Annotated in this window: 53 protein-coding genes (1 of these 53 only partly in view); 27 read left to right on the top strand and 26 right to left on the bottom strand. The window is 63.8% G+C overall.

Annotated features, from left to right (window positions below; genetic code table 11):
* Positions 1-72 precede the first annotated feature (72 nt).
* The 3 genes from ACODT0_RS11215 to radC all read left to right on the top strand — a co-directional run bounded on the left by ACODT0_RS11215 (position 73) and on the right by radC (position 2958).
* Complete coding sequence (locus ACODT0_RS11215; RefSeq protein WP_489041303.1) at positions 73-912, top strand: type IV toxin-antitoxin system AbiEi family antitoxin domain-containing protein; 840 nt, start codon at positions 73-75, stop codon at positions 910-912.
* Between the two features lie 249 nt (positions 913-1161).
* A complete protein-coding gene (locus ACODT0_RS11210; RefSeq protein WP_489041302.1) occupies positions 1162-1977 on the top strand; it encodes a TatD family hydrolase in 816 nt (271 codons plus the stop codon).
* 444 nt (positions 1978-2421) lie between these two features.
* On the top strand, positions 2422-2958 hold the full coding sequence (radC, locus tag ACODT0_RS11205; RefSeq protein ID WP_489041301.1) for a RadC family protein: 537 nt from the start codon (positions 2422-2424) through the stop codon (positions 2956-2958).
* A gap of 301 nt (positions 2959-3259) precedes the next feature.
* Here radC and ACODT0_RS11200 read toward each other — a convergent pair whose 3' ends face one another.
* Positions 3260-4903, bottom strand: coding sequence for a hypothetical protein (locus ACODT0_RS11200; RefSeq protein WP_489041300.1), 1644 nt, complete (start codon positions 4901-4903; stop codon positions 3260-3262).
* Between the two features lie 35 nt (positions 4904-4938).
* Entirely contained in the window at positions 4939-5250 is a 312-nt protein-coding gene (locus ACODT0_RS11195) for a hypothetical protein (protein WP_489041299.1), read from the bottom strand.
* Positions 5251-5902: 652 nt separating this feature from the next.
* On the opposite strand from ACODT0_RS11195, the gene ACODT0_RS11190 reads away from it, so the two are divergent.
* The 4 genes from ACODT0_RS11190 to ACODT0_RS11175 all read left to right on the top strand — a co-directional run bounded on the left by ACODT0_RS11190 (position 5903) and on the right by ACODT0_RS11175 (position 11174).
* Complete coding sequence (locus ACODT0_RS11190; RefSeq protein ID WP_489041298.1) at positions 5903-6727, top strand: DUF932 domain-containing protein; 825 nt, start codon at positions 5903-5905, stop codon at positions 6725-6727.
* Positions 6728-6797: 70 nt separating this feature from the next.
* A complete protein-coding gene (locus tag ACODT0_RS11185) occupies positions 6798-8834 on the top strand; it encodes a ParB/RepB/Spo0J family partition protein (RefSeq protein WP_489041297.1) in 2037 nt (678 codons plus the stop codon).
* Positions 8835-9129: 295 nt separating this feature from the next.
* On the top strand, positions 9130-9957 hold the full coding sequence (locus ACODT0_RS11180; RefSeq protein ID WP_489041296.1) for a hypothetical protein: 828 nt from the start codon (positions 9130-9132) through the stop codon (positions 9955-9957).
* Between the two features lie 902 nt (positions 9958-10859).
* Positions 10860-11174, top strand: coding sequence for a DUF736 domain-containing protein (locus ACODT0_RS11175; protein ID WP_489041295.1), 315 nt, complete (start codon positions 10860-10862; stop codon positions 11172-11174).
* Positions 11175-11240: 66 nt separating this feature from the next.
* Here the strand turns inward: ACODT0_RS11175 and ACODT0_RS11170 are convergent, their stop codons facing one another.
* Both ACODT0_RS11170 and ACODT0_RS11165 read right to left on the bottom strand, forming a co-directional pair.
* Entirely contained in the window at positions 11241-13028 is a 1788-nt protein-coding gene (locus tag ACODT0_RS11170) for an SIR2 family protein (protein ID WP_489041294.1), read from the bottom strand.
* Positions 13025-13315 (bottom strand): helix-turn-helix domain-containing protein, encoded by a 291-nt coding sequence (locus tag ACODT0_RS11165; RefSeq protein WP_489041293.1) that lies wholly within the window; start codon positions 13313-13315, stop codon positions 13025-13027. Before ACODT0_RS11165 ends, ACODT0_RS11170 begins: the two co-directional genes overlap by 4 nt.
* Before the next feature lie 317 nt (positions 13316-13632).
* Between ACODT0_RS11165 and ACODT0_RS11160 the strand changes: the two genes are divergently transcribed.
* The 10 genes from ACODT0_RS11160 to ACODT0_RS11115 all read left to right on the top strand — a co-directional run bounded on the left by ACODT0_RS11160 (position 13633) and on the right by ACODT0_RS11115 (position 22315).
* The gene (locus ACODT0_RS11160) at positions 13633-13983 is read left to right on the top strand and encodes a DUF2958 domain-containing protein (RefSeq protein ID WP_489041292.1); all 351 of its coding nucleotides are present in this window, start codon (positions 13633-13635) and stop codon (positions 13981-13983) included.
* 361 nt (positions 13984-14344) lie between these two features.
* Positions 14345-15133 carry a DUF2285 domain-containing protein gene (locus ACODT0_RS11155; RefSeq protein ID WP_489041291.1) on the top strand — a complete coding sequence of 263 codons (789 nt, stop codon included), beginning with the start codon at positions 14345-14347 and terminating at the stop codon, positions 15131-15133.
* A gap of 83 nt (positions 15134-15216) precedes the next feature.
* Positions 15217-15498 (top strand): helix-turn-helix transcriptional regulator, encoded by a 282-nt coding sequence (locus tag ACODT0_RS11150; protein ID WP_489041290.1) that lies wholly within the window; start codon positions 15217-15219, stop codon positions 15496-15498.
* Positions 15499-15524: 26 nt separating this feature from the next.
* Positions 15525-16370, top strand: a complete 846-nt coding sequence (locus ACODT0_RS11145) for a replication initiator protein A (protein ID WP_489041343.1) — start codon at positions 15525-15527, stop codon at positions 16368-16370.
* 289 nt (positions 16371-16659) lie between these two features.
* Positions 16660-17298, top strand: a complete 639-nt coding sequence (parA, locus tag ACODT0_RS11140) for a ParA family partition ATPase (protein WP_489041289.1) — start codon at positions 16660-16662, stop codon at positions 17296-17298.
* The gene (locus tag ACODT0_RS11135; RefSeq protein WP_248047096.1) at positions 17295-17546 is read left to right on the top strand and encodes a chromosome partitioning protein ParB; all 252 of its coding nucleotides are present in this window, start codon (positions 17295-17297) and stop codon (positions 17544-17546) included. Before parA ends, ACODT0_RS11135 begins: the two co-directional genes overlap by 4 nt.
* Positions 17543-18088 carry a DUF2840 domain-containing protein gene (locus ACODT0_RS11130; protein WP_489041288.1) on the top strand — a complete coding sequence of 182 codons (546 nt, stop codon included), beginning with the start codon at positions 17543-17545 and terminating at the stop codon, positions 18086-18088. The genes ACODT0_RS11135 and ACODT0_RS11130 overlap by 4 nt, the downstream gene beginning before the upstream one ends.
* Complete coding sequence (locus ACODT0_RS11125) at positions 18085-18672, top strand: S26 family signal peptidase (RefSeq protein ID WP_489041287.1); 588 nt, start codon at positions 18085-18087, stop codon at positions 18670-18672. The genes ACODT0_RS11130 and ACODT0_RS11125 overlap by 4 nt, the downstream gene beginning before the upstream one ends.
* 448 nt (positions 18673-19120) lie before the next feature.
* Entirely contained in the window at positions 19121-21118 is a 1998-nt protein-coding gene (locus tag ACODT0_RS11120) for a DUF3363 domain-containing protein (RefSeq protein WP_489041286.1), read from the top strand.
* Positions 21119-21385: 267 nt separating this feature from the next.
* Positions 21386-22315, top strand: a complete 930-nt coding sequence (locus ACODT0_RS11115) for an acyl-CoA thioesterase domain-containing protein (protein ID WP_489041285.1) — start codon at positions 21386-21388, stop codon at positions 22313-22315.
* 61 nt (positions 22316-22376) lie between these two features.
* Here ACODT0_RS11115 and ACODT0_RS11110 read toward each other — a convergent pair whose 3' ends face one another.
* Positions 22377-23183 (bottom strand): IclR family transcriptional regulator, encoded by an 807-nt coding sequence (locus tag ACODT0_RS11110; RefSeq protein WP_489041284.1) that lies wholly within the window; start codon positions 23181-23183, stop codon positions 22377-22379.
* 174 nt (positions 23184-23357) lie between these two features.
* Between ACODT0_RS11110 and ACODT0_RS11105 the strand changes: the two genes are divergently transcribed.
* The 7 genes from ACODT0_RS11105 to ACODT0_RS11075 all read left to right on the top strand — a co-directional run bounded on the left by ACODT0_RS11105 (position 23358) and on the right by ACODT0_RS11075 (position 32662).
* On the top strand, positions 23358-24383 hold the full coding sequence (locus tag ACODT0_RS11105) for a Bug family tripartite tricarboxylate transporter substrate binding protein (RefSeq protein WP_489041283.1): 1026 nt from the start codon (positions 23358-23360) through the stop codon (positions 24381-24383).
* Between the two features lie 28 nt (positions 24384-24411).
* Positions 24412-25191: an SDR family NAD(P)-dependent oxidoreductase gene (locus tag ACODT0_RS11100; RefSeq protein ID WP_489041282.1), complete on the top strand. Its 780-nt coding sequence runs from the start codon at positions 24412-24414 to the stop codon at positions 25189-25191.
* A 412-nt stretch (positions 25192-25603) separates the two neighbouring features.
* Entirely contained in the window at positions 25604-27418 is a 1815-nt protein-coding gene (locus ACODT0_RS11095; protein WP_489041281.1) for a thiamine pyrophosphate-binding protein, read from the top strand.
* Between the two features lie 10 nt (positions 27419-27428).
* The gene (locus tag ACODT0_RS11090) at positions 27429-28895 is read left to right on the top strand and encodes an NAD-dependent succinate-semialdehyde dehydrogenase (protein WP_489041280.1); all 1467 of its coding nucleotides are present in this window, start codon (positions 27429-27431) and stop codon (positions 28893-28895) included.
* A gap of 122 nt (positions 28896-29017) precedes the next feature.
* The gene (locus ACODT0_RS11085) at positions 29018-29983 is read left to right on the top strand and encodes a Bug family tripartite tricarboxylate transporter substrate binding protein (RefSeq protein ID WP_489041279.1); all 966 of its coding nucleotides are present in this window, start codon (positions 29018-29020) and stop codon (positions 29981-29983) included.
* Positions 29984-30190: 207 nt separating this feature from the next.
* Entirely contained in the window at positions 30191-31636 is a 1446-nt protein-coding gene (locus ACODT0_RS11080) for an MmgE/PrpD family protein (RefSeq protein ID WP_489041278.1), read from the top strand.
* Positions 31637-31648: 12 nt separating this feature from the next.
* Positions 31649-32662, top strand: coding sequence for a zinc-dependent alcohol dehydrogenase family protein (locus ACODT0_RS11075; RefSeq protein WP_489041277.1), 1014 nt, complete (start codon positions 31649-31651; stop codon positions 32660-32662).
* A 289-nt stretch (positions 32663-32951) separates the two neighbouring features.
* Here the strand turns inward: ACODT0_RS11075 and ACODT0_RS11070 are convergent, their stop codons facing one another.
* The 4 genes from ACODT0_RS11070 to ACODT0_RS11055 all read right to left on the bottom strand — a co-directional run bounded on the left by ACODT0_RS11070 (position 32952) and on the right by ACODT0_RS11055 (position 36271).
* The gene (locus ACODT0_RS11070) at positions 32952-33599 is read right to left on the bottom strand and encodes a flavin reductase family protein (protein WP_489041276.1); all 648 of its coding nucleotides are present in this window, start codon (positions 33597-33599) and stop codon (positions 32952-32954) included.
* A complete protein-coding gene (locus ACODT0_RS11065) occupies positions 33592-34347 on the bottom strand; it encodes a helix-turn-helix domain-containing protein (RefSeq protein WP_489041275.1) in 756 nt (251 codons plus the stop codon). The genes ACODT0_RS11070 and ACODT0_RS11065 overlap by 8 nt, the downstream gene beginning before the upstream one ends.
* A 52-nt stretch (positions 34348-34399) precedes the next feature.
* Positions 34400-35401, bottom strand: coding sequence for a Bug family tripartite tricarboxylate transporter substrate binding protein (locus ACODT0_RS11060; RefSeq protein WP_489041274.1), 1002 nt, complete (start codon positions 35399-35401; stop codon positions 34400-34402).
* A 141-nt stretch (positions 35402-35542) separates the two neighbouring features.
* Positions 35543-36271 (bottom strand): IclR family transcriptional regulator, encoded by a 729-nt coding sequence (locus ACODT0_RS11055; RefSeq protein WP_489041273.1) that lies wholly within the window; start codon positions 36269-36271, stop codon positions 35543-35545.
* Between the two features lie 273 nt (positions 36272-36544).
* Here ACODT0_RS11055 and ACODT0_RS11050 point away from each other — a divergent pair, with 273 nt between their 5' ends.
* On the top strand, positions 36545-37435 hold the full coding sequence (locus tag ACODT0_RS11050; protein ID WP_489041272.1) for a LysR family transcriptional regulator: 891 nt from the start codon (positions 36545-36547) through the stop codon (positions 37433-37435).
* 41 nt (positions 37436-37476) lie between these two features.
* Here ACODT0_RS11050 and ACODT0_RS11045 read toward each other — a convergent pair whose 3' ends face one another.
* Together ACODT0_RS11045 and ACODT0_RS11040 are read right to left on the bottom strand one after the other, a co-directional pair.
* The gene (locus ACODT0_RS11045; protein ID WP_489041271.1) at positions 37477-39171 is read right to left on the bottom strand and encodes a GMC family oxidoreductase; all 1695 of its coding nucleotides are present in this window, start codon (positions 39169-39171) and stop codon (positions 37477-37479) included.
* Positions 39172-39173: 2 nt separating this feature from the next.
* Positions 39174-39839: an aspartate/glutamate racemase family protein gene (locus ACODT0_RS11040; RefSeq protein WP_489041270.1), complete on the bottom strand. Its 666-nt coding sequence runs from the start codon at positions 39837-39839 to the stop codon at positions 39174-39176.
* 279 nt (positions 39840-40118) lie between these two features.
* Between ACODT0_RS11040 and ACODT0_RS11035 the strand changes: the two genes are divergently transcribed.
* Both ACODT0_RS11035 and ACODT0_RS11030 read left to right on the top strand, forming a co-directional pair.
* A complete protein-coding gene (locus tag ACODT0_RS11035) occupies positions 40119-41159 on the top strand; it encodes an LLM class flavin-dependent oxidoreductase (protein ID WP_489041269.1) in 1041 nt (346 codons plus the stop codon).
* Between the two features lie 22 nt (positions 41160-41181).
* A complete protein-coding gene (locus ACODT0_RS11030; protein WP_489041268.1) occupies positions 41182-41964 on the top strand; it encodes an alpha/beta fold hydrolase in 783 nt (260 codons plus the stop codon).
* A gap of 62 nt (positions 41965-42026) precedes the next feature.
* Here the strand turns inward: ACODT0_RS11030 and ACODT0_RS11025 are convergent, their stop codons facing one another.
* The 15 genes from ACODT0_RS11025 to ACODT0_RS10955 all read right to left on the bottom strand — a co-directional run.
* Entirely contained in the window at positions 42027-42797 is a 771-nt protein-coding gene (locus ACODT0_RS11025; protein WP_489041267.1) for a citryl-CoA lyase, read from the bottom strand.
* A gap of 58 nt (positions 42798-42855) precedes the next feature.
* A complete protein-coding gene (locus ACODT0_RS11020; protein WP_489041266.1) occupies positions 42856-44382 on the bottom strand; it encodes a class I adenylate-forming enzyme family protein in 1527 nt (508 codons plus the stop codon).
* 63 nt (positions 44383-44445) lie between these two features.
* Positions 44446-45390: a flavin reductase gene (locus tag ACODT0_RS11015; protein ID WP_489041265.1), complete on the bottom strand. Its 945-nt coding sequence runs from the start codon at positions 45388-45390 to the stop codon at positions 44446-44448.
* A gap of 62 nt (positions 45391-45452) precedes the next feature.
* Positions 45453-45764, bottom strand: coding sequence for a hypothetical protein (locus ACODT0_RS11010; RefSeq protein ID WP_489041264.1), 312 nt, complete (start codon positions 45762-45764; stop codon positions 45453-45455).
* Between the two features lie 25 nt (positions 45765-45789).
* Positions 45790-46764: a Bug family tripartite tricarboxylate transporter substrate binding protein gene (locus tag ACODT0_RS11005; RefSeq protein ID WP_489041263.1), complete on the bottom strand. Its 975-nt coding sequence runs from the start codon at positions 46762-46764 to the stop codon at positions 45790-45792.
* A gap of 165 nt (positions 46765-46929) precedes the next feature.
* Positions 46930-48033 (bottom strand): LLM class flavin-dependent oxidoreductase, encoded by a 1104-nt coding sequence (locus tag ACODT0_RS11000; protein WP_489041262.1) that lies wholly within the window; start codon positions 48031-48033, stop codon positions 46930-46932.
* Positions 48034-48081: 48 nt separating this feature from the next.
* Positions 48082-49062: a quinone oxidoreductase family protein gene (locus ACODT0_RS10995; protein ID WP_489041261.1), complete on the bottom strand. Its 981-nt coding sequence runs from the start codon at positions 49060-49062 to the stop codon at positions 48082-48084.
* Positions 49059-50090, bottom strand: a complete 1032-nt coding sequence (locus ACODT0_RS10990; protein ID WP_489041260.1) for a Bug family tripartite tricarboxylate transporter substrate binding protein — start codon at positions 50088-50090, stop codon at positions 49059-49061. Before ACODT0_RS10990 ends, ACODT0_RS10995 begins: the two co-directional genes overlap by 4 nt.
* A gap of 35 nt (positions 50091-50125) precedes the next feature.
* Complete coding sequence (locus ACODT0_RS10985) at positions 50126-50743, bottom strand: YciI family protein (protein ID WP_489041259.1); 618 nt, start codon at positions 50741-50743, stop codon at positions 50126-50128.
* Between the two features lie 742 nt (positions 50744-51485).
* Positions 51486-52238, bottom strand: coding sequence for an IclR family transcriptional regulator (locus tag ACODT0_RS10980; RefSeq protein ID WP_489041258.1), 753 nt, complete (start codon positions 52236-52238; stop codon positions 51486-51488).
* 85 nt (positions 52239-52323) lie between these two features.
* Positions 52324-53574, bottom strand: coding sequence for a thiolase family protein (locus tag ACODT0_RS10975; RefSeq protein ID WP_489041257.1), 1251 nt, complete (start codon positions 53572-53574; stop codon positions 52324-52326).
* Between the two features lie 14 nt (positions 53575-53588).
* Complete coding sequence (fabG, locus tag ACODT0_RS10970) at positions 53589-54335, bottom strand: 3-oxoacyl-ACP reductase FabG (protein ID WP_293189540.1); 747 nt, start codon at positions 54333-54335, stop codon at positions 53589-53591.
* Positions 54336-54350: 15 nt separating this feature from the next.
* Positions 54351-55217, bottom strand: coding sequence for a MaoC/PaaZ C-terminal domain-containing protein (locus ACODT0_RS10965; RefSeq protein WP_489041256.1), 867 nt, complete (start codon positions 55215-55217; stop codon positions 54351-54353).
* A complete protein-coding gene (locus tag ACODT0_RS10960; RefSeq protein WP_489041255.1) occupies positions 55210-56037 on the bottom strand; it encodes an enoyl-CoA hydratase/isomerase family protein in 828 nt (275 codons plus the stop codon). The genes ACODT0_RS10965 and ACODT0_RS10960 overlap by 8 nt, the downstream gene beginning before the upstream one ends.
* Positions 56034-56364 carry the final stretch of an acyl-CoA dehydrogenase family protein gene (locus ACODT0_RS10955; protein ID WP_489041254.1) on the bottom strand. 773 nt of this gene lie beyond the right edge of the window, so 331 of the gene's 1104 nt are visible here — the last part of the coding sequence; the start codon falls outside the window, past its right edge; the stop codon is at positions 56034-56036. Before ACODT0_RS10955 ends, ACODT0_RS10960 begins: the two co-directional genes overlap by 4 nt.

Genomic DNA, 56364 nt, shown 5'->3' with positions numbered 1-56364 from the left:
GGAAACGAACTTGCCGACCAATATTGCTCATGTTATATTTACCGCGCATTATGTTTCTCATCGAGAATCAAATTGAGCGAAAAATATCATTCGCAGACCAAGACGCTGGGGCCGCGGGCCGCGCAGCTTTTCACCGAGCTGAACGAACTGCGCCGATCCACGTTCACCTTGGAAGACGTCGGCTCGATTACAGGCTTGTCGCCTTCGGCCGCACGCAACCTCGTGCACAAGGCCCAGCAGCGTGGCTTGGTGACCCGGCTAAAGCCGGGTTTGTACAACCTGGTGCCTTTCGAACTTGGCCGAGCGACCGAGCACGTTGATAGTCCGTACGTGATCGCGCGCGAAATAGCCCGTCCCGCGCCCTACTTTCTCTCGCACGGCACAGCCCTCGAATTGCACCGTATGGTGACGCAGCGAAACTTCACCGTGTACGTGTCATGCACACGGCGCGTGCGCCCACAGGTGGTCGGTGGCTACGACTTCAGGTTCGTCCACATCACTGCAGAGCAAGAGTTCGGGACGATGAAGTATTGGATCGACAAGGAGCGCTTCGTGATGATCAGCGACATGGAGCGCACGATCGTTGATGGTCTCCGTCATCCAGCCTATGCAGGCGACATCACAGAAGTCGCCAAGGGCATGTGGATGAAGCGAACCGAACTAGAAGCCGACCGGCTGATTGAATATGCACAACGCCTCGGCATAGGCGCCGTCGTTCGGCGTCTCGGGTTCCTGCTGGAACACTATGGCTTGGCCGATGCTTCAGTGCTGGCACCGCTGCGCAGCATGCTGACTGCAACTTATCAGCGTCTCGATCCACTGCTACCAGCTGATGGCGCATTCCTCTCTCGCTGGCGGCTTCAGCTCAACGTCTCCCCTGATGACCTCAACGCTGTGAGAATCGGCTCATGATCCCTCAACGCAACATCTCGTTGATCCAACATGCTGCCAACCGCCGGCGGGCGACGCATTCCCAAAGCCGTCATGGAGCGGGACTACGTTCTGGCGTAATTCTTCACAGGACTGGCTGGCCACTCCTTGCGGTGGCGCAGATCCAATCTGGAACGATTGCTCCCAGCGACATGGATGTCATCGAGTTGCACTACCGCAGTACCGGAACTGAGTGCAGATGCCCCCCTTCGGCACCCGTACCATCGACGCATGAGCACAGGATCAGGATCCGAACATAGGCAGCTGGTCGACATCGGCGTCAACTTCCACTCAGCGCAATTGGTGTCGCTGACTGACCAATTGTTGCTGCGTGCGCGGGGGGCAAACGTGATCCAGATGCTGGCCACAGGCACATCGCTGGCGTCCAGTCGTCTGGCCCTTGAGCTCGCAAGAGCCCATCCGGGCACCGTCTTCGCAACCGCGGGGATACACCCCCATGGCGCCAAGTCGTACGACCCGAGCACCTTCCACGAACTAGCCGAGCTCTGGAAATGTCCAGAGGTTGTGGCTGTTGGAGAGTGCGGCCTCGACTACAACCGCAACTTTTCGACTCCCCAGGCACAGCGCCTGGCGTTCGAGCAGCAGCTATCAGTGGCTGTAGACACTGGCAAGCCGCTTTTTCTTCATTGCCGCGACGCCTTCACCGATTTCCACGACATGCTTGCCTCTGTGGTGGCCGACGGAGCGCGCGGCGTCGTGCACTGCTTCACGGGCAACCGCACGGAAGCGGAAGCCTTTCTCGCGATGGGGCTCGACATTGGCATCACGGGCTGGGTCACAGATCTCCAACGCGGCCAAGCACTTCGCGAAGCCCTGCCAGCCATTCCGATGGATCGACTGCACCTTGAAACGGATGCTCCTTATCTGTTCCCGAAGAACGCCAAAACGCGTCGTGGGCACAACGAGCCGGCGAATCTTCCCTGGGTCGCGGCAAGCGTGGCCGAGCTCCTGGGCTGCGACGTCGACGAGATCATTCAGGCCTGCAGTTCCAATAGCCGACGGATGTTCGGCCTTCCAGGCAATTGACAGGGCTTCGGCCCCTCTGCTCGATGCGCATGACATGCTCGGCGCGCCGCAGGCACACTTTCAGCGCGAGCAGGCTCGGTCATAAGCGAATCTCCTGGCAAGTTGGTCCAACACCAAACCAAGCACCGTGCCTCCCCGGCGATGCCGGGCCGCGCTGTACGTGCTGCGCATCGAGCCACCTGCGGCGTCTCGCCCCTTCGGCTCCCATCGCTGATGCCTTCGCGGCGGTGCCGCTGCGCGCTGCGCTTGCCAGTGCGATGCGGGCGCGCTGTGGGTGGGGGCTGGCTTGCTGTTCCCTTCATCCTTGCACACCGTTCTCGTGGTCAAGGTCTGCGCGTGCTGCGCACGCTGGCGTCCTGCCGGCCGTCTTCGAACCTGTGACAGCTGCGCTGCGGCGTGCCGGTTCCGGTCTCGGGCAATCCCGCCCGATCACTGGAGTTCGCCATGTCGCACGACCTGTTCTCTTCCCTCGATTCCTTCGTTGCCGTTGCCTCTGCCGCTTCTTCACTGCTCGTTCGCGATGTCGGCGGCGAGTACCGTCCTGCCGATGCTGACGAGGTGCTGCAGGCCGCGCAACGGGTGCTAGCGGCGCGGGTGCGTGGGACCGATGTGCTGACGTCGCCGGCCGTGGTCAAGGACTTCCTGCGGGCACGGCTGGGGAATCTGCCGCATGAAATCTTCGCTGTGGTGCACCTGGATGCGCAGCACCGGGTGCTCGACTACGTGGAGATGTTTCGGGGCACGGTGAGCCAGACGTCGGTGTATCCGCGGGAGGTGGTCAAGGACGCGCTGAGCCGGAATTCAAGCGCTCTGCTGCTGGTGCACAACCATCCCAGTGGTTCGACGGAGCCGTCGCGGGCGGACGAGCATCTGACGCAGACGCTGAAATCTGCGGCGGCGCTGATCGACGTGCGGGTGCTGGATCACCTGATCGTGGCGGGCGACTCGGTCCTGTCGATGGCAGAAAAGGGGCTCATGTAGGCAACGAGGGCTTCGGCCCTCTTTTTTCTTTTCATCGTGCGCGCTGCGCGCGTGTGCTGGGTTCCGGGGATTGGCTCATTTGCACATCCCCGCCACACCTTGCTTGGCACTCTTGTCATGCGGCCGAGGGCGCCATTATTTGACCAGCCATACAGCAAGGTGCGCCGAGGTAAAGCAGGAGCGAGACGTCCAGCCGATCTCGCAGTGACGACGGTGTCCGATCTTTTCGTCGTCCTTCAGTTCTTTTCTTGTATGTACGTGGAAGGCGTCGTGTGCCGGGCCGCATTCGGCCGGTCACAAGTCACTGGGGCTGCAGGCTACGGCCGTAGCCCTTTGCCAAGCGCAGCGCCATCTCTGGGAAGAGGATGCCGAGCACGGCGTCATAGCGCACAGGCCGCAGGTGCGTCTCGTCGCCAGCATCCACCTTGTCGATGATGCCTTGCCGCCATGACGCATAGCGCTCGGCTTGCTTCGAAGTGAACCGGGTCTCCAATCCATAGGCCTTGACGGCCATGGGGTACAGCGTGTGCCATTGCTGGTAGCCGGGGCCGCTTTGCGTGATGGCGTTGAGCACTTGGTACCCGGTATCGAATGCATAGCCGATGCCCCGGTTGTGCTGGATCGACAGCAGCCGTGAAACGATGCCAGCCACACCCAGCATCTCCGGGTCGGCGGCGCCCGAATAGCCGTGCGCGGCAAGGGCTTCTGCGGCTTCCATGAGCCGCAGCCAGGGTTCGCTGTCCTTTTCCAGTAGCGCAGGCGCTGGTCCCTCTCCTCGGTGTGCCCGCCGGGCTTTGTCGATGCGGGTATTGGCGTCTTGAAATTCCGTGGCGGCGGCCAGATAGATCACGACCCATTCCGATGCTGGCGTCGCGAGCAGTCGGGGACGCCGCAGTTCGGCCAGGCGCTCTTGAAAGCGGACCGTGACCGGATGCTGGTCCAGTTCCGCTTCGAGTATCTGACGGCAGAGCCGCCAGGTCGGGTGATGAACCCAGCGCTTGCCGATGGTCTCGTTCACCACCAGATGGCGCAGGCCTTCCCGGGTCACCCGGCCGCCGAGCGACCCTATGTCGATTTCCAGCGTCGGCAGGTTGAGTTCCTGGATGCGGCGCAGCTTTTCCTGATCAATGCCGTGGGTCACGGTGACTTCGATCAGCACGGTCCGGGGCCACTGCTGGCTGCTGTGAGTGTCTTCCGTGAGTTCTTCGAAGGCTCCATCAAGCCAGGTTTCGGTGAACCCGTAGATATAGGGCCGTGGCTCGCGCAAGGTGCAGATGACGTCGGGGACGATGCTGCCCTGGCGTTGCTCCAACTGGGTGTTTTCCAGTGGCAGCGTCTCGGGTGATGTTCCCCACTGAGCGCGAAGCGTGTTGTCCTCCCATTCGTCGCCGAATTCGTCGGGTGCGTAGCGGGTCACTTCGACATAGAAGCCGGGCGTCGTGATCTGCGACGCCTGTTCCAGGATCGCTTTGACTTCACTGTGCAAGAGGGTCTCGCGACGCCATTGCTGAGCGACGGATGGATCCAGGTCCAAGGGCAGATCCTGATGAAACATTGCCTCGTCCGTATCCCCCCAGGCATCCATGGCTTCCTGCGCGACCTGGTGGGCCCGCGTGCTCGCGGTCGCGTGCAATGCCTGGTCGCTCCAATGCGCGCACCAGCGCATGTCCGGAAGCAGGCGCAACCGTGCACGAATCTCATCCGGCGACATCATCGCAATAGCGGGGTCGGAAAGGGATAGCGTGACGATGGCCCGCCCACGGCCATCGCTGCCTGCATCGCGTTGCCCGGTGAGATCGACGATGAGTTCCCGGCCATCTGGCAGCGTCAACAGCGCCGTGGCGTGATCATTAAGTACGGCGCTGACAATGGAAATACGCTCCTCGCCTGTCTCTGCCCAGCCCTCATAGCCCTGGCCGCTGAAGCCAGTGGCGGAGGCCGACATTCTGCGTCTGGGTAGATCGATTAAGCCCCGCTCCTTCAAGTGTCGAATCGCGGCCAGCCGCGCGGCAACGAGGGTGCAGTCATCTTTCTGGGCGCCCTTGGGGTGGCGGAAATGTGCGTGGGATTCCTGCGCAGAGGTTGCCCCGCCAACACCGGCGTCAGCGACAGATCGCAGGCCGGGCATTGGCATTCGGCACCTTCTTCGACGACCTCAGGGTCGTGGATGTAGCGCGGTTCGCCGGTGCGTGCGTCGTGCGCCCACTTCAGCGGCACGACGGCCGCATTGGGCGCGGGACGAGCCGGTGCGGTATCGGTTTCCACCTGCCAGATGCTCGAACCTTGCGCCATTGCCACCCCTGTGTTGCGGGAAATTCATCCGCGCCTCATTTGTGGGCGCTGGCCGTGTTGGTTACGGCCGGTGCACGGAGTGTGATGCGGAATGCTGTGCTGACAAGGATGCTACGGACGTTGGCAGTGTCGCACTCCATCCTGGGCGTCTCCGGCCATGGAGATAGGGCCGGGCGCGCTGTCGTGCTGCGCATCGAGCCACCCTGCCCTGCGGTCCTGGCGTCTCGCCCCCTTCGGGCTTCCATCGTTCCCTCGCTGCTCGGCTGACGCCTACGGCCCGGCTTCCAGCTTCGGGCCTGCGCGCTTCGCTTGCGTGCGGTCGGCACAAAGGGATGGCCGTTGCCTGTCCGGCCGTCTTCCCTGAACTCATCACCTTCTTCGCGACAGTAGCCCGCGTCCGTGTGCCGTCAAGGCGCGCAGGGCCGTGTCCTCGGCTGCGCCTGCGGGCCGCACCAACCCTGCGCTTGCCTCCTTGACGGCCCCCGTCCACGAGCTCCCTTCCGTCGCGGGCGATGAACTCAGGAAAGACGGTGGCAACGAGGCCAACCGGGTTCTTCGTGCCGACCGCACCGAACAGCCGAAAGGCCGGGCTTCGAATCTAGGAATCCGGTGTGCGGTTTCTTCAACAGCCAACCTTGTCAGGAGAAAGACCATGCAACTTGCTTCCCGCTTCGCTTCCCGTTCGCCGGTGCTGCGCTCGGAACATCCCTTGTCGGATGACCAAATCCGCGCCGTGGCGCCGTCCATCTTCGCGGGCGCCCCGCACGGTAGCCGCTCGGAACGGTACAGCTACATCCCCACCGCCACCGTGCTGCAAGAACTGCGCGGCGAAGGTTTCACGCCTTTCATGGTGTGCCAGACCCGCGTGCGGCAAGACGACCGCCGTGACTACACCAAGCACATGATCCGACTGCGCCACGCCAGCCAGATCAATGGCCGCGAGGCCAACGAAATCATCTTGCTGAACTCGCACGATGGAACGAGCAGCTACCAGATGCTGGCCGGGATGTTCCGTTTCGTGTGCAGCAACGGACTGGTGTGCGGCGACACCGTGGCCGATGTGCGCGTACCTCACAAGGGCGACGTAGCCGGGCACGTCATTGAGGGCGCTTACGAAGTCCTGCGGGGTTTCGACCGCGCGCAGGAATCCCGCGAGGCCATGCAAGGCATCACGCTGGACGCCGGGGAATCGGAAGTGTTCGCCCGCGCCGCCCTGGCTCTCAAGTACGAGGACGACAAGCCCGCGCCCGTCACGGAAAACCAAATCCTGATGCCGCGCCGCGTGGATGACCGCCGCGCCGACTTGTGGAGCGTATTCAACCGCACGCAGGAAAACCTCATCAAGGGCGGCTTGCATGCCCGCGCCACCAACGGTCGCCGCCAGACCACTCGTCCGGTGCAGGGCATCGACAACGGCATTCGCTTGAACCGCGCCCTGTGGCTGCTGGCCGATGGCATGCGCGCTCTCAAAGCCTGACCCTCCCCCCGCCCAGAGGGGACGGCTTCCCCTCTATTCCTTGTTTGTTTCATTTGATTGGAGAAATACCATGAACGCCGTTAACTACACCGAAGCCCAAGCCGTCACCACTAATGCCAACGTGCTGCAAGCTACCGACCCGAGCAAGCACATGATTCTGGTTCCGCTGTCGCGGCTGGTGATGCGCCCCACGGGCCGCAACGTGCGCAGGACCCCGCGCATGTCCATCCCCGAACTGGCCGCAAGCATCCAGCGCGTGGGCCTGCTGCAAAACCTGATCGTGATTCCCGCTGCCGATGGCGAGAGTTACGAGGTGGTGGCCGGTGGCCGCAGGTTGGCCGCGTTGAAGCTGCTGGCGAAGAGACACCGCCTCGCCAAGGATTGGGAGGTACCTTGCCTGCAGGTGGCCGACGGCACGGCCCGCACCGCCAGCCTTACCGAAAACGTGCAACGCGAAGCCATGCACCCCGCAGACCAGTTTGAAGCCTTCGCCGCGCTGGTAGCCGAAGGCCGGCCCATTGAAGACATTGCAGCGGATTTCAGTGTTACGCCGCTGGTAGTGCAGCGCCGCTTGAAGCTGGCGAATGTTTCGCCACGCTTAATGGCCGACTACCGGGCCGAGGCCGTCACGCTTGACCAACTCATGGCGCTGGCCGTCACCGACGATCATGTTTCGCAAGACGCCGCGTTCTACGATGCGCCGCAGTGGCAGCGCAGTCCGTCCGCACTGCGCGAACGGCTGACCGAGCGCGAGATTGATGCTTACCGGCATCCGCTGGTGGGACTCGTGGGGCTGGACACCTACGAAGCCGCAGGCGGTGGGATTCGTCGCGATCTATTCGCCGAAGGAAATTCGGGCGTGTATCTCAACGATGCCGGGCTGCTGGAACGGCTGGCGCAAGACAAGCTGGCGGGTATCGCCGCCGAGGTGAAGACCGAAGGATGGGCATGGGTGGATGCCGCACCCGCCGCCACCTATGCCGATCTGCAAGCCTTTCAGCGCGCTCCGAGGGAACGGCGCACGCCGAGCAAGCGCAACGCCCTGCGCATCGAGAAGCTGCAAGCCAAGATGCAGGAGGTTGCCGAGGCCATTGATGCCGCGATGGATGCCGACGACGAGGACAAGGCCGAAGCTTTGCAGGAGGAAGGCGAGCGCCTGGGCCAGCAGTTGCAGGCACTGGAAGATGGCTTGCTGGGCTATGCCGCGAACGTGCGGGCCGCAGCTGGTGCCATCGTCACTATCGATCGAAACGGCGAGACCGTGATTCATCGCGGACTGCTGCGCGAAGCCGAGGCCAAGGCACTGCGGACGCTGGAGAAGCTTCGCCAAGGTTTCGGCAGCGTGGAAGGCGATGCCGAGAACGACGACGAAGGAGAGAACGACGAAGCGCCCAAGGCCACGATCTCCGACCGGCTGGCCCAACGCCTGAGCGCCCACCGCACCGCCGCGCTGCAAATCGAAGTAGCACGGCATCCGCAAGTGGCGCTGGTCGTGCTGGTGCATGGCATGGTGCAAACCGTCCTGCAGGGCAGCCACTATGGACACGACCTGCCGTTGGGCGTGCGCTTGACCGTGCAAGACCGGCTGGAAGGCATGGCCCCGGACTGGCCGGAATCGTCCGCCGCCATGGCGCTGCGTGAATTGCAGCAGACATGGAGCGGCAAGCTGCCCGAGGACAGCACCGAATTGTTCGCCGCGCTGCTGGCGATGGGGCAAGGCGAATTGGTCAAGCTACTGGCCGTTTGCGTGGCCTCAACGGTGGACGTGGTGACGCCGCGTGCCACGACGCACCAGTCCGGCAAGGAACTGGCGCAGGCCGTGGGGTTGGATATGGCAGCGTGGTGGAAACCGACCGCCGAGGGATATTTCCGGCATGTATCGAAGGCCACGATTTTGCAAGCCGTGGGCGAGTACGCGCCCGATCAAGTCGCGCGGCTGGCGAAGTTAAAGAAGGCCGACATTGCCGGCGAAGCGGAGAGGCTGGTCGATGGTACGGGTTGGATGCCCGCGATCTTCAAAGCCGAAGGGTCGCAGCATGCGGAGCAGGATAACCCGGAGGAACCAGTCGCTGTAGCGGATGAACCCGCCGAGGCATTGGCCGCTTGATCTGCGTCGAATGCAAGCGCCCTGGCCTCAACCGGGGCGCTTCGCTTTCTTTCGCGCGTGCCGTGTGGTGGATCATCGAGACGAAGGACAACCGCCATCAACACCGGCCCTTGGCTGTTTCGATCTGGGGTCAGTGGATTCAAAAATCCGGGCGCGGCAGTGGCCGCGCCCGGTATCGAATACCACCAGTCGAATCAGAACACCGCCTCCCGTGCACTTGCTCAGGCGGCGGCATTGAAAGCACTCCCACTTGCGCGCTACGTGAAAAGATCATCGCAGGCGGCACAATCCCGCAATGCCCGCAGAACCGCCAATCTCAATCGACGTTATTCGCGAATCTCTCGAACGCTCGGGATACCTGATGAGGTCTCGTGTTGTGTGCGCGCTCGCGGCGTCAGACTTCTTCGTGGAGCCGAACGTTACGCACAAAGAAAATCACGGCAGGGCACGGGGAATCGATCTCACGGCGGAAGCCGCTGGTGGACTGAATCGCCATGGTGTTTGCGTCAAGACGACGTTCGTGATCCAAACCATCAACAACGCCTATCCCATTGTTCTCCTGACGGAGCGGCCCTCGACGCCCAACGCAGACTTCGAGAGCTACATCAAGTTCGGCACGAGCCCGGCTCCTTGCCCCTTCCTCGATCTGATTCGGCCCTACGAAGAGAGGGCAGCGGACTGGCACAACCTGTTCTCGGAGATTTGCGCGTTAAGCAGGCTGTATGGCCAGGACGAATTCACGGCATGTCAACCCGACGACATCTACTCGTCACTGCTCAAGGCCAGCCAGTACACGGAGGACGAAGTAGGTGCGTTTAACGCGTGGATCACAGAGGAGACGGGGCGGTATTGGCGTTTGTTCTTCTGGCACCCGATAGTGGTCGTGAGCGGCCAACTTCTCACCGCAAAGGTGACCGCAGACGGGGCGGTGCAACTGCAAGAAGTGCCGCTTGCCAGACTGGAATTCAACTGGCACGACGGCGAAGATCGGAAAACGACGGTCGTGGAGGTCATCCGAGAGGATTTCCTGCTGGAACGCCTCGACTCGATACGCGTGCAGGACGACGCCATCGAGGCGCGCATTCACGCGATCAAGCTGAAGCACGAACCGGAAGCTGACTGACGGGAAGGAGAAGCGTTTTGGCGTCAGTCATCACCAAGTCTGTTGGTCGAAGCGAAGCTGCACCAGCGTCAACTCCAGGCCGGCATCTGCACTGATCTCCTTCCAAAAATATAGGCGCCTTGAGCGTGTCGGCGCAAATGCGCCGCCGGGCTTTGCGGGCTGCGCCCCGTGCCGTCTTTGTCGTCACGGCCATTCGGCTTCAATCCCTCACGCCTTCGCGCCTGTGGCGCTGCGCGCTTCGCTTGCCTCCAGGGGATCGGCGCAAGGCCAATCCCCACCGCGCGCAGCTTGGTGCCCCTCAAATGCCGCCGAACCGGCTGCGCCGGATCGGCCAGGTCAGCGCCCCACCACAATGGTCACGGCGCGGCGGATACGCCGTAGCTTGCTGCGGCAGGTTGTGCGTATGCGGGTCGTCCTCGACGCTTGCGGTACTCGTCCATCGTTTCGCGAAAGATGGTTCACGGACACGACGCCCGGCCTCGCTATGGAGCTTCCACGCCACCTCCCAATACCAGCCCCGCAGGGGCGGCGGCGGGGGCGTTCTCGCATGTCGTTGTTGGGTGTCACGTTGGCCCGCGTCAGGGAACGAATCGGAGAAGCCTTCGTGCGGGGATGCCGAGTTGGCCATGACTCCTTTCGGAGCGGTTCGGCCCAAGGCGTCCTTGTCTCGTTGTGAATCCTGGCGGTGGCGCGGCTGCGCCTCGGTCTTCATGGCTGCAACCGTGCGGCGAAAACAATTTCCCTGCCGCTGCGCGGCTTCCTCGCGGGACAAATTCTTTTCGCCTTCCGGTTCTCCACTGCGTTGCGACCGCAAGCGGTGCAGCCAGCCCGTCCCCCGCCGGCCGGATCACAACAAGGACGCGATGGGCGCGACCCTTGTTTAACCGAAAGGAAATTTCATCATGGCCAACATCGGCACCTTCACCGCAGACAAAGACGGCTTCACCGGCACGCTCCGTACACTGACACTCAACGTCAAGGTCAAGCTGGTTCCCAACGACAAGGGCGACAAGGAAAACGCCCCTGACTTCCGCCTCCAGGCGGCCAGTCACGACATCGGCGCAGCGTGGAAGAAGACCAGCGAAGCCGGGCGCGAGTACCTGTCCGTGAGCGTGGACGATCCTTCGTTCCCGGCGACGGTCTACGCCCGCCTGATCGAAGGCGAGGACGGCACGCACGACCTGATCTGGTCGCGCAGCAAGCCACAGGCGGCCTGACGGCCACAGCGCCCCGCCCACTGTGGCGGGGCATCTCAATTCAATGCCGATTGATTCACCGGGGGTCTACCACGACATCTTTCGGGCATAGAGCTTGAAGTTCTCTGCGAACAGTTGGAGAAAGCGCCGGCTATTCTTCGCGTATCCGGCACCCAGCAGTTCGAGGATGAACGCATCGTTCTCCAGTTCTTGCTGTAACAGCTTTGCCGATGAACTGTGCCAGCCAGCTCGCCCCATCGGCATCCATGCAAGCACGTCATTGCGTGCCGCTGCCGCTGTCGCGGCCTGTTCCAGTTGTGCCTCGTCGTTCTCGTCGAAAGCAGCGAGCGATCCCAGCATCTCGAACCGCCCAAACAACAGTTCGAAGTTTGCCTCCGCCCCACTGAAGCTTTTTCGCCATTCCGCCATCACATGAAGTAGATGATCGCTGAGTGGCGTCTTTCTTCGATCCATCCCTTCCAGTTGCTGCCATAGCTGCTGTTCCCCGCCGGACCATGCCCAAAGAAAGAGTGTCGAGACCAATTTCTTGGATTCACGATGTTCGGAAGTCAAGGTCGCCGAAAAGAGTCGGTGCAAGGTCTTCCACCGTGCGGCCTTTGTCAGTCCGATGCCGTATGCCGTAAACACGAGAACAGCTGGGTAGGAGCGAAGGTTTAACCACACGGTAGTACCGTTGCCGATCATTCCTGCGTGATGGTGCAGACTTCGCAGAACATCCAGCACCAAGCTGAATTCGACGTCGTCGCCCCACCGTCCGAGGACGCCGGCTATGCGAGCCAAAGGCTCGGTCATCGACTCATAGAGGCGTACCCTTGACCGAAAATGCTCTGGACTCCATTGGCCTTGCGGGGTGAATGCCTCGCCATCGAGTTGCACAAGCAGCCGATCGGTCTCTTGGGAGAACAACTCGTCCAGTTGGATGCGATGTTCTGGCTTGGAAAGATAGCGCTTGGCACTGTTGACGAGGAGTTCCACGCTCTGCGGGTTCTGACGCTGACTGTTCTCCAGTGTCTCGACACGCTGTTGCAGCATCTGGAAAAACTGATCGGCGCCAGTGATCGGAATGGTTCTAGCCTGCCGGTGTGTTGCGAGTTCACCAGCCCCTGTGCCCAGTGCACCGCGCGTGGCCCAATACACGGGATAGCGCCTGCTAGGCGCGCGTAGGAATGCCGCACGCAGCGCATGATCCCATTCACCGGACCAGCCACAAATGATCAGTCCATGCTCATCGAAAATCCGATCCAGCAGCCGGTTGTAGCCATCGGGATAGGCACTCAGTTCCTCATCGGTATTCAGAATGCGAGCGTCTTTGTAGTCCCCATGTAGCTTGAGCAAATAGCAGCGGCTATGCGTCAAGGGTTCTGCGCCGGCTAGCGAATCTACGGACGACACCACAGTAGGCTCGACGCCTTGCTCGCGCAAAGCGTTTTCCATGAGCCGATCAAAATTCGTCGTGACGATGACCCGCACATGCCCAGCGCGGACCAGTTGGGCGATCGCATGGTGCGCCTTTGTTGGGATCCTCCGCCCTTCCTCGCGGTCTTCTGCGCTTGCCTCTATGTAGCGATGCAGGATGGCTCGCCGTTCATCCGGTGAACTGGCGATCTCTTCCAGCAGAACAGAGTAGTTGGGCTCCTGGCCTGTCTTCTCTCTGTACCACTGTGCCCAATCGGCCTGCTCCTCGACGCCTTGCGCCGTCGCGACGCGGCGTACCAGATCGAGGGTGATTTCCCAGCCAGTCGGGATTTCTGCGGAGCGAGAGAGGCCTGAGCCTAGAAGGACGGCGAAAACCCCCTTGTTCTCGTAGACAGAGAAGGCCAGCTTGGTAACAGGGTCGTCGTGAAGAAGTGTCATTGATCGCCAGTCTTGCCGAGCTTTTCAAGCTCCAGCCGAACCTGTGCGAGAAGCTGATCGGTCTTGCGCTGGCCGCCGCCGGCATACGCCAGCGTCAACAACGTGAGCGGGTGGATCTCCATGACCTCGCAAAGCTCGGCCAACTTGTTCAGCGTCGGGCTCTTCAGGTCGCGCTCCAGCGAACTCATGTAGGTGCGGCTGGACACGTCGGAGAACGCTTCCTGGCTCAAGCCGCGCGCTTTCCTGACCGTCTTCAATGCCGTTGCCAATGAGTTCTTTGTCGCCATCCGATGGTTTCCTCCCGAAACCAAGATGACAGTCGATTGCGCCCTATAGAGCTACAATCTATAGTGTTCATCTGACGTCGCCCTATCCGCTTTCGTGCATTTACGGAGATCCGCTTCTGCGGATAACGCCAAATCCAGAGAGTCGCATCCGTGCCTTTCCTAACTTCCACAAAACCGCTTCCGCGCTTCCGTTCTTCTGCGGATTCGTGGGCTTGTGCTTTCGTGCTTCCGCACGAAAGCACGCAGCCGGGTCGGCGGTTCTGTGCTTTGGCGTACAAGCGCATCCGTGCATCGTCGGTTTCGTGGGGTTCCCAACCATGATTCAGCCGCTCATTACCGCCGACCAGCGCGCGCAGCTGCTGGCTCACGGCCAAGCCCGCGCCGCCGGCCAGAACCTCGACCTGCTGCCCGTGGTGCGGCTGTTCGCGCTGGACGCGCATGCGACCTGGCTGCTGGCTTCGCTCGATCCCGCCGATGGCGATACGGCCTACGGCCTCATTGACTTGGGGTTGGGCATGCCGGACCTGGGCACCGTGAAGCTGTCCGAGCTGGCATCCATCGTCGGACCGCTCAAGCGGCCCATCGAGCGCGACCTGTATTTCACGGCGACGCGCACGCTGTCAGACTATGCGCGGCTGGCACGCATCAACGGATCGATCATCGACTGATCGATCCGCATGGTCCGCCGCAGCGGGCTATCCAGACACAGGCAGTTGCGGCGCATTGTGTCTTTTTCGGTCTTGCTCAAGACCGTGCCGATCTCAATCGACACTCATGCACCGGAGCGGTGCGAGTCGGACGCAAACAGTCATGATCTTTCGTGCGGGCTGCGGCACCGTATCCCTTGCCGCGCACCACTTTCAGGCTGCGCAGCCGTCGCATTCGGACGATTCCAGCAACGCTTCGGAGCCCATCGGTCTTGACACTGCCAGTTTGCCCACCCCCCCATGACGTGATGGCAACGATTCCGTAGCACCCGCATTTCGATTCCCGTGGCGACGTTCCTGCAATTCAACAGGAGGTTGCGTCATGGCAGATCGAAGCACCGAACACTGGTACCCGACCGCCGCGTATCTCTACGCGCTGCACCTTGATGGCTCGGCCCTGGCCTGGGAATACCTGCGCCGTCATCCCGACTACCGGCGCGACTGGCTGAGCCGTCGCCGGCATCCGGATGCAGCGCAGCGCTGGGGCCTGCGTTTGCTGGAAGACCCCGGCTTGGATGCGCGCGACGCCCACCCGGCCTGGTTCCCTGACTACGATGCGGTGGTGCAACTCTATCCCGATGCCGACCCGCCGCCGGACGCGATGGCGTTCGAGTTCTGGCGCATCCCTGGGCACAAGCACTTGATCCACGATGGCCGGCGCCTGGTGTTGGTGACACGCTGGCCAGGCTGCTGCCTGCGCCTGGCCTTCGCGCCGGGCCTGGACGATGGCATGGCCTACGCCTATGCCATCCGTGCTTGCGCCACGCCTTGCGCCCGCTATCGCGCGCTTGCCGCAGAGCTGGACAAGCTGGCCGCCAATGCCGTGCCAGCGACGGCCCGACCGCGGCCCTCTCCGGCCGCGCTGTTGGAATTGCACACCTTGCAGGCGCTCGACGCCGCCCTGGCGGGGGCGTCCTTGCGCGAGACAGCCGAAGGGCTGTTCGGCGCCGATGCGGTGGCCGAGGGCTGGTACACCGATGGCGGCCTGCGCTCCAAGATGCGCCGCCTAGTGCAGCGTGGCAAAGAGCTGATGCGCGGCGGCTACCGCCGCCTGGCACAGCTCGAACCGCCTGGCGAGGGTCGTTCTGCATCCCCTGCAAAGCGACCCTGAGCAGGACGCGCTGTCTTCTTGAGACTGCCTCCATCCGGCCGCGCTGTGTGGCCGGGCTTTCCTGATCGATGGAGGTTCACACCATGAGACCAGCTCCCTTGCGGCCTGCTGCCGCTGCTGTCACCCCGACCGCGCAACCCCAACGCTACCTCACCAACGACGAAGCCGCCGACTACCTGCGGCTGTCGCCGCGCACGCTGGAGAAGCAGCGCGTGATCGGTGGTGGGCCGCGCTTTCGCAAGTTCGGTCGGCGCGTCATGTACGCCGTGGCCGACCTCGACGTCTGGGCAGATAGCCGCAGCTTCGAGGCCACTTCCGACCCCGAGTACGCCGAGCACCATTCGGCTGACAGCCGTGCGCGCTGATCGGCGGCGTGCCGGTAGCCATCGCCATGTCCGGCCCGCCAGGGCAAGCCTTGCGGCCCCGCGAACAGCTCGACCTGTTCCGTGCGCTGCCCGGCGACATGGCGCCGCGCGACAGCCAGGACTTGATGGCCTATCCGTTCTTCTCGCTGGCGAAGTCGCGGCGCGTGGCGCCGATCGACTTCCGCAGCGGCAACGTCACGATCCGCGTGGAGGGAACGGCCGAGCACGGTATCGCCACGATCTGGGATGCCGACATCCTGATCTGGGCGGCCAGCCAGATCGTCGAAGCCAAGGATGCGGGGCTGCGCCCTTCGCGGCTGATGCAGGCCACGCCCTACGAGATCCTGCGCTTCATCGGGCGCGGCAAGTCGCTACGCGACTACCAGCGCCTCAAGGCCGCGCTGGATCGCCTGCAATCGACCACGATTGCCACGTCGATCCGCGAGACGACCGGCAGGCGTCTGCATCGCTTCTCGTGGATCAACGAGTGGAAGGAGCTAGCCGATGCCAATGGCGTGCCACTGGGCATCGAGCTAATCCTGCCGGACTGGTTCTATGCGGGCGTGCTGGACGCGGCACTGGTGCTCACCATCGACCCTGCCTATTTCAAACTCACGGGTGGCATCGAGCGTTGGCTGTACCGCTTGGTGCGCAAGCACGGCGGCAAGCAGCCCGGTGGATGGCAGTTCGACTTCCGGCATCTGCACCGCAAGTCGGGCAGCACGGCCAAGCCCCACGACTTCGCCTGCGATCTGCGCGCCTTGGTGGTACGGCAATCGCTGCCCGGCTACATCCTGGGCATCGAGCGCATGCGGGACGACGGGGCGGAGTTGCTGACCTTCAGGCCCGTGCCGCGAACGGCACGGGGATAACTCTGGTACAGCCTGTGAATGGCCTCGTGCTATCAGGCGTGCGGGGCATCGTGCTACCGGACGTGTCCCTGTCGTGCTATCAGGCGTGCCAAACGGCCGCAAACCAAGCAATGGTGCGGCTTCCAGCCTCCCTTAACTTTCCTAACTTCAGATACCTAACTTTTAGTAGAGGCGCGCCGTTTCGGTGGACAACTGCTGAAAGCCAGAGAGAACGGCAAGTCCGAAGCCAAAACCAAAGACGTTTTGCAAGACAGAACCAGGCGAGCACTCCAAGCAGGAGGACCGCTCCATGATCATTGCCTTGCTCAATCAGAAAGGCGGCGTGGGAAAGACCACGCTCGCCACGCACATCGCGGGCGAACTGGCGATGCGGGGCCAATCGGTCATTCTGTTGGATGCCGATCCGCAAGGTTCATCGCTGGACTGGACGCAGCGCAGAAGTCAGCAAGGTCTGCCCAGGCTGTTCAGCGCCGTGGGCCTGGCACGCGAAACACTGCACCAGGAGGCCCCGGAACTCGCCAGACGGGCCGATCACGTCATCATTGACGGACCACCTCGTATCGCCGCCTTGGCGCGCTCAGCGCTGTTGGCGGCCGAGCGTGTGCTGATCCCGGTGCAGCCCAGCCCTTACGACCTATGGGCCAGTGCCGAGATGGTGGAGCTGATCCGTGAAGCGCAGGTGTTTCGGCCTGCGCTACTTGCAGCCTTCGCCATCAACCGGCGTGTCAGCACCACCATCATCGGCCGGGAGGCTCGGCAGTCGTTGGCCGAACAGCCGCTGCCTGCACTGCGTTCGGAAGTGCGCCAGCGCATTGTCTTTGCTGACAGCGTAGCCGCCGGCCGGCTCGCCCGCGAGACGGCGCCCAACAGCGCCGCCGCGCGCGAGATCGCCGCACTCACCGACGAACTGCTGCGGTGGCCGACATGACGAATACGCGCGGCAAACGTATCGGCATCGGCGCTCGCCCGCCTGCGAATCCGCACGCTGAGGCGTGGATTCGCCAGGGTGACGCCGATGCCCTGCAAAAGGGCGACCTCTACACCGCGCGCCTGACCCTCGACATCACGCCCGCCATGCGAGCGCGCATCAAGGTGTCGGCCTTCACGCGTGGCGTGACGGTGGCCGAAATGCTGCGCGCACTGCTCGAGCGCGAGTTTCCGGAGAACTCCCAATGAACGTAGAACCTTCGGCGGCCACGGCTGCCACAACCGACACTAATCCGCCTTCGCTCGCGATGCTCGCCAGACGGGCCGGCACCGTACCGTTGACCCGCGTATCGCTCGCCTACGTCGAGCGGCGCATCGACCTCTATTTGCGCTTCGGCGAACCGTCACGCATCGTCCGGCTTGACCAATGGCGTCGTGTCGCGGTGTTCTTGCCGGGAGCCTTGTTTTGCCGCATCCGGTGGCAGGCCAATGACTACGGCACCATCCGTTGGGAACTCATGGTGATGCAGGCCTGCGCGTCGCTGGATTCAGTGCAGCGTATCTCCGGCGTGCTGCCAGGTGCCCGGTTGCTGCTGCACGCCGACGGTGAACCCGCCGTCCGCACCGTGTTTGCGCAGCTCGACGCCATCGAGGCGCTAGGCATTGCGCCAGCCGACGTGTCGCCCGCGTACTGGCGAACGCTCGGCAACCGGCTTGCTGCGCGCTTGCCGCTACCCGAGTACACCGCCGAGCGACATGCAGCCTGGCTGGCCAGGGGGACGTTGCCATGACGACCCTTTCCACCTCTAACATTGCGCCGCATCCTCGCTCGCGCCTACGCGCTCGCATCGTGCTGACGGGCGTTGCCGCTGCCGGCCTCGCTGCGCTGGTCTGGGCAGCGTTCGTGTCGCCGCTACCGCGTCTGACCTACAACCCGTCCGACAGTGTGGCGGTCGGCTGGTATCGCATCGAACCGTTCAGCCATCGGTCCGCCTCGCAGCCACGTCCGTTGTCCGTAGGCAGCATCGTGCTCGTCTCACTGCCGACCGTAGCTGCCGCACTCGCTGCGCAGCGCGGCTACCTGCCGACGCGCGTTCCGCTGCTTAAGCGCGTGGGTGCCGTGTCGCCGCAGGAGGTGTGCGTCGCGGGCGGCATCGTTCGCATCGACGGCGTGCCTGCGGCCACCGTGCTGTCAGCCGACCGGTTGGGCCGCCCTCTGCCATCCTGGCAGCAGTGCCGCCGTCTCGAATCTGGCGAACTGTTCCTGTTGAGCGTGACCAACCCGGCGTCGTTCGACAGCCGCTACTTTGGGCCGATCGCTGCATCCACCGTGATCGGTGTTGCGCATCCGGTCTGGCTGGAGAGACTTCCATGATGGCCGCCAATTCGCTGCACGTTCTCGTGCATCTCATCGTGCCATCGGGTATGGCGTGCCGCTGGTCATCACCGTGTCGTCGCGCGTGCAGTGCGTACGCATTCGCGCCGCACTTCGCGCAACATCCGCCGCCGCCATCCCACGTGCAGGCGCCTTGCCTCGAACGCGCCCGGCCTACGACCGTGGAAGCGTTCGCCGGCGGGCTGGCTGTGGGTAGCGCAGCACCGCCGGGACGCCGAGGCCCAGAGCGACAGCGAAGAGCAAAGGCGGAAGGCAAGACAAAAGGACACGGCACCGGGCCGCGTCGAAAGCCAGTCTGCACATGGGGGTCGCGCGGCACGGCGCGGCTTCGCCGCCGTGCCGCTTGGGGCGCGAGGCCCGCGCCAATGCAGGCATGTCCGCGTGCTTCGCACGACCGGACACGCCGTCGTTTTCCGAGGAGACAACCATGAGCGACCGACGCGACGACGATTTCCACGTGCGCCCCAGCGCCCCGAAGAATCGGGGCAAAGGCCAGGGGCAGAGCTTCGTTTCCAAGGTGCTCAAGCAGACGGGCAAGGCCAGCAGCGGCAAGTCCACGGTGCGCCGTCCTGGCGCTGCCAGTGGCACCGAGAGGGGCACCGGCCAGCGGCCCGGATCGCGCCTAGGGCGCGGCCACACGGCGGCGCGCTTCGCGGGCGCGAAGCTGACGCCCATGTCGCGGCGCGTGACCATCAAGACCTTGCTGGTCAACCACCGCCAGGCCAGCCCGCAGTCGCTCGCCAAGCACCTGCGCTATATCGAGCGCGATGGCGTGGGCCGGGACGGTGAACTGGGCCGGGCTTACGGGCCGCAGACCGACGAAGCCGATCTCGAGGACTTCAAGGAACGCTGCGCCGACGACCGGCACCATTTCCGATTCATCCTCTCGCCCGAGGATGGCGCCGAGTTGGAAGACCTGCGCACCTACACGCGGCACCTCATGGGCCGCATGGAGGCCGACCTGGGCACGGGCCTCGATTGGGTGGCCGTCAACCACTGGAACACCGACAACCCGCACGCGCACATCGTCGTGCGCGGTCGCGACGACACCGGCAAAGACCTCATCATCGCGGGCGACTACATCGCCGATGGCTTCCGCCATCGCGCCGCCGAACTGGCGACCGAATGGCTGGGGCCACGTACAGAGTTGGAGATCCACCAGACTTTGCGGCGCGAGGTGGAGCAGGAGCGGTGGACGAGCCTGGATCGCACGCTGAAACGCGAGGCCAGCGACGCTGGCCGGGTGCAAATCGAACGCCTCAACGAACCCCGGCTGCAACGCCAGCGGCTGCTGCTGATAGGCCGACTGCAACGCTTGCAGCGCCGGGGCCTGGCCGACGAGATGCAGCCGGGCACCTGGGCCGTCCATGCGGACGCGGAGAAGACCTTGCGCGCCCTGGGCGAGCGTGGCGACATCATCCGCACCATGCAGCGGGCCATGCGCGGCGAGCCGCGCGAGCTGACGGTGTTCGAGCCGAGCGACGATGGCCGTAGCGTCATCGGCCGCGTGGCCGCCAAGGGGTTGGCCGACGAGCTGCACGACCGGGGCTATCTGGTCATCGACGGCGTGGACGGCAAGGCCCACTATGTTGCGCTCAACGCCCGCGACGAGTTGGCGAACTACCCGTCCGGCGCCGTGGTGGAAGTGAAGGGATCGGCCGACGTGCGCGCGGCCGACCGCAACATCGCCGCGCTGGCGAGCGACGGTCTGTACCGCACCGACCATCACCTCGCCATCGCGCAGGGTCAGGCCATGCCGGGTCGCGACCCCCAGGAGGTCGTGGCAGCCCACGTCCGGCGCCTGGAAGCCCTGCGCCGCGCTGGCATCGTGGAGCGCGTTGCCGAAGGTCTATGGAAAGTGCCTGCCGACCCGCCCGAGCAGGGCCGCCGCTATGACGCGCAGCGCCTGGGCGGCGTGGCGGTTGATCTGAAATCGCACTTGCCCATCGAGCGGCAGGCCCGTGTGATCGGTGCCACTTGGCTCGACCAGCAGTTGATGGCCGGTGGCTCGGGCCCGGGCGACCTGGGCTTTGGTGGCGAAGCCAAGCAGGCCATGCAGCAGCGCGCCGATTTCCTGGTTGAACAGGGCCTGGCCGAGCGGCGCGGGCAGCGCGTGATCCTGGCGCGCAACCTGCTGTCCACGTTACGCAACCGGGAGCTGGCACAGGTCGCCAAGGACATTGCCGCAGCAACCGGCTTGGAGCATCGCCCTGTGGCCGACGGCCAGCGTGTGGCTGGCATCTGCCGGCGTAGCGTCATGCTCGCCAGTGGACGCTACGCGATGCTCGATGACGGCATGGGATTCAGCCTGGTGCCATGGAAGCCGGTGATCGATCAGCGGATGGGGCAGCAACTCATCGCCACGTTGCGCAGCGGCAGGGTGTCTTGGGAGATTGGGCGACAACGGGGGATAAGTATTTCTTAAAGTTTGATGCTCAGAACTTCGCTCTCAGCGGTGCAAGGCTTGTGAAGCGCTTGAGCGCTGCTCCCCATCAGAATTGCATACAGACAGTCCACAACAGCAATGGATGCGCTCGAAGCGAGGTCGACTGCCTTGGGGAAGCCATCGGACGTTTCATTTGGCGAAACACGGTGCGTGCGCTGCATAAGCAAATGACTCACTGCTCCTGTGATGCGCGTTAAGGTCTCCATATCGAACGGAATCGCCCTTCCCGAACTGAAACAGGATCAGATGAAACGTGAATCCCAAACCCATCGCGTGCTGCGAGCCCTGAACGCCAATCGAGTTCCGGGGTGGCAGTTTCCTGCCCACTATTTGGGGCTCGCATTCGGGCGCCTTGAGGAGCACCACGCCGACGTAGTCATGCGTGCAGGCCCGCATTGCATCGACGCGAATGGGGCAGTGTCATTGGAAGCTCTGGGCGTTCTCGCGGATGTGGCGATGGCCGGTGCAGTACGTAGCCAGATGGGGCCCACGGCTCGCGTCGCGACGGTCAGCATACGGCTTAGCTTAGGCGTACTCCCTGGAGAAGGAGACCTTCATGCGGCTGCCGAGCTGAAGTTGAGCTATCCAGGCCCGGCTATGCAGATGACCGCAGCGAGTCTGTCTGTCGTCGCGAGCGGCAAGCTCTGCTGTACCGGAGAAGGCACCTTTGCCGTTCTCGATAGCGAACGCAATTCGGCCTCTCATCCCCTGCCAAAGCGCAGCACGCTCGAATCGATCGATCCCCTTGCGACTGCGGATCTGACGTCGGAAGAACAGCTCGTCTTCGACCGCGCGCGGCACGCTGACACCGGCTCCCTCGCAGAGCACCCATTCCTCGAACGGTTTTGGAGCGCTCCTTCTGGGCGAGGGGAAGGATGGGCGGAGCGTCGTGTGCAAGGAGGTATGCACGTGGAAAACCGTGTCGGCGATATTCAGGGTGGCGTACTGCTCGGCATCGCGGCGCGGACTTGCACCTCGGCACTTCCGCAAGGCTGGCGACTGATCGATCTCTCAGCACAGTACATCTCAGCGAGTCCGCATACCGGAGTCGTGATTCGGGCCAAGTCGCGGCGCGTCGGTCGTAGCCTCGCATGCATCGAATGCGAGGCGACCGACGACCAGGGGCGAACGACGCTGCGCGCTCAGGCGAGTTTCATGAAAGAGCCAAACTCCTGACCACCCCGGCAGGCATGGGCGCGCACGTCCGCCTTCGGGGGCGCGAGCGTGCCGCGCCCCATCAACGCGTCGTACCCCACACACCTTCCACCTCCTCGGCCAGCGCAAGCAGTTTCTCGCCAAGTGTCTCCACAGTGAGTTGGGGAGGAAGACCGGCAGACGCCAAATAGCTAGCATTGAGGCCATATATGGACCCCTGCGGCCCCCGCACGATGGTGCCTACGCCCGCATTCCCAAGAAGAGAGCTTGCTTGGCTATATCCCCGCCTCTGAGCCTCGCGGATAGCCGCATTCAACTGCCCGCGAACCTTCGGCCAAGCAGGGCCGTGCTCATCACCCAGAAGCTCGTAGACGGCAGCTCGTTCATTCGCTCCAAGATGAGCCAAATACGCGATGCCAGGAGAGCACGTTTCGATCGGCAAGCGAAGCCCTGCAGCCACCGTGCGCGTCTGGGCGCCACGGCCTTTGCGAAACGTGGTCACATAGACCATGTGGACATGGTCATGCGCTGACAGACCGACGTTGATCTGGTTCTCGCGGGCGAAGGCTTCGAGCAAACCATTGACCGTGCCCAACTCGGAACGGCTGAACTGAAACGCTCGGCCCAAGCTCAAGCACGATGGCGCCAGACGGTAAGCCTCTTCCTTCACGTCGAACTCAAGAAGTCCCGTATCCACTAGAGAGCGGCACAGTCTGCTCACGGTCGCCTTCGGCAACTGCACCCTCAGCACTAGTTCCGAGTTGGAGAGGCTCGGCGTTCCCCCCAGAAAGGCGCGAAGAATTCGGATGCCCCGCTCCAGTGACTGGCTGCCGGGTGTAACCCGGACAAACTTTCCGGTCTCTCGGCTGATGCTGCGACTCGTTTGCATAGTTCCTCTGAGCAAGAAAGACGCGCCTTGCGAACCTGGAGGTTCGAACCGCGCTACGCCCCGAGTGTTCCGATATGCGAAACACGCAGCTTCCCCGCGCCATCTTACAGACTTAATCTTCCGGACTCGCCACCGGGACCAAACGCGCTCCGGCCGAAATCATAGGAGGCACACATGGACAGGAGACACGCCGAACGCGCTTCGGCAAATCGGACACGCCGCTGGGTTCTGCTTACAGCAGGGAGTGCTCTGGCGGCCACCAGCTTCTCGCGCGCCGTGCTAGCTCAGCAGTGGCCATCCAAACCCATTCGCATTGTCGCTGCTCAGGCGCCAGGATCATCGAACGATGCAACCGCGCGCGCTCTTGCGGAATTCCTCACGGCCGAACTCAAAACCCCTGTGATCGTGGAAAACAAGCCGGGCGGCCTCGGCATGATCGCAGCCGACACCGTGGCCCGCTCGGCGCCGGACGGATACACGCTCCTGATCACCCTGCACAGCCAACTGGCGCAGGCTCCGGTCCTGCTCAAGAAGGCGCCGATCGACCCAGCCAGGGACCTCGTTCCGGTCGGAACATTCAATACCGGTGTGTCGCTGGGTGTCGTCAAGAAGGACCTGCCCGTTGCCAACCTGAAGGAACTCATCGCGCTGTCCAAGACGCGGCCTGTTTCGGTGGGCAACTATGGTGTTGGGTCCGGCTGGCAGATGATGGTCATGCAGCTTGCCAAGCAGACAGGAGGCCAGTTCGACATCGTGAACTACAAGGGCACCGGCCCGATGGCGCTCGACCTGATGGCCGGGAACATCGACATGGGAGCGGGCTCTATGGTCGGCTTGGCGGGCGGCATTCAGCGCGGGTCGTTCAAGCCCGTCGTCATGATCCAGGGCAGCCGCGGAAATCCACTAGCGCCAGGCGTGCCGAGTTGGGCTGACGAAGGCTTCAAGGGGCCGGCGTTCCAGAGCCTTCTGGAGTCGAACATGGTGTTGGCTCCGCGCGGCACGCCAACCGAGGTGGTGCAGCGTATCGCTGAGCTGATCCAGAAGTCCGCTCATGCCTCCGACAAAGTCAAGGCGGTGCTCGCCCAGCTCGGTGTCACCGACAGCCCGACGCTGACCGGGTCCGCCCTCAAGGAGTTCATTGCCCAGACTTGGCCGGCGTTCCAGAACATGACCCGCGAACTCAACATCGTCATCGAATAGACGGGCACCGTCGTCAAGGAGGACACTCATGAGACTCGTCAACAAATGCGGAATCATCACCGCCGCTGCATCCGGAATTGGCCGCGCGGGTGCCATCCGGTTCGCCCACGAAGGTGCGAAAGTACTGGTGGTCGATCGGGATCAAAGAGCAGCCGAAGAGACCGTCGCAGCCATTCGAGCAGCGGGGGGCACGGCAGTCGCTGCAGTCGGTGACCTCACCCAAGAAGACTTTGCGCGACAGATCGTGCGCACCTGCCAAGAAAAATTCGGCGGCGTGGACTTTCTCTGGCCCAACGCCGGGCATCCCGGTGCAGCCGCGGTCGAAGGTTTGGACCTGGCCGAGTTCGATCTCGCGATCAATCTGAATCTACGAGCCGCGCTGGCGTCCGTCGTGGAGGCGATCCCGCTCATGCGGCAACGCGGCGGCGGAAGCGTCCTGTTTACTGCTTCAACATCGGGTCTCGTTGGCTCACCCGTGAGCCCAGTCTATTCGGCCGCCAAGTTCGGCATCGTGGGGCTGATGAAATCATTGTCGAAGCGCTTCGGCAGGGATGGGATTCGATTTAACGCCGTGTGCCCAACTGCCACCGACACGCCGATGCTGCGCGTCTTTGTCAAGCGGCCCGACGACGAGGCAACCAAGAACGACGACGTGGAGGAGCTGGTCCGAAAGCGGGCAACCGGTAATGCGTTTGGTCGCACGGCCAAGCCCGAAGAGATTGCCAGTGCAGCGCTTTTCCTGATTTCCGACGAAGCGTCTTTCATCACGGGCGTCGCGCTTCCAATCGACGCCGGAGCAACGGCGTAGTACTCCGCCGGCCTGGGGACTGTTGCTCGCTTCGAGCTAGGCCCGCGCTGCTTCCAAGGATCGGCCATCAAGTCGTGCACGCACCTAACGGTGGGTTTTCAGCGCCGGAAACCCACCGCTCCGGCCGCAGCAGTAGCCTGATGCGTCCATTGATGGACGGCATCTGCAGCTCATTACTTGTACTCAATATTGCGAGACGCGCCCCATCCAACAGGCGATGGAGGCACGTGTGTGTGCGTCCGGTTTTGGAGGAAGTGTCGCCCGTTTGTTCTTGGCTCCATGTTCCGTAGAACGAAACATCATTCTTCCTCCATCGATATCTCGCTGATAGATTTCCATCCGCACGGGGTGTTTCGAGATCGCGTGTCGCCGACTTTTCAATACCACTCTGAAGACACGAAAGAGGACTGATATGAGACAAATCACTGTAGCCGCCGGCATTGCGCGACTGCTCGAAAAAATGGGCACGGAATTCGTCTTCGGCCTCAACGGCCATGGAAACTGGGGGCTGCTCGATGCCCTGGTGTACGACACCAAAATCGAATGCATCAGCGCGCGAATGGAAGATCAGGCGGTGGAGCTTGCCGATGGCTATTGGCGCTACAAGCGCGGGGGCGCACTGCCCATCGTGACGACAAGCGTCGGCCCCGGCAACGCCAACATCATGCCGGCCATCGCTACAGCGTACTACGAGTCGATCGCCATGCTCGCCATCGTCGGCGTCGGCGCCACGCACTGGTTTGACCGGGGAGGCATCGAGGAAGCTTACCGCGATGGCCCTGAAGACTTTGCAGGGGCGATCCGGCCGATCTGCAAAAAGGCCGTGATGGCAACACGCCCCGACACCTGCATCGACATGTTTCTGCGCGCCTACAAGACGGCACTGTCGGGCCGGCCGGGTCCGGTGGTCCTGGCAATTCCGTTCGACATCCAGCATGCGCTGATCCCAGAGGACAGTCTGCCCGATCCAATGCCCTACATGCGGATCCGCCGGCCCGGCCCGGATCCGAAGGGAGTCGCCGACTCCATCGAATTGCTGGAGAAGGCCGAACGCCCGCTGCTGGTGTTCGGAAGCGGCATCGCCAACAGTGGCGCGCATCAGGCGCTTCTGGACTTTGCCGAGGCCACCGGCACGCCGGTCGTCGCCACTTCTGCGGGCAAGGCTGCTTTCCCGGAGACGCACCGACTATCTGCCGGCATCGTCGGACGCGCGGGCTCGCTGCACGGAAACCACATGGCCCGCCGCTCCGACCTGATCATCGGCGTCGGAACCCACTTCACAGACATCGACACCGGCGGCTGGACGCTGTTCGACATTCCCGGCAACGCCAAGCTGATCCACGTGGACATCGACGAGAACGAGCTGGGCAGGGCTTATCCGACCGAGGTCGCCCTGAACTCGGACGCGCGTCTGGCGCTGGAGGCCTTGACGAAGGCCGCGCAGGGCGCCGGCATCAAGGAACGCACAAGCTGGACGAATGAACTCGCCAAGGAACGCGATGCCTTCAACGAGGCGGTCAAGCCGCTGCGCGAGTCCAACATCTCGCCCCTGCACTACGCCCGCGTCTGCGAGGACGTGAGCCAGGTCATCGAGTCGCAATGTCCCGAGATGTCGGTGTTCTTCGACACCGGCCACATGCTCAGCTTCGGCCCGTGTTTCCTGCGCGCATCGTCGCGCAACGTCTACCACAGCAGCTTCATGCATCGAATGGGCTGGAGCGCGTCGGCAGCCATCGGCGCCAGCATGGCGAGCGGGGGGAAGCCTGCCGTGGCGCTGCTGGGGGATGGGGCATTCATCATGCGTGCGACCGTCATGCTCACTGCCGTCGAGCAGAAGCTGCCCGTGATCGCGGTGGTGTTCGACAACAAGTCGCTGCAGATCGAACGCGAGGCGATGTTCAAGATCTATGGCCGCGAGTCACTGTGCGACTACCGCAAGAAGGGCGAAACCGAGCTTTGGGGACCGGACTTCGCCAAGATGGCCGAGGGCATGGGCTGCGTCGGCGTCCGCGTCGAGAAGGCCGAGGACTTCAAGCCTGCGTTCGCGGCCGCGCTGGCCAGCGGAATGCCCACGGTGATCAGCGTGGCCACCGAGATCGAGACGCCGCAGTATCGCTCTGCGTGGTATCCGTATCCGAAGGACTTCAACGCTACCTGGAAGCCGGGCCTCGTGGATGCACCGGAAGGTCACGGCTTCGTGATGCCCACCTTCTCCAAAGAAGATTGAGGTCATCCCGATGATCGAACTTGCTCTGAAAGATCCGAACCTGCTGCGTATGCGAGCCTTCGTGAATGGCCAGTGGGTCAGTTCAGACTCCGGCGACACCGTCGCCGTGACCAACCCCGCTACAGGCGACACCGTCGGTACCATCCCGCAGATGGGCGCGGCTGAAGCGCGCCGCGCCATCGAGGCAGCAGACGCAGCACTGCCCGGCTGGCGCGCCACCCTGGCAAAGCAGCGGGGCCGGCTACTGCGAAGGTGGTCCGACCTCATCATCGAGAACCAGGATGACCTGGCCAAGCTGATGACGGCCGAGCAAGGTAAGCCCTTGTCCGAGGCACGCTCGGAGGTCGTCAGCGGCGCGGCCTTCATCGAATGGTTCGCCGAGGAGGCGCGCCGCGCCTACGGCGAGACCATCCCGGCGCCCGCGGCCGACCGTCGCGTCGTAGTCATCAAGCAGCCGGTCGGTGTGTGCGCGGCGATCACGCCGTGGAACTTCCCCAGCACCATCATCACGCGCAAGGCGGGAGCAGCCCTCGCAGCCGGATGCACGATGGTGGTGCGACCCGCAAGCAACACGCCGTACTCTGCCTTAGCGCTGGCGGAGCTGGCGCAACGTGCCGGGATACCCCCGGGGGTCTTCAACGTCATCACCGGTGCACCCGAGGAGATCGGGCTGGAGCTGACGACCAATCCGATCGTGCGTAAGTTGTCCTTCACGGGCTCGACCGGCGTCGGCAGGAAGCTGATGGCCCAGTGCTCCAGCACCATCAAGAAGATGGCGCTCGAACTTGGCGGGAACGCGCCGTTCATCGTGTTCGAAGACGCCGACGTCGAAGCGGCCGTGGAAGGTGCGCTGGCATCGAAATTCCGCAACGCGGGGCAAGCCTGCGTCGGCGCGAATCGGTTCTATGTCCACGATCGCGTGTATGACGAGTTCGCGGCGAAGCTGGTCGAGAAGGTCAAAGAACTCAAGGTGGGCCCGGGGACTGAGGCGGGCGTCACGATGGGGCCGCTCATCGACGCGCGGGCCGTGGAGAAGGTGGAGGACCACCTTGCGGATGCGCTCTCCAAGGGCGCCCGTGTACTCGTCGGAGGTCGGCGGCACGCCCTCGGCGGTTCCTTCTTCGAGCCCACAGTGCTTGCAGACGCCAAAGCGAACATGAAGGTCGCCCGCGAGGAGACGTTCGGTCCGCTCGCCCCGCTCTTCCGGTTCACCGACGAAGCGGAGCTGCTTGAAGCCGCCAATGACACGGAGCTTGGACTCGCCTCGTACTTCTACAGCAAGGACATCACGCGCGTCTGGCGCATCGCGGAGGCGCTGGAGACTGGCATGGTGGGCGTGAACGTCGGACTGATGGCCAATGAAGCCGTGCCGTTCGGCGGGATCAAGGAGTCCGGCATCGGTCGCGAGGGCTCCCATCACGGCCTGGATGACTACCTGGAGGTCAAGTACGTGTGCCTGGGAGGTATGAGCCACTGACCACGAAGTCTGCATACAGCGAGTACCGGCTCGCCAAAGTCCGCCGCACTGCGGCATCCGCCTCTCACTCCCGGCAACCACTCAAACCACTCAAACACTCTTCGAGACAAAGGAGATTCCTCATGCGTATTCTCACCACAGCGTTGATGGCCGTGACATTGCTATTCGGGGGCGGGCTTGCCTCCGCGCAGGACTACCCCTCTCGGCCGATTCGATGGCTTGTGCCTTATCCCGCAGGCGGAGGCGCTGACAACATCGCTCGCCTCATCACTCAACGTGCCTCGGAGGTATTGAAACAGAGCATCGTGGTCGACAACCGGCCGGGCGGGAACACGGTGATTGCTACCCAGCTCCTGCTGTCGTCGCCAAAGGATGGCTACACCGTGCTGCACACGGCCGAGCAGATCGCCTCCAACGGCAGTCTCTATCCGAACCTCCAGTACTCGGCAGAGCGTGATCTGGACTTCATCACGATGATGGCGCGGGTGCCATTCGTGCTGCTGGCCCGGCCGAACCTTCCAGTTACTGACGGCGCCAGCGTGATCGCCTACATGAAGAAGGAAGGCGACAAGGTGAATTACGGCAGTTGGGGTCAAGGCGGCGCAAACCACCTTGTGATGGAGGCGTTCGCCGACCGAATTGGTACTCGCCCGACGCACGTTCCCTTCCAGGGGGCCGCCCCTGCGGTGCAGAACCTCTTGGGCGGACAGATCGATCTGTACTTCTCGGACCCCACTGTGGCGCTGCCGTACATCCGCTCTGGCAAGCTGAAGCCGCTGTTGGTGACCACCAAGGAGCGCCTGCCATATCTCCCGGAAGTCCCCACGGTTGCGGAAAGCGGCTACCCGGGCTTCGACATGTACACGTGGCACGGGCTCGTGGCGCCGAAGGGATTGCCACCGGCCATCGTGCAGAAGCTCGCTGCAGTGGTCAAGCAAGTGGTGGCTGAGCCTGCCGTCAACAAGGAGTTGCTGGAGCGCGGGTTGATTCCTGATGCACAGGGCCCGGAGCAGTTCAAAGAGACATTTCTCAAGACGCAAACGGAACTGGGTGGAATCGTGCGCAAGCTGGGCATCAAGATCCAGTAAAGCGCAAGGCCGAGGGCGATCAGACATGAGCTGCCCGCCCGGTCTGGACGCCGTCTATCGAAGCTCAGCACGTTGTTGGCTGGCCTGAAACCAGCCGCCAGCGGCTCCCAATCGCCGGAAATCGCAGTGTACTTTGGCAGTTGTCGCAGTAGTGCGGACAGCGATCCTGCACCGGCATCCGATTCATTGATAGTGGGGAGAATTGGTATGTCGAACGTGACGGAATCGCAGCTCAGCTTGTGGCAACAGCTCGTGAAGGTGGCACTGGAGTACCCCACATCTGCATTTTCAAGCCCTGTCTTGGCCAAGGCCTGCGATCGCGTCGTCGATACTGTTGCCTCTGCGCTGGCGAGCGCAAGTGTCGGCGAAGGCTTGGCTGCGAGTAGAGTCGTCCAAGCCGAAGGCAGCGCGGGCGCGGCGTCAGTTTGGGCATCCCGGGGAACCACGGCTTCGGCAGCGATGGCGTGCCTCGCGAATGGCACGCTCGCTCATGCCGTCGAGTACGACGACACGCATGCGCTGTCCACCCTGCATCCAGGGGTCGTTATCGTCCCGGCGGCCATGGCGGTAGGTCAGGAGGTCAATGCCAGCGGGCCGGACGTGCTCGCTGCCGTGGCCATCGGCTACGAGATCGCATCCCGCCTGGCGTCCCTAGCACCAGGCAACTTTCAACGGCAGGGATTTCAGCCCACGGCAGTCCTTGGCATCTTCGGTGCAACCGCGGCCGCATGTCGGTTGAAGCAGGTTTCCCTGCTGACCGCCACGCATGCGGGAGGTATCGCGGGTAGCCTTGCGTCAGGGCTGATGGAGTACCTGGCCGACGGCAGCGATGTGAAGCAGCTACACGCGGGATGGGTGGCACAAGGTGGCGTGCGTGCGGTCCAGTTCGCTGTAGGCGGCTTGTCCGGCCCTCGGACGGTCCTCGAAGGAGCAAAGGGCGTGTTCCACGCGTTCATCTCCCAATCCATCGATCCTCGAGCTGCTGTCGAGGGGTACGGCGAGGATTGGCGAGGCGTTGATGCCGCAACGAAGCTCTATCCAGCGTGCTATGGGGTGCATGCGGTCATCGACGCGTGGCAAGTTGTTCGGAACCAGCATGGCCTCGGACGAGAGGATCTTCCGAACATCAAGCGAATTACAGGGCTAGTCCCCGAGTTCTTCCAACAACTGGTGTGCGAGCCGCTGTCCCACAAGCGGGCTCCACGCACGGTCTACGAAGCGCGATTCAGCCTCCCGTACGTCGTTGCAAGGGCCATCGTCGATGGGCACGTTGATCTCCAGAGCTTCCTGCCTGCGCGCGTGGCCGATCCAGAGTTGGCGGCGGTCATGCAGAAGATCGACTATGAGGCTGCGGTCTTCCGCACGTTCCCGGGCGAGTTTCCTGGTGGCTTGCGCGTCGAGATGACGGATGGGCGCGTCTTCGAGGCGACAGTGGAGCACAACCCAGGCGGACCGAGCATGCCTGCTTCCGCCGCTGATCTGGAGCAGAAACTGCTTGCAGCGACCGAAGGCATCAGCGATGCGGACGCCGGCCACGCCCTGATCGAATCGCTGCGTGCGCTCTGCCAACCCGACAGCGACCTGCATGGATTCTCCTCGTCAATGGCCCGGATAGGCGCCAGCGACCGAGACGTGGCCGGTAGCTCAACGTAAGAAAGGCGTCACATGAAAGCCATCGTTGTCCGCGCACCCGCGGGGCTCGACTGCCTGGAACTGCGCGACCTCCCTGATCCAGGCCAGCCAGGACCTGGTCAGATACGGGTTGCATTGCATGCGACGTCGCTGAACTACCATGACCTGCAGGTCGCTGACGGCCGATTTGCGACGGAGGACGGGCGGGTGCTGATGTCCGACGGTGCAGGTGTTGTCGAGACTGTCGGAGAGGGAGTCTCCGACTTCCACGTCGGAGACCATGTGGTCTCCTGCTTCTTTCCGCACTGGCTCGACGGCTCCCCGTACAATGCCGTCGGCAACTTTCTAGGTACGCCAGGCGACGGCATTGATGGCTACGCTACGGAGTACGCTGTTCGTCCTGCGACGAGCTTCACCCGAGCCCCAAGTGGCTGGAGCCATGCCGAGGCAGCCACCATCACCACCGCGGGTCTAACCGCCTGGCGTGCCCTGGTGGTCGATGGCTCACTCAAAGCCGGTGAAACCGTGCTCGTGCTGGGGACCGGCGGCGTCTCGATCGCCGCGCTGCAGATCGCGAAGTCCTTGAGCGCCCGCGTCATTGTCACGTCCTCGTCGGATGAGAAGTTGGCGCGCGCCCGCGCGCTGGGTGCGGATATGGTCATCAACTACGAGCGGTCACCGGATTGGGGCAACACCGTTCTATCGCTGACGTCGGGGCGCGGCGTGGACCACATCGTCGAGGTGGGCGGGCCGGGTACGCTCGCGCAATCCATAAAAGCCATACGTGTCGGAGGCCACATCGCACTGATCGGTGTCCTGACCGGCCGCGAGGGCACGGTACCGACAGGGATGATGCTGGGCAAACAAGTGCGGCTGCAGGGTCTCATCGTCGGCAGTCGCCGGCAACAGCAGGAGTATGTCGCCGCCCTCGAACAGGCGGGCATCCACCCCGTGATCGATCGAAGCTTTCCGCTTGAGAACTTGGCCGACGCCTTCAGGCTTCAAGCCGCAGGAGGGCACTTTGGCAAGATCGTCTCCGAGTGGTGACCGGTGCCGCGAAGACAACGTTTCCACCAACGAACGCTTAAGGTCTCCGGGCAGGAAGGCCCATTCCAATAGTGCGCCTAACCGCCGCCCCAAATGCGACGAGAGCTTCGGCGGCGCCGAAATGGATGCCCCGACACGCCGCCAAAGCTTGGCTCGTGGCGACCAGCGGTTGCGCGCGCAGCAGCTTGGCCGATCGGAAGGACAAGCCAGAGAAACGACATCCTGCTACGCTTGTGCCGACGCTCATGGATTCCCGCGCAGGCCCGACGCCATGTCGTCTGGAACTCCGTCAGGGGCTTGCCGGCATGCCAGTTGAAGGAGGCGCAGTCGGCCTGACGCGCTCCAGAATTTCGCCCAGAGCCGCGTACCGCGGTCCGCCCAGACGCGCGATCGGGGAAATGCCCACACTGTCGATGTAACGCCCATCAAACACGGCTTTGGATATGTGAAAGGCGACGACCTCGCCAATGTAGAGTGTGTTCACGCCCGAGCCCAGCTTCAGCGCACGCTCCAGCCTACATTCCATGTGGATCGGCGACGCGACCACGCGCGGCGGCGAGACGAACTGGCTGGGCAGCGTCGCAATGCCCAATGCCTCGAGCTCGCTGGTTTCGAACGGGTAGTCAGCGCTGCTCGCGTGCATGGCTTCCAGCGTCTGCGACGTCGCGACATTGACGACGAACTCGCCGGTCTCGACGATGTTCCGGGCGGTGTCCTTCAGATCCCCTTCGCGCGTGCTGATGTTCACGGCCAGCATGGGCGGGCTGTGCGCCACGTAGTTGTAGGAACTGAATGGCGCCGCGTTGGCGACGCCGGCATGGCTGCGCGTCGTGATCCAGGCGATGGGCCTGGGTACCACCGCACTGGTTAGCAGGCGATAGGCGGTGGCGGCATCCAGCCCCGACGCCGCCAGCGTTGCGTACTCGTGATCAATCATCTGCGATCCAGTTCTGGGAACGATTTCGACCCGCGGGCTCGTCAACGACGCTCAGGACGCCTTCAATCATGGACAGCCTGCGTGCCGGAAATTCATCTGCGCGGCAGAACACGCCGATCGCGAGCGGCGTGTCGCGCGGCTTCCTGGAGGCCGTCGCCGCCACGCTCGCCCATGAGCCCGACGGGCCCGCCGGCATGTCCGCATAGCCCTGCTCGGCGAACGCGAGCAGGCTCGAACGCAGCGAGGGAAGCGCCACCTGATCCTGCGGTGGCGCTGCCACGTTGTGGTTGCTTGCGAGCCGCTCGACGCGCCGCCATTCCTCATGGGCCAAAAAGGCTGCGCCCACAGCACTGTCGAACAGCGATTCCGATGCGCCAGCAAGCGCCGGGTAGCTAAGTTCGGCGGGGAGCACATGCAGTAAGTGAGCCCTGGACTCATGCATCAGGGCGACCACGACGGTGCCCTGTGTACGTTCGGACAGATCGTCCAGCCGCGCAAGTAGGCCCGAGGACGACAGGAGATACTCATGGAATCCGTGGCCCAGCATGGCCAGTCGCATCGTAGGCGCGTAGGTTTTCTTCCGTGCGTCATATTCCAGGAAGCCCTGCCTCTCGAGGCTGAACAGAAGCATTGAGACCGAACTCTGTGGCGCCCGGATGAACTCCGAAACCTCGCGCACACGCACAGGCCGGCGAAGCTTGGCCATCAGCTCGAAGACCCCGATCGCACGACCCGCCGACTTGACCACGTAAAGATGCCCTTGAAGAAGCTGATGTCACACAACCCTGGTGTATGGCAGCTTACTCCGTGACGAGCGACAAGTTGGCCTTGGCTGCAAGATCGGCCCAGGTTCTGCGACCCTTCTCGACGTAGGCCGTTGTTTGGGCCGCTGACATGTAGGTCGCCTCCAGGCCCACCTCGGCCAGCGCACGCTGGTATGCAGGGTCTTCCACCATCGCCTTCAACTCATGGTTGAGCTGGTCGATGATTCCGCGCGGTGTCCGCGCGGGTGCAACGACCGCGAACCACGGCGGTGCCGCGTCCCAGTTCACCCCTGCCTCCGCGCTGGAGGGCACATTTGGGAAGGCCGACGACCGCTCGCTTCCCACCGACGCCAGCACACGCACCCTTTCCGACGCCACGTGCGGCGCAACGTTGCCCGCGACACTGACGGTCAACAGTTGAACGTGGCCGGCGAGCAGGTCGTTTAACGCGGGGGCAACGCCCCTGTAGGGCACATGCTGAATGTCGATGCCAGTCCTGAGCTTGAGAAGTTCTACGGCAAGATGCGTCTCGTGCCCGGTGCCGGCCGATCCGAAGAAGTACTTCCCAGGCGCCGCGCGTACCAGCTTGATGAATTCGCCCAAGGATTTTGCCGGGATGGACGAGCTGACGATGGCGACGAGCCGGGTCTGCGCAATGATCGCGACAGGCGCGAGATCGCGTGCGGCGACGAACGGTGGCGGGGGCTTGAGAAGCGCCGAGATCGTCAACGGGCTTTGCGGTGTCACAAGCAAGGTGTAGCCATCAGGGGGCGCCACGGCGACGGTGTGGGTGCCCAGGTTGCCCCCCGCTCCGCCCTTGTTCTCCACCACGAACTGTTGCCCCATGCGCGCCGTGAGCCGCTCCGCGATCATGCGCGCGATCAGGTCGGTCCCCCCCCCCGCAGGAAAAGGAACCACCAGCTTCACCGGCTTGCTGGGATAGCTGCCTTGCGCCACTGCGGGGACAGCGGTCCAAGTGAAAGCCACGAAAAGCAGCAAACTTGCCGTTTTGGCAATGGCCCGGGGCGAGAGTTTCACGGGGTGTCTCCTTTGGATCAACTCACCCTGGAGCTTGCCCATCATTACTCCTTATCTCAAGGCGGTTGCGAAGAAATCACCTATGTGATCGCGAGCCATGCCGCTGCATTGGTTGGGGGCGAGAAAGCCCTTTTTGCAAGCTCACGTCATCGCGGTGGTCATGCCCTGTTGGAGCAGTTCGATGAATCGAACCCGTCCGTTGCGCAATCTCTCCAGTGGGGCTCCGATGCCAATCGCGAGCTCATGCCTGGGGCATAGCATGCTCACGGCGCCCCCCCCGCGAAGCCAGACTCCTTCCGTGTATGCGTAGCCTCGCTCCCTGCACTCGAGGATCTGGTCCAGCATTCGGTCGCGAAAGGATTCACGCTCGGCAATATCCGGCCTCTCGGAGATCCGGCCTATTACGTCCTGCAGCTCTCCATCAGGCAAGGAGGCCAGCAGCGCCCTGCCAGGCGCCGAATGAGTCAGTGGCCTGGCCACATAAGGATCGACATAGCAGCCATTGTTCTGCGACTGCAGAACCCGGACGTACTGGATCGAATCACGATTGCGTAGGCCTAGCGTCACGGTCTCCCGGGTGTCACGCCTCAGCCGCTCGACGGCGCGCATTACGGATTCGGAACCTATCGCGGCCTTGATGAACCAGGCGCCGAGCAGCGCGACCTTGATCGAGGGGGAATACCTTCGCCGCACTGGATCCTTGCACACATAGCCCAGCTTCACCAGCGACGCGAGCAAGGTCGAGGCGGAGCTTTGGGGAATCTGCATCTCGCGGCAGACTTCAATCTCGCTGGCTGAACGCTGCCGCTCGATGTACTCCAGGATCTGGAACACGCGGTCTGCCGACTTGACGGGCCTGGGCTCTTTCACTGCGATCTCGTTGCTGAAGGGGAACCACCCGGAACTCTGCCGACCGCGGGTGCGAATCGCAATAAGGATTGCCCCGAGACCTTTCGTTCAATTCCCCTGGTGATCCGGAACAACAGAATTTCCAGTTCTTCGGAGTTGCCAAGCACGCGCGCCATCGCGTGCTCCTCGGTCTACACGCTCTCTCTTAAACTTGCCCCAGCATCCGTTCTTCTCCCGTTCGCGTACCACCACACCACATGGCTGTGCCCGCCGGGTAATTTCAGGACCCCATCGATGAGCCGAGTCAACAAGCTGCTTGCCATCCAAGCCTTCGTCTCCGTTGCCGAGGCCGGTAACTTTTCCTTGGGGGGCAGGCGCCTGAGCATGTCGCCCTCCTCCATGACGAAGCTGATCGCACAGCTGGAAGCCGATCTCGATGCGAGGCTGTTGAATCGGTCCACGCGCAGCTTCTCGCTGACGGACCAGGGGCGCGCGTACTACGAGAAATGCCTATCCGTGCTGTCGGCGCTGGAGGAATCCGAACTTGCGCTGCGCTCGGCAGCCTATGAGCTCAAAGGCCGCCTTCGCATCGTCGTGCCGTTCTCATTCGCGCGCGTCACGCTCGTACCCGCCCTCGCCGACTTCATGGTGAGATATCCCCATTTGAACCTGGAGCTGGACATGAGCGACCGGCCCGTCGACCTCGTGGAAGGCGGCTACGACCTGTGCGTGCGCACAGGCGAGCAGAAGGACAGCGGCCTCGTCGCCCGCCTGCTGATGAAGACGCCTCAGGTCGTCGTCGCCTCTCCCGCGTACCTGGCGCGCCATGGCACGCCGGCCAAGCCCGAGGATCTCGTCCACCAGAACTGCATCGTCAATCGTGACGGCCCGGAGTGGGTCTTCCATCAGGAGTCGGGCGCCGAACATCGCGTACGGGTCAAGGGCAGCGTGTCCATCTTCAACGCCGACGTGATGCGCGAGGCCGTGGTGGCGGGGGTCGGGATCGCGAAGGCCAACCGGTGGCTCTTCCGCAACGACCTCAAGGCCCGCCTGGTCACGCCGATCCTCGAGGCCTACGTGTCCGGCGAGGCGCCTGTCTATGCGCTCTACCAAGATGCACGCTACCTGCCCCCGCGCGTGCGCGCGTTGCTGGATTTCCTGTCAGAGATCACGCGACAGGAATGATCCTGCGAGCATGCCCTCCCCGGCCTGCCCCTTCCCCGCACTCAGCGAGCGTCGGCTTGTCGCAACAGTCGCTTTGCGGCGTGGGCTGCCAGCATAAGCGTCGGGATGCAGGTATTGCCTCTCGGGATGGAGGGCATGATCGATGCGTCGACGACGAAGACATTCTCGAGCCCGCGAACCCTGCACTGCGGGTCCACGACGGCTGCCGGGTCCCCGGCGGCTCCCATCGCGCAGCTCCCCGCGGGATGTGACATGGGCCTCACGGACGGCATGAGCCCCGACGCCGTGGAAGGATCGAGAAGCGCTTCATCGTCGATGTGCTTTCCCAGGCGCCGCACGACTGCATCGCTCAACGCGGGCGGCAGATCCAGCATCGCCGCAAGCAGGGGGGATATCAAGCTGTTGATTGTGGACATGCGATTGAGGCGCCGCACCCCCGCAGTCGGCGTCACGGCGATGATGCTTCCCCGCACGGCGGCGAACTCCGGGGTTGCGAGCAGGCGCAGTGCCAGCCGGACGCCCTCCTCCAGCCTGGCTCGGTCATCGGCCTCCCGAAGGGTGCCATAGTCGACCAGAGGCGGCCGACCGGGGTCTGGCGAATCCAACATGACGCAGCCCCGCGACCGGGGATCATAGAGGGCGACGCCGACCACCCCGATCCGGGTGCCGTGGGCGTGGGGACTCGTGATCCCCACCACATGGATGTTGATGTCGCCCCGATGGCTGGGCGGCCCGGCTGCGGTCCGGATGCAGGCCAGGCAAGCGTTACGAAGTTCACGCGGCTGGCGCGCAAAGCGGCGCACTGGCATGGCCAGATTCAGCACCGCGTGATTTTGCAAGCGGCGGCCCACGCCCGGAAGGTGGTGAACCACCTGGATGCCGAGCCTCCCCAGTACCTCGGCCGGCCCCACGCCTGAGTGCATCAACAGCGCCGGCGACAGAATCGCGCCTGCCGCAAGCACCACGTTCCGGGTGTGCAGTTCCCGCATCTCGTTCCCCGCCACGACCTGGATGCCTGTCGCGCGATGCCGCGTCAGCAGCAGCCGCTGGACGCGCGTCAAGGCCAGGATGCGCAGGTTGGGCCTTCGGCGCACCTCGTCGGTCAGGAAGCCCTGGGCTGCCGAGACCCGTCCGCTGGGGTGGTTCCCCAGCGGCATGGGAAACACGCCGTCCGAGAAGTCGCCATTGAGGTCGGTCCGCTGGGCGAGGCCGTGGCGACCTCCCGCCGCGACAAACGCCTTGACCAGCGGGGGCCACGATTCGGCGGGCACACGGCGAATGGGAATCGGACCCGTCGCGCCGTGCAGTTCCCCGCCAACGTCAAGGTCGTGTTCGATCTCTCGAAAGGTGGGCAACACATCGCGCCAGCTCCAACCCGTTGCGCCTGCAGCCTCCCAGGCGTCATAGTCCTCAGGCAGGCCTCGGACCGCCCACATGCCCATCACCGACGATCCACCGCCCAGGACCCGGGCCTGCGTGATGGGCACACGCGGCATGCCCTCGAAGACATGGGCGGAAAGGCCGGGCCAGAAGTACGCGTCGTTGAAGTAGGAACTCGGGAAAGTGTCCGCGATGTCTTTCGGTGTTTCCCCAGCGTAGACGTCGGCGCCCGCCTCCAGCAGGAGGACCCGCGTGGCGGGGTTGATGCTGAGCTTGGCGGCCAGGACGCACCCGGCCGCACCGCCTCCAACGATTGTGACGTCCGCGACCGCGCTGCCCTGCTCACCGAACGGCATGCCTACCCCTGGGAAAGGATTCTCTGAAGATGGGCCACGCTGGCACGGGAGGCACTCAACACTGCGCGGCCTCCCGGCTTCGCGATGAGCTCGTAGGCGGACCCAAGCGAGAACTGCCCCAGGAGCAGGACCTCGACGTCCGTGAAGTCGGCGGCTGCGGCGGCGAGCATCCGATCGTGCCGGGCCCGATCCTTGTCGACCAGGATCACTCGGCGTGCCTCTTCGTCAACCTTCTCCCTCACGAAGTACTCGATGCCATGTTCCCGCGCGTGCAGTGCCAGGTCCCGTTGCAGGTCCTTGCTGCTGAACGGCGAGGTGGTCAAGATCCCCAATCGCCGCCCGGCAGCGAACGCGCCGGCCACCAGGCCATCAAGAGCGGCGACCACCGGGATGTCGAAGCGGGGACGTACGTCCTTGATCACGTCACCGAACACCGACCCGGAGAACAGCAGCGCGGCCGGCCGCGCGCGCTGGCATTGCCGCAGCGCGCTTTCTACACGCTGGCGTACGTCGTCCGTCATGATGCGCCCCTTCCCGATGTAGTCCGCATAGAGCGAGTCGTCGATGACGTTGACCACTTCGGCTTCAGGCCACAACTGTGTGAACGCATCAGCGATGTCCTGGGCGACCAGGGTATGAGGGGAGACGACTCCGACACGAACGCTCATTTGAAGATCCGGACGCACGTGCACCCGGCGGATGCAGTTGGCATGGTCAGCACCGATTCTCGTTTTTTGGGGCGTTCACGCGCGGCGACGCACATGCGAGATCTTGCATATCTCATTTTCCTAAACCCGCATTGATCCCAGGCACGAGTCTCCTTAGGCTCGCCCTGGACCTTTCGTCGATGACGGGCAGCGCGCATGGACGCGCCACGCCGGTCCTGCGAATCGGGAGAGCCTGGCCGATGCGGTGCAGGCATTGTCGACACAGGCTTGGAGAAAAGCATGCAGTTTGGATTGTTCGGGAGCGCCCAAGCCGGGCGTGGTGGCGGCGCTGACATCGACAGCGGTGCGGGCTTTCGTGAGTTCGTGGACTTCAACGTGGAGGCCGAGGCCCTCGGCTATCGCAGCACGTTCCTGGTCGAGCACCACTTCACCGGGCTGGGCCAGATCTCGGCCAGCCTCAATCTTCTGACCTGGCTGGGCTCGCGCACGACGACCCTGCGGCTGGGTACCGCGGTGATGGTCCTTCCCTGGCACAACCCTGTCCTGCTGGCCGAGCAAGTGGCCACGCTGGACCTGCTATCAGGCGGCCGGGTGGATTTCGGCATCGGCAAGGGTTATCGCCACAACGAGTTCGCGGGGTTCTGCATTCCCATGGACGAGGCCGACGAACGGTTCCAGGAGGCCATCCAGGTTCTTGTGCAGTCATGGACGTCCGATGCCCGGTTTTCGCATCACGGCAAGCACTGGAACTTTGAGGACATCGTGGTCGAGCCGCCCACCGCCCAGAAGCCCCATCCGCCCATCTGGATGGGTGCTGGCAGCCCGGCCTCGATCAAGCGTGTCGCGCAGCGTGGGTTCAGCCTGCTGCTGGACCAGTTCGCATCGGTCAGCCAGATCGGCGAGCGCATCGCACTTTACAAAGCTGAGTGCGAGGCTGCCGGTCGCGTGTTTGACCCGATGTCCATCGCGGTGGCACGATCAATCAACGTTACGGCGAACGAGTCAGAACGGCAGCGCGCGCTGGAAAATCGCCTTGCCGCCAAGCGCCGGCAGAACGAGCTTGCGGAACGCCCAGACGGGAACAACCAGTCGAGCCTCATGGCCTACTCCGACACCAAGGAAATGGCCGAGGCCAGCGCTTTGTATGGCACGCCCGACCAGATCCTCGAGAAGCTTGACGAACTGCGCGAAGTCGGGGCGGAGTACATCCTTTGCAACAGCGCCGGCGGCAGGGCCAGCATGCGCCAGTTCGCCCAGGACGTGATTCCGCACATCGGCAGGGCCAGCCGCCCGGTGCTGGCTGAAGCCAGCACCCTCTGATCGGGAATTCAAGGAGACATTGATGCCTTATGCAGTTGCAGGTGACACCGACATCTGGTTCGAGATTGATGGCACGCCAGGTGCGCCCTGGCTGACCTTCAGCAATTCCTTCTGCCTGGAGCTCGGCCAGTGGGACCGCCAGGTCGAGTCGTTCGGGCGGGACTTCCGCATCCTGCGCTACGACACCCGCGGACATGGCAGGAGCGGCAAGACGGCAGGCGCCTACAGCCTGAGCCAGCTCGCCGAAGACGTCGTGGCCATCTGGGACCATCTCGACATCGAGAAAAGCAGCGTTTGCGGCCTGTCCTTGGGCGGCATGGTCGGGATGACCCTTGGCCTGGAACACGCCGGCCGCGTCGAAAGGCTGGTGATCTGCGACTGTCGCGCGGACTGCCCACCCGCGCTGCTGGAGCAATGGCATTCACGCCAGCAGCAGGTGATCAGCCGTGGCGTTGCTTCATTGATCGAAGAAAACCTGGCCCGCTGGTTACGGGAGCCGTACCGAAGCACGCATCCGGCTCAAGTCCTCAAGCTCGCGAACATGATCCGACGGACCAGCCCGGAGGCCTACTTTGGCTGCAGCGAGGCCTTGAAGAAGCTGGATCTCGCTTCCCGGGTGCCCGAAATCGCGGCACCCACGCTGTTCCTGGTCGGAGAGAAAGACGGCCCGCACCCCGACCTGATGAAGGCGATGCATGGGAGCCTCCCGGGGTCTCGCTTTGAGGTGATCCCCGGTGCCGCACACGTGAGCAACATCGACTCATCACCCGCGTTCGACGCCGCGGTCAAGGCGTTCCTCGCCTGAGCGGCCCGGCGCGGGCCCCGCCAACGACAAGGCCCGGCAGGCCCGGCAATGCCGGGCCCTTGTCATTTCTGGCCAGGTCCGTCGTGGGGCGTCATCGCACGATCGATGGTGTCCCAGATGAACCGGGCGGACGGCTCGACCTGTTCCTCCGCGACATGGGAGACCAAGCCGGCGGCGCGAGACACGACGGCAAAGCCCCGCATGAGCCCAGACGGAACACCGATCTCGCCCAGCAGGGCAGCCACCGCGCCCGTCGCGTTGATGGTGATGGGCCGGCCCGCCAGCTCATCGACGGCCTTTGAAAGCGCCTCGAGCGCACGCAAGTGATCCCCTTTGACGTCGCGCTCGGCGCGCGCCAAGTCCAGCAGCTTGTAAGCGCGTGGGTCGACAGGCTTGTGCAGGTGGTGGCCAAAGCCCGGCACCGCCGACCGGTCGCTCTTGCATTGGAGTGCAATCGTCCGGGCCTCGGCCTGAGGATCCTCGGCCTCGCTGATTCTGTCGAGCAGCCTCGAGCAGTTTTCCATCGTGCCGACGAACTGACTTCCGACGGCGAGCAGGCCGGCCGCGACCGCACCCTGGAGATTCTCCGGCGCACTCATGTAGATCAGGCGCGTGGCGATGGCGCTGGGCGTCAACCCGTGCTCCATCAACACGATGAGCACGGCGTCGGTGATCCGGAGATCGACCGGGCGCGGCGTACGGTTGAGCACCTGCATGAGCATCACCTCGACGAAGGTCTTCTGGCCGATGAGTCCATCGACCAGGTTCGTTTCCCGGTAGTGCATGCTGGTCAGCGTGTGGGAACAGAGTTTGCTGACAGGGACGGCTTGCATGGATGGTTTCCTTTGATGGCTGATGCTGATGTAAATCGGAGAAGCGCCAGTCCGGCCACTAGTCGATGGGCGCCCTCAAGCGCGCCATTACCCCTTCCTTCACGTCCTTCTTGAGCACTTTTCCCACCGAGGACAGTGGCAGGCGCTCATAGAAGTGGATGTGCTTGGGCGTCGGCACCGGTCCCAGCCGCTCCCGCACGAATGCGATCAGCTCGGCCTCGGTCGCCTGGTGGTCCGAACGAAGCTGGACAGCGCCGTGCACCGCTTCACCCCACTTTTCGTCCGGGACGCCGAACACGCAACACTCATGGACCGCCGGGTGCTCACTGAGCGCGCTCTCCACATCGGTCGGGTAGACGTTGAAGCCTCCCGTGATGACGATGTCCTTCAGCCGGTCCTTGAGGTAGAGGAAGCCTCGCTCGTCGATCAGCCCGCGGTCGCCGGTGTGGAGCCAGCCCTCCTTCAACGCCTTCGCCGTTTCTTCGGGAAGATTCCAGTAGCCGCTCATCAACAAGTCGCCGCGCGCCACGACTTCACCGATCTGTCCGCGCGGCAGCGCCTTGCCGGCCGGATCGACGATGCGAACGTCGCTGAACCAAGTCGTTCGCCCGACGGATCCCCAGTTGGCGGGATCTTCGAAGTCCCCCGGCTGCATGGCGGTCAGAATCTGCGGGGCTTCAGTCTGGCCGTAGGTGGTGCAAAGCACCGGCCCGAAAAACTCGCGTGCTCCGCGGATCTTCTCGACGGGCATGGGCGCGCCGCCGTAGATCAGCCGGCGCAGGCGAGGGAAGTCGGCGGCCGAAGCGCCCGGCAATGCCATCAGCATGTACACGAGAGTGGGTGGCATGAAGCAGATCGTGCCGGCGCGATCGCGGAAGGCTGCCCTCACCTCCTCGGCGCCCGCTTCGTCGAGGAGCACATGGCAACCGCCCTGCGCGAGGATCGGCAAAACGTACGTCGAGGTACCGTGCGTGATCGGCGCGGCCATCACGTAGCGGTCGCGTTCCGTGAGCCCCCAGACTGTGATCTGGTTGGCGATGTTGGCCATCCAGGCCCGGTAGGTCTGCTTGACCCCCTTGGGCACCCCCGTCGTACCGCCGGTGAACTTGATGGCCTGCGTCGCATCCGGAGGCAGTGACAGCTCCATCGGGCGCGCGCCATGCCGTGCGGCGACGAGGTCGTCCAGAGTCGGCAGATCGGACGCATCGTTGCCATCGTTCAGCAGGATGCGGTGTCCAGGCGCATCGTCGACCAGGCCGCCATTGGCCGCGTCCAGCAGGAGGATCGACGGCTCGGTGGCGTCGATGATGCGCCGGAGCTCGCGGCGTGTGCTCTTGGGATTGAGGGGAATCCAGATCTTTCCGCACGCGAGCACGGAGAGCAACGCAACGATGTGCGCCGCGCTGTTCGCCGCGCAGATTCCCACGCGGGTCTGCGCTTGCGGGTCATGGTCCACCAGTGCCTGCGCAAATGCAGCAACGCGTTGGGCCAGCACCCGGTAAGTCATGGGCTCCTGGGGGCAATCGAGGGCGACATGGTCGGGCCAGCGCTCCGCGGCGCGCCAGAAAAAATCGATGGGGTACATGGTTTCTTTGGTTCGTAAGGGTCCGGTTGTCGTGAAAGCGCAATCAAGTCGCAGTGCCGGCGTTCAATGGCCCGCCAGGCGTGCGAGCAGGGCCTCGCCGGCCTCGATGACAGGAGACGGAATGTCTTTCAGAAGGTCGCGCTCCATCTCGATCTGCCGGTGTGCCAGGACGCGTCGCCGATCGCGGCCGCGCTCGGTGAGGGAGTACCTGCGGGCACCGTCCGCGCTGACCGAGCCATCCGCGACCAGCACGCCGAGGGCGTCTTCCACGGTCTGGATGCCCATGAAGGAGTCCTGCGCGACCGAGTCGACGTCGAGGTCAGGGCGCCTTTCCAGGGTGACCAGCACGCGGTGCTGGTCACGTGTCAGTCCCTCGCGGTATCGCCCGAACTCGAACGACAGCCTGTGATTGGCCTGGAACAAGTTGAAGAGGATCCGGGACCTGTCGTCGGCTGCAGCTGCGGTCTCGGTTTTCTGCCCGCCCTGCATGACGGTGTCGTCGGGATGATCCGCGGGAATTCGATAGCGCCCCTGCGAGAACAGGAGCACGCCGCGCTCAAAGACAGCCGACCGCTCCACCTTCCCGAGCAGGATGATGTGGTCGCCGCCCTCGAACTGGCCGGCGCTTCGGCACTCGAAGAACGCGGCGACTCCGCCCAGCAAGGGCGCCCCGTTGTTCCCGGCCTGCCATTCAATGTCGCGGAACTTGTCGACGCCTGGCGTCGAGAAGTTCCGCGACAGCCCAATCTGCCTGTCGGAAAGCACGTTGACGTTGAACTGTTCAGCGCTCGTGAACTGATCCAGCCGTCGGCTGGAGCGGTCGATCGACCACAGGATCATGGGCGGCGACAGCGATACGGAGGCGAACGAATTCACCGTCATGCCGATCAGCTCGCCACCCACTACGGCTGTAATGACGGCGACGCCGGTGGAGAACTGGCCCAGGCAGCGCCTGAACTCGCGGAGGTGGGTCGACGGATCGCCGTCAAACAAAGGGGTGTTGCTCATGCGTCTTGACCTGATTGAATCTTGCACGGATTGCGGTTGACCACGCTCGGTAACTGCCTAGTTCAGGCGGCGGCCCATTCGACATGCGCCCTGATCCTTTGGCGCCCAGCGTCGATCCAGCCATGCGGCGCCGCCTTCTCGACCATGTCGCAGACCACGCCGCGCCACTGCGCCATGTCCTCGAGCGCGGGCCAAGCCTGCAAGGCCTCGATTCCCACCCAAGCCAGCTCTGCCGACTCGAACGTGACCACGGCCGCATGCCGCTGTCTGACTTCGGCCAGTCGGTCACGATCCGACCTGACGGTCACCTTGAAGCGCTTGGCGTCGAGGGGGTCGAGCACGCGCATCGCGTGCGTGGTGAGTTCGATTTCCATGGACGGCGGCCTCTCCTTCAATCCGCTACTTCGCGCTGATTCCAGCATCGGTGATGACTTTCTTCCATCGGACCAGATCGGCCGCGATCTTTTCTCTGAACTCAGAGGTCCGCATGGAGCGAACAAGGAAGCCCTGCGCGTCCATGCCGGCGATGACCTGCGCGTCGCGCAGGGCGGCGGCAAGCTCGGCGTCCAACTTCTCGACGATGCCCTTCGGCATGTCCGGGGGAAAGAAGAATCCTCCCCATGGGGCAGCATCCGTGCCCGCATACCCTTCCTTCGCGAAGGTCGGCACTCCCGGCATCATGGCCACCGGCTCCGCGATGGCCAATGCGACCATCTGGCCCTTCTTCACGTACTCAGAGACGCTCTGTGGGCCGTACAGAGTGAAGTGAACGTCCCCTGTCAGTACCGCCAGGCTTGCCTGGCTGGCCGAGTTGTAGGGCACGTGTGTGAACTTGACGTTGGCGGTCTGTGCGAGCATTTCGGCCACGAGATGGGAGGCGTTGCCAATGCCCGCGGAGCTGTAGGTGATGCGCTCCGGCTTCTCCCTGGCAGCGGCAAGCAGTTCGTTCAACGTCTTGACGCCCAGCGACGGAGACGCCACGAGCACCAGCGGGGTGGCCACGAACATCCCGACGGGAGTCAGTTCCTTCAACGGGTCGATCGCGCTCTGAGGTTGCAATGCGGGGTTGACCACAACCGGCGAGTTGGACGTGCCGAGGATCGTGTACCCATCCGGCTTTGCGTTGCGCACGGCACGCACGGCCAGTGCGCCGTTCGCCCCGGGAATGTTCTGGATGTAGAACGGTTGGCCAAGCCGCCGCGAGAGAACGTCTGCCATGAAGCGCACATAGATGTCCGTGCCGCCGCCAGCCGCGAAAGGGACGACCACCTTGATCGGCTTGTCCGGCCACGCGGCGATCGCAGGCAAGGCGACCGAAACGGACATGGCCGCGGCAATCAGCGCAGCCGTCTTGCCCAGGAATCTCTTGAACATTGTCTTGTCTCCTTGTTGCATCAGCGGGAAGCTGCGAACCTCGCATCTGCTGCTGTCGTTGCGACGGCGAATCTACGGATCACGCAACATCGGCACAAGGCCGCCTCCGGGACATCTGTATTTCCTGCCGCCGCGTTGCCGCAGTTCTGCACGGCCGTGCTTCCATCAAGCGGCCACTCGTATGGCGTCGTTGACACGGGGCATCACCTTCTCCGCCATCAGCACCATGGAGCGCTTCGCGAGATCAGGATCACACCAATCCATACCTGCGTAGACGAGCTCGCCAAACCCACCGGTCTCCTCGTGGAGCTTGATGAGATAGTCGGCCACCTTGTCGGGCGTCCCGAACACCATGCAGTGGTCCATGACGTAATCCAGCGTGATCTCTTCATCGGGCTGCTCCTGGCGACTTTTGAACACGCCCTGCCGGCCGTTGCGGGCCAGCTTGGCAAGGATCTGACGGTAGTAGTGCGAGTACGGGCTCTTCGCGTCATGGCGGCCGTATGCTGCGGCGACGGCGTCCTTGTCGGCGACGAAGACGCTGCGCGCGACACGCCAGTCGCCTCGATCCGCGACCAATCCCGCTTCGGCCTTGCCTTGCGCGTAGTTCTCCCAATGACCCGGCAGCCACTGGGTCAAAAGAAAGTTGGCCGAGAGCGGATGGAAGTCCCTGCGCCCCATCTGGATGACACCCTTGGAAAAGGGCGCCACGACGGTGCCGACGATCTCGGGCCGAGGCGCCTGAAAGGGCTTGGGCAGGATGCCCAGGCCCAGGTCGAGCCGCATCGTCTGACGAGTGCTGATCTTGAAGCGGTTGTTGGGCAGGTCGATGTCGTAGGGAGGATCGCTCTCCCAGATTTTCAGGACGGCATCGATGCACTCCTCGAAGATCTTGTTGCGGTCCTGATCGAGGATTCCGAGCGCCTCGGCGTCTGAAGCAAGTGCTCCGGGGCTGATGCCGAAGATCAGCCGCCCGCCCGAGAGATGGTCGAGCATCGCTGCGTTCGCCGCGATCAGCGAAGGGTGCATGTGCGAAAGATTGGTGGTCCCCGTGCCCAACTTGATGTTCTTCGTGTCCGCCGCGACGCTGCAGAGGAACATCATGCTGTTAGTGATGTTCTCCAACGAATCCGTCAGGTGTTCACCGATGAAGACGTCGTGGAACCCGAGCTGGTCTGCAAGAATGACTGCCTCTCGGTCTTCCTTCAGGGTCTCGGTCCAACTGCGGCCCTGCGGATGCATGGGCATGGTGAAGTATCCAATTTTCATTTTTCGCTTCTTGCTGGGTTGATGTCGATGGATAGCGCGCGGTCCTGGCTAGTCGCCGGGGATCAGGACGACGGAGCCGGTGTGGAGGCGGCTCGCGGCGTCCCGGTGGCATTGCGCGGCCTCCTTGAGCGCATAGCGCCGGCCGATGCGCGCATGAACGATCCCCTTCTCGCTCATGTCGAAGGCGGCGCCCGAACTGAGTTCGAGCTCTTCGCGCGTCGAGACATAGTTGTTGATCGACGCGCGCACCAGGAACGGCGCGCCGCGCTTCCACATGTCCATGAAGTCGATCGGGGGGATCACGCCCGACGCGCTTCCATAGCTGACGAAGAGGCCCTTGGGCTTGAGACACGCAAGCGAATCGTCGAAGGAATCCCGTCCGACCGAGTCGTACACGACATCGACGCCGCGACCATTGGTGAGCTCCATGACTCGGCTGCGCATCTCCTGCCTGGTCGTGACCACCACCTCCCGGCAGCCGTCGCGCAGCGCGAGTTCGGCCTTGGCGTCTGTGCTGACCACGCCGATCACGTGCGCACCGAGGTGGCTTGCCCATTGCGACAGGACGCTGCCCACGCCGCCCGCTGCCGCGTGCACCAAGAGCTTCTCGCCTGCCTGCACCTGGTGCAATCGGTTGACAAGGTATTCGGCGGTCATCCCCTTCGTGAAGAGCGCCACACCATCGGCGGTGTCGATCGCAGGCGGGATCCGCACGAGCTTTTCCTGGCGCACCACGACATCCTCGGCGTAGGAGCCGATGACGCCGGTATAGACAACCCGATCCCCCGCGCGCACGAGGCTCACGTCCGCGCCCACCGAGACGACCTCGCCGGCGCCTTCCATACCGATGCCGGAAGGCAGGCTGATCGGGTAGCGGCCGTCGCGGTGATAGGTGTCGATGAAGTTGAATCCGACGGCCGATTGGTGCAAGTGGACATCCTGGGGACCAAGGTCCGGCAGATCGACGTCCTCCCAAAGCAGGACATCGGGGTTTCCATGCGAACAGACGCGGAAGGCCCTGGTTCTCATGCGCGGCTTCCTCCGACGGAGGGTTGCTTGTCGCTGATGCCGGCGGAGCGTGCGAGCCGCAACCAGCGATCCGTCTCCGCGCGCAGGAATTCATCGAACTCGCGCGGGTTGCTGCCCACCGGATCCAGGCCCCTGGAGCGCAATTGCTCACCCACGCTGCCCCGCACCAAGGCTTGGAGTTCGGCGGCCAGGCCGTTGACGACCGGGTCCGACGCAGACGCCGGCAGGAGGGCACCGAACCAACTGCTTCCCTTCATGTCGGGCAGGCCCGCTTCGGCGAAGGTGGGCACGTCAGGCAGTTGCGGGGATCGGGTGTCGCCGAGCATCGCAATCGCGCGAAGCTTCCCGGCCTGCAGGGAAGGCAGCATCGCCGGCAGCGCATCGAACGTCAGGTTCACGTGGCCCGCGAGGAGGTCGTTCAGCGCGGCGCTGCTGCCCCGGTAGGGCACGTGTTCAATCGGAACCTTGGCGACGCTCTTGAACAGTTCGCCGATGAAGTGGTTCGACGCTCCCGGGCCGAACGAGGCGTAGGTGAGTGACGGACTGGCCGTCCCCGCCAGGCTGATCAGCTCACGCAGGTTGGTGGCGCGTACCGAGGGGTGGACGACGAGCACCAGTGGTGCGTGGGCGATGAGCGACACCGGCCTGAAGTCCTTGAGTGTCGAGTACGGAAGCGTGCGCCCCGTGGCAGGTGCGAAGACGAGCTCCGAGGCCGCCGCGATCAAGAGCGTCGACCCGTCGCCCACCGCCGTCGCGACGTGCTGGGCCGCAATGGCACCCGCTGCGCCCGCGCGATTGTCCACCACCACGGCGTGGCCCCGGTTCTTAGCCAGGGGTTCGGCCAGCAGTCGCGCGACGGTGTCCGTCCCGCCTCCTGGCGGGTAGCCCACGGTCAGACGTGTGGCGCGGCCGGCGCCGTCCTGGGCGATCGCCGGGAAAGCGACGAACGTGCCGGCGGCCTTGAGGAGTTGCCGGCGACTGGTGCCGCCCAGTCCAGGAGTCGATGCATTGCTTGTGTCATTCTTCATGGGTTTCCTCTCGTGCACAGACCGCGATGGCAGCCTCAGGCCGCGTCGCTGGACGTCGATCGCACCCAGGGCATGACCAGCGTCTTCTCGTAGAGATCACCGAGCACGAAAGGCTCGGAGCGGAAGTAGGTGTCGAAGGCCGTGCGGTTCGGCAGCTCGAAGGCGATGACGCTTCCGACCCACATGTCGCGATCCGGCGGGAAAAGCGCCCCGCGCGCCACGATCGTGTCGTTGTCCCAGCGGGAGAGGTACTCAAGATGTGCGTCCAACAGCGTGTCCCGCTTCGGATGAATCCCGGGTTTGCCGTAGCCGAGAAAAAGCAGTCCGGTGGAGCCGCTTCTAGCCGGAACTTCTGACTGGTGCACGCCGAATGCCCGCTTCCAGCGGGAGAGGAAGGCGACCTGCTCCAGGCTATCCTGCACCATTGGATCGGCGTTCATGATCGCCATCGCCTCGGCTTCGCTTGCGACATCCATGAAATAGGCGAAGCCTTCGACGGTCTGCTTGTCGTCGCTGAGCAAATTGCCGAAAGCAACGACGCTCGGCGGCAGCGCCCTCGCCTGCGCGTCACGGAGCGCCAGTGTGGTGGCACGGGCGTTCTCTGCGCCCCCAGACACCTGGGCGCGACGCGTCATTCCGAAATAGGCCATCATGTCTCCTGCTAGTGAATTCGCAGAGCATCTCCCGACAGTTCCAGTCCGTCCAGAAATCGGCCAGAACGAGCGCCGGAAATCACCCTTGTGATCAACCAGGTAGCCTCCGTGCAATCACGGTGCGTAACTGCCGGCTGCCACTGGGCCAGCCGTAAGGTGTATTCCGCCGCGCGTGGCACGATGTCACAGGACCCAGCAAGGCGCTGGCGCAACTTGCGCAGCAGTTGGCGTGCGGCTTTGTCATCGAGCAAGCCGGAGCTTGTCGCTACCCGGCAAAGCCGGCACTTCTCGGGGCTGGACAGGCGGCGGTGAACAAGCTCCAGTGCGCGATGCCGTTGGCGCGGCATATCTACAACGGCAGTGCCGCTACGCATCGTGAGGCTATAGATTGCGGTCGCCGCAGCGCTGCCGCCTGTGCTCCGCGCTTACTCCCGCCATCAGTTGGACGCACAATCCGACGTTGAGCTCGACAACCACCCGGCGGAGGGTCGAGCCGATGAGCTGTCGCCGCCTCGCCACACGAGGCATCCGGGCGCCGGCCGATTCCTCCGCACATCCTTGTGCTTGCGACTCGCCTTCATATTCGAAGAGACGCGCTGCGCCGAAATCGCTCGCCACTGGTGTTATACCGCTGCAGTACCGGGCCCATGCTCTTAGGTTTCAAGCAGCGGAAGCACACTAATGCATGATCGTTGCGGACCTTCATCGAAGCCGCACAGACCAACGTGGCTCCGTCGAGCCGCTATGTATCAGCGGCGGAGCGACGGCCATTCCAGAGCGCCTGAACGTCCCTAGCGAGCGCAACGACCTTTCGACCCAACTCATCGACGGAAAGGCCGCCTGGCACGCCGATGGAAGCCAGATAGCTGGTGCTGATTGCATAGACCGATCCACCGGGCCCCTGGACCCCGGCACCGATGCCCGCGTTTCCGAACACCGACAGGGCTTGGCTGTAGCCCAGGGTGCAGGCGACAGCCACATCCATGTCCAGCTTGCCGCGGATCTTCGTCCATTCAGGACCGTGGAAGGCCGCGAGCAGCGGGTACACCAGCGCCCGCCTTTCCGAAGAAACGATGGCCAAATAGGCGATTCCGGGTGAGCAGGTTGCTATCGGGAGCCGCTGCCCCGATGCCACTGTGCGCGTTTGGGAGCCGCGACTTTCTCGAAAGGTCGTGACGTACACCATGTGCGCGTGATCGGGGGCGGACAGTCCGACATTGACTTGGTTCTCGCGAGCGAAGGTCTTGAGCAACCCGTTCACGGTTCCGAGTTCGGAGCGGCTGAACTGGAAGGCTCGGCCCAAGCTCAAGCTCGACGGTGCAAGCCGATATGCCTCCTGAGCCGGGTCGAACTCCAGCATGCCAGCGTCGACCAGCGATCGGCAAAGGCGGCTGACCGTCGCCTTGGGCAGGTGAGTGCGCGCCACCAACTCTGAGTTCGACAGGCTCGGCGCGCCCTCGAGGAACGCGCGCAAGACCTGAACGCCGCGTGTCAAGGACTGACTCCCTGGCGTGACCCGGACGAAGCTGTCAGTCTCGCGGCTCAGCCGACGGCTTTCGTGCATCTCGGGCCGTCATCTTTCAGCGTTGAGGGGCCTCAAGGATGGTTACGACGCAGGCGGCTTCCTCCAGACCGTGGAAACCGCCGCCGTTCTCCGCCATGCCCAGCCTCGCCCCTTCGACCTGGCTTTCGCCCGCTTCACCGCGTAGCTGGTGCACGAGGTCATGCACCTGAATCGCGCCGGTCGCGCCGATCGGATGCCCCTTCGAGTGCAGGCCGCCCGACACGTTGATCGGGAGCCTCCCCCCGAGCCGGGTTACCCCGCTGGCGACCATGGGGCCGCCTTGGCCGTATTCGCAGAAACCGCAGTTCTCCATGTGCAGGATCTCAGCGATGGCCGAGGCATCGTGCAGTTCCGCCAGCGAAATGTCCGTCGGGCCGACCCCCGCCATGTCATAGGCGCGGAACGCCGCCACCCGCGTGAGGTGGTGAGACACGTCCTTCGCGGCACGGTCGGAGCTGCTGCTTACACCCATGCCGCGCACGCGCACCGCACGGCTGGCGAGCCCCTGCTTGCGCACGAAGTCATCCGACGCCACCACCAGTGCGCAGGCGCCGTCCGTCATGGGCGCGCACATGGATCGGGTGATGGGCCAGGCGATCATCTTGTCGGCCAGCACTTCCTCGACGGTCATGGGATGGCGGTACTGCGCAAACGGGTTCCACTGGGAGTGCCAGTGGTTCTTTGCGGCCACGTGCGCGATCTGCTCCACCGTGGTGCCGAACATCTTCATGTGGAAACGTGCCTGCGCGGAGTAGATGTCCATGAAGACGGATCGCTCGGCCGACCCTGAGGCAGCCGAGTCGGGAGGCAGAACGTCCTGTCCCAGCGCCAGCAGGCGCGCAAGGTGCTCATCCGCGAGGTCGCGGTCCCAGCTTCCCTTGAACGCCTCGAACATGGCCTCCCGCTTTTCGGGGAAGTTCATCTTCTCGGCGCCGACGACCAAGGCCACGTCGAACAGGCCCGCTTTGACGGCGGCGAAGCCCTGGAACAGGCCCGAGCTGGAGCTGGCGCAGGCGTTGTCCGTATTGAAGATAGGAATGCTCTCAAAGCCATAGGCGCGCAGCGAGGCCTGGCCGCGGACGCCGTGCTGCCCCTCCAGGGCGCCCTGGCGCGTATTGCAAAACCACGCCGCCTGCACGGCATCCTTGGTCAGGTGGGCATCGGCCAGGGCTGCGTCAATGGCCTCCCGGGACAAGTCCTTGACGCTGCGTTCGAGGTGCTTGCCGAGCTTGGTCATCCCGGCGCCAATCACATAGACGTTTGACATTCGTGTCTCCTTGATCAGTACCGTCCGCCGGTCACATGCAATGTCTCGCCCGTGATGTAGGACGAGAGTCGCGAGCCCAGGAAGACGATGGCGTTGGCCACGTCCTCGGGCTCGCCGATACGCGGGATGGGCGTGGTCTTCTCCGCCGCTTCCTTGATCTTTCCGTAGTGCGGCAGGTTGGTAACGGCCGCCGTGTTGATGATCCCAGGCGCCACGGCGTTCACCGTGATGTTGTTCTTGCCGTACTCCAGCGAAAGCGCCCGGGTGAAGCCGATGATCCCGGCCTTGGCTGACGAGTAGTTGGCTTGGCCGGGGTTGCCCAGATGCGCCCGCGAGGAAATGTTCACGATGCGGCCGTACCCGGCCTCCACCATGGCCGGGATCACGGCCCGCGAACACAGGAAGGCACCCTTGAGGATCACGTCGACCACGCTGCTCCAGTCGGCCAGGCTCATGCGCACGATCTTCATGTCGCGCGTGAAGCCCGCGTTGTTCACCAGCACGCTCACGGGTCCCAGATCGCGCTGGATGGCGTCCACCGTCTCTTGCACCGAGACCTCGTCGGTCACGTTCGTCTCGTATGCGGCGGCCAATCCGCCTGTGGCGGCGATCTCCTCGCGCACGGCGTTGGCTCCCGCCAGATTGCGATCCACGATAGCGACCTTCGCGCCTTGGGCAGCGAACGACCGGGCGGCTTCAGCGCCGATGCCGCTGCCTCCGCCGGTGACCATCACCACTTGGTCCTTCAAACCGAAATCCATGTCATCTCCATTCGTCTAGCTAGTCAATGAAATACTGCCGTTATCGAGCACGCAGGCCGCGCCTTCGCCCTCGGTGAAGCAGCGAAAACGCAGTTCGCCTTCTTCCCGCCAAATCTCGGTGCGCAGCCGCTGGCCGGGATAAGTGGGCGCGGTGAAACGAGCAGCCACCGCGCCGATGCGCTGGGTCTCAAATCCGAGCGCCGCGCGCGACACGCTGCACACGCTGGAGCCCAGCGTGCATAGCCCATGCAGGATGGGCCGAGGGAACCCCACAGACGTGGCGAGCGCATCGTCCACATGCAAGGGGTTGTAGTCACCGCTCAGCCGGTAAATGAACGCCGCGCGCTCGTCCAACTCCCAGTGATCCACCAGGTCAGGTGTGCGCTCAGGGATACCCGCGAACACCGGCGCACCGGCCGCTTCGCCGCCAAACCCACCCTGACCGCGAAGCACCGACACGTTGTCGAGTTCGCACAGCAACTCGTCCTTCGCCACGTCGATGACGCGACGGCGCGTCACGACCACCGCATCGCGGCCTGGCCCCTTGTCCACGATGGACACCACGGCTGAAGTGCCGACCACCTCGCCTTCGGCAGGAAGCGGCTTCGCTACGCGCACCACCTGAGCACCGTGCAGCATCCTCTTCACGTCGATGCCGGTCGCAGGGTCTCCCATCCACAGCCCCGGATAGCCGAGCACGAGACTCATCGTCGGCAGCGCGGCAAGATCCTTCTCGTAGACGTAGCGCAGTTCCTGCTCGTAGGAGGCAGAACTGCGCCGACCCAACCCGAGCCCCAGGGCATAGAGCATCGTGTTCTTGAGGGTGTACTTCTGCCGAACCTCCGGAATCGGGTGGCACATCAGGCGTTCGGGATCAATCACGTCCGCCCTCCTTGGGGTAGTTCGAGAAACGCGGCGCGCGTCGTTCCGTCATGGCGCGAACGCCTTCCTTGAAGTCCGGCGAGCGCATCTGGTAGGCCTGCACCTCGCTCTCGCGCGCCACGGCCTGGCGGAAGCCTTCGACCAAGCCCGTGCGGAGGGTGGTACGGGTCGACTGCACAGCCCATGGCGAGGACGTCGCGAGCTCCTGAGCCAGCGCCTTGGCCTCTTCCCGACATTGGCCCGGCGCCGTGAGGGTGTCCACCAGACCGATACGATGGGCCTCCTGCGCGTCGATGCGCTGGCCCGTGTACAGGAGGCGCGCTGCCTGCTGTACGCCGAGCAGACGGGGAAGCGTGAAGGACAGTCCGAAGCCCGGGTGCACGCCGAGGCGGTTGAAGTTGGCCGAGAAACGCGCTTCCGGCGCGGCGATGCGGAAGTCCGCACACATCGCGAGGCCCAGGCCCCCGCCGACGCAAGGCCCGTGGATGGCGGCGACGATGGGCTTGCCGAAGCGCATGAGGCGAATGCCCTCCTGGTACACGGGCGTGGTCTTCTTCGGGTTCCGGATGCGGTCGGAATCGGGTCGGCTATTGAAGTCCGCCCCCGCGCAGAACGACTTTCCGCCGGCAGCGAGGATCACCACGCGGCAACGCGGATCGGCCTCCAGCTCGTCAAGCACATCGGCGATCTGCTCGACCATCGCCAGGTCGAAGAAATTGTGCGGCGGACGGTTCAGCTCGATGGTGGCGACCGCACTGTCGCGGCTGACGAGGATGGCGTCCGCTGCCGGTATTGCGGTGGGCTCTTGATGGCTGGTCATGCTGCGCTCTCCTCCATGTCGCGATAGAGGCTCGTGCGGCTCATGGCCGGCCAGAAGCTCTGGGCGCCTGCCTTCACCACCTGGCTGCCGATGCGACGGGCCCACCAGCTCGCGGTGCCGTGATCCTCGCGCCAGACCCACATGCGCCGCGTCGCGAAGTTCAGGACGTGCTCGTAGGTGAAGCCGATGGCGCCGTGCACCTGGTGCGCCACCGAGGTCGCAATGTCCGCTGCCTCGCCAGCGAGCACCTTGGCGCAACCAGCGCTGAGCGAGTCGCCGACCTGCTCCGGTTCGGTCCAAGACGATGCATTCTGGAAGGCCAGTTCC

The organism is Variovorax sp. FG153 (assembly GCF_057809595.1).
Note: the sequence above shows the minus strand (reverse complement) of the source record. Positions and strands in the feature narration are given on the sequence as shown.

Excerpts from the sequence above, each read along its gene's own strand:
- ACODT0_RS11045 (WP_489041271.1), bottom strand. The coding sequence starts at position 39,171 with ATGCCGTTCGGTGAGCAGGGCAGCGCGGTCGCGGACGTCACAATCGTT.
- ACODT0_RS11130 (WP_489041288.1), top strand. The coding sequence starts at position 17,543 with ATGAACGTAGAACCTTCGGCGGCCACGGCTGCCACAACCGACACTAAT.
- ACODT0_RS11080 (WP_489041278.1), top strand. The coding sequence starts at position 30,191 with ATGTCGAACGTGACGGAATCGCAGCTCAGCTTGTGGCAACAGCTCGTG.
- ACODT0_RS11090 (WP_489041280.1), top strand. The coding sequence starts at position 27,429 with ATGATCGAACTTGCTCTGAAAGATCCGAACCTGCTGCGTATGCGAGCC.
- ACODT0_RS11000 (WP_489041262.1), bottom strand. The coding sequence starts at position 48,033 with ATGAAAATTGGATACTTCACCATGCCCATGCATCCGCAGGGCCGCAGT.
- ACODT0_RS11195 (WP_489041299.1), bottom strand. The coding sequence starts at position 5,250 with ATGGCGCAAGGTTCGAGCATCTGGCAGGTGGAAACCGATACCGCACCG.
- ACODT0_RS11095 (WP_489041281.1), top strand. The coding sequence starts at position 25,604 with ATGAGACAAATCACTGTAGCCGCCGGCATTGCGCGACTGCTCGAAAAA.
- ACODT0_RS11120 (WP_489041286.1), top strand. The coding sequence starts at position 19,121 with ATGAGCGACCGACGCGACGACGATTTCCACGTGCGCCCCAGCGCCCCG.
- ACODT0_RS10995 (WP_489041261.1), bottom strand. The coding sequence starts at position 49,062 with ATGAGAACCAGGGCCTTCCGCGTCTGTTCGCATGGAAACCCCGATGTC.
- ACODT0_RS11070 (WP_489041276.1), bottom strand. The coding sequence starts at position 33,599 with ATGATTGATCACGAGTACGCAACGCTGGCGGCGTCGGGGCTGGATGCC.
- ACODT0_RS11210 (WP_489041302.1), top strand. The coding sequence starts at position 1,162 with ATGAGCACAGGATCAGGATCCGAACATAGGCAGCTGGTCGACATCGGC.
- ACODT0_RS10985 (WP_489041259.1), bottom strand. The coding sequence starts at position 50,743 with ATGATGGCCTATTTCGGAATGACGCGTCGCGCCCAGGTGTCTGGGGGC.
- ACODT0_RS11010 (WP_489041264.1), bottom strand. The coding sequence starts at position 45,764 with ATGGAAATCGAACTCACCACGCACGCGATGCGCGTGCTCGACCCCCTC.
- parA (WP_489041289.1), top strand. The coding sequence starts at position 16,660 with ATGATCATTGCCTTGCTCAATCAGAAAGGCGGCGTGGGAAAGACCACG.
- ACODT0_RS11050 (WP_489041272.1), top strand. The coding sequence starts at position 36,545 with ATGAGCCGAGTCAACAAGCTGCTTGCCATCCAAGCCTTCGTCTCCGTT.
- ACODT0_RS11085 (WP_489041279.1), top strand. The coding sequence starts at position 29,018 with ATGCGTATTCTCACCACAGCGTTGATGGCCGTGACATTGCTATTCGGG.
- ACODT0_RS11040 (WP_489041270.1), bottom strand. The coding sequence starts at position 39,839 with ATGAGCGTTCGTGTCGGAGTCGTCTCCCCTCATACCCTGGTCGCCCAG.
- ACODT0_RS11135 (WP_248047096.1), top strand. The coding sequence starts at position 17,295 with ATGACGAATACGCGCGGCAAACGTATCGGCATCGGCGCTCGCCCGCCT.
- ACODT0_RS10990 (WP_489041260.1), bottom strand. The coding sequence starts at position 50,090 with ATGAAGAATGACACAAGCAATGCATCGACTCCTGGACTGGGCGGCACC.
- ACODT0_RS11110 (WP_489041284.1), bottom strand. The coding sequence starts at position 23,183 with ATGCAAACGAGTCGCAGCATCAGCCGAGAGACCGGAAAGTTTGTCCGG.
- ACODT0_RS11025 (WP_489041267.1), bottom strand. The coding sequence starts at position 42,797 with ATGCAAGCCGTCCCTGTCAGCAAACTCTGTTCCCACACGCTGACCAGC.
- ACODT0_RS11105 (WP_489041283.1), top strand. The coding sequence starts at position 23,358 with ATGGACAGGAGACACGCCGAACGCGCTTCGGCAAATCGGACACGCCGC.
- ACODT0_RS11075 (WP_489041277.1), top strand. The coding sequence starts at position 31,649 with ATGAAAGCCATCGTTGTCCGCGCACCCGCGGGGCTCGACTGCCTGGAA.
- ACODT0_RS11200 (WP_489041300.1), bottom strand. The coding sequence starts at position 4,903 with ATGTCGGCCTCCGCCACTGGCTTCAGCGGCCAGGGCTATGAGGGCTGG.
- ACODT0_RS11035 (WP_489041269.1), top strand. The coding sequence starts at position 40,119 with ATGCAGTTTGGATTGTTCGGGAGCGCCCAAGCCGGGCGTGGTGGCGGC.
- ACODT0_RS11020 (WP_489041266.1), bottom strand. The coding sequence starts at position 44,382 with ATGTACCCCATCGATTTTTTCTGGCGCGCCGCGGAGCGCTGGCCCGAC.
- ACODT0_RS11125 (WP_489041287.1), top strand. The coding sequence starts at position 18,085 with ATGACGACCCTTTCCACCTCTAACATTGCGCCGCATCCTCGCTCGCGC.
- ACODT0_RS11115 (WP_489041285.1), top strand. The coding sequence starts at position 21,386 with ATGAAACGTGAATCCCAAACCCATCGCGTGCTGCGAGCCCTGAACGCC.
- ACODT0_RS11190 (WP_489041298.1), top strand. The coding sequence starts at position 5,903 with ATGCAACTTGCTTCCCGCTTCGCTTCCCGTTCGCCGGTGCTGCGCTCG.
- radC (WP_489041301.1), top strand. The coding sequence starts at position 2,422 with ATGTCGCACGACCTGTTCTCTTCCCTCGATTCCTTCGTTGCCGTTGCC.
- fabG (WP_293189540.1), bottom strand. The coding sequence starts at position 54,335 with ATGGATTTCGGTTTGAAGGACCAAGTGGTGATGGTCACCGGCGGAGGC.
- ACODT0_RS10975 (WP_489041257.1), bottom strand. The coding sequence starts at position 53,574 with ATGTCAAACGTCTATGTGATTGGCGCCGGGATGACCAAGCTCGGCAAG.
- ACODT0_RS11150 (WP_489041290.1), top strand. The coding sequence starts at position 15,217 with ATGAGACCAGCTCCCTTGCGGCCTGCTGCCGCTGCTGTCACCCCGACC.
- ACODT0_RS11005 (WP_489041263.1), bottom strand. The coding sequence starts at position 46,764 with ATGTTCAAGAGATTCCTGGGCAAGACGGCTGCGCTGATTGCCGCGGCC.
- ACODT0_RS11155 (WP_489041291.1), top strand. The coding sequence starts at position 14,345 with ATGGCAGATCGAAGCACCGAACACTGGTACCCGACCGCCGCGTATCTC.
- ACODT0_RS11100 (WP_489041282.1), top strand. The coding sequence starts at position 24,412 with ATGAGACTCGTCAACAAATGCGGAATCATCACCGCCGCTGCATCCGGA.
- ACODT0_RS11175 (WP_489041295.1), top strand. The coding sequence starts at position 10,860 with ATGGCCAACATCGGCACCTTCACCGCAGACAAAGACGGCTTCACCGGC.
- ACODT0_RS10960 (WP_489041255.1), bottom strand. The coding sequence starts at position 56,037 with ATGACCAGCCATCAAGAGCCCACCGCAATACCGGCAGCGGACGCCATC.
- ACODT0_RS11030 (WP_489041268.1), top strand. The coding sequence starts at position 41,182 with ATGCCTTATGCAGTTGCAGGTGACACCGACATCTGGTTCGAGATTGAT.
- ACODT0_RS11180 (WP_489041296.1), top strand. The coding sequence starts at position 9,130 with ATGCCCGCAGAACCGCCAATCTCAATCGACGTTATTCGCGAATCTCTC.
- ACODT0_RS11165 (WP_489041293.1), bottom strand. The coding sequence starts at position 13,315 with ATGGCGACAAAGAACTCATTGGCAACGGCATTGAAGACGGTCAGGAAA.
- ACODT0_RS11185 (WP_489041297.1), top strand. The coding sequence starts at position 6,798 with ATGAACGCCGTTAACTACACCGAAGCCCAAGCCGTCACCACTAATGCC.
- ACODT0_RS11160 (WP_489041292.1), top strand. The coding sequence starts at position 13,633 with ATGATTCAGCCGCTCATTACCGCCGACCAGCGCGCGCAGCTGCTGGCT.
- ACODT0_RS11170 (WP_489041294.1), bottom strand. The coding sequence starts at position 13,028 with ATGACACTTCTTCACGACGACCCTGTTACCAAGCTGGCCTTCTCTGTC.
- ACODT0_RS11015 (WP_489041265.1), bottom strand. The coding sequence starts at position 45,390 with ATGAGCAACACCCCTTTGTTTGACGGCGATCCGTCGACCCACCTCCGC.
- ACODT0_RS11145 (WP_489041343.1), top strand. The coding sequence starts at position 15,525 with ATGTCCGGCCCGCCAGGGCAAGCCTTGCGGCCCCGCGAACAGCTCGAC.